This is a genomic window from Nocardia sp. NPDC005998, assembly GCF_040614395.1.
GTDB lineage: Bacteria > Actinomycetota > Actinomycetes > Mycobacteriales > Mycobacteriaceae > Nocardia.
This window is the reverse complement of sequence record NZ_JBEXUI010000020.1, coordinates 113782-156391: the sequence shown is the minus strand read 5'-3', so window position 1 is coordinate 156391 and position 42610 is coordinate 113782. Positions and strand designations below refer to the sequence as shown.

Sequence of the window (42610 nt, the reverse complement as noted above, 5' to 3'; positions counted from 1 at the left end):
CCCCGCCACCGCTACGCTGGCCACGAGGTCTCCGGTATTCAGGTTCTGCTTGGTCGCTGAACCCATCTACCGGAGACCTCACCCATCTCACGGCAACGACACACCCACTCCGGCAACGACTTTCAGCCGCAATCCTGACGGCGGCGATCACCCCTCAGCACTTATGAAACACGCCCTAGCAGCGAGGCGGTGGCGTGCCCGAACTTCAGCGACCCGGCCAACCGCAGCAGGTCGTCGTAGTGCTCGGCGATCAGATCCAGGTTGGTCCGCCGGGTCAGTAGTGGGCCTGCGAGCGGGAAACGGGTCTCCGCCTCGGCGCGCGGGCCCGGCCGGTACAGGGTGATTCGGCCCAGATCCCGGATCCGGGGTGAGAGTTGCATCCCGAGGAGATCGAACAACCCGAAGTTCAGTCTCTCGACGCACCGCGCGGGCGTGAGCATATGCGCGAGCCGATCGTAGGTCTGCTCCTGCGCCTGCCCACGGGCGTGGGCAACCCGCTCGACGACCATCAGAGGGCCCGGCCGGATCACCCGCGCCGAGATCAGATACTCACACCCCAGCCGGAACAACAGCGTCGGCGAATCGTGCTCCATCGCCCGCGCCAGCAGGAACTCGTCCAGTTCCTTCAGCTCTATCGTCCCGGCCGCCCGCCAGCTCGAGTACTGCGCGACCAGGCGCACGTGCTCAGTCCGGGTCTTGGCTCGCTTACCGTACGAACGAAGCTGCGCCGCATCGACATTCAGCTGCTCGGCCAACCGAGCCACCGCCACAGATGGTGCTGAGGTCAACCGGTCGGGAACGAAGCCGAGCCACGGCAACGTGCAGAGCGCGAGGGCAAGTCCCAGCCGGTCCGCTGGTCCACGACCGCGGCCTGGGTCGACGAACGCGACGTCAGCAGCGGTGAGCGTGTAGAACCGGAACAATTCCTCGCAACTGATCTCCGGGAACCCCCGCAGCCGCTCGAGCTCCTCATCCGTGAACACCCGCGTTGCCACGAACCCCAGCCTCCAGTACGTCGACCAACCTCATCGGCCGCCAAGCCAACCACCAATCACCCTGCGCCGCAGGCCGAACCGCGAAGACACCCCTCAACCAGGGGCTACGCCATATCCGCCCGAAATTCGGCGAATACTACGGCGACCCGGATTGGCGTGGCGCGGCGCGATAACGCCGGTCATCGGATGACTAACAGGTCGATTCAGGACGACGATGCCGGGTCGCAATACAGATCAAAGCAATCACGAAAGTGACTGTGCAGGAATGATTGTGGCAGCGTGAGTCAGCGCACCAGGCAAGGGTGGCTCTCACAGTACCTGTTTCACCAGGGTCTCCCAGACGTCCAAAACGCCTGTCAACCTGGTTGAGTCGGCTCCCAGCTACACCAACGAAAGCGCCGGCAGCACTTCATGGACACGCACTGCAGCTTTCCCCATCAGTTCAATTCAGCTGCACCGGACGCGCGATCGTGTCAGCACATGCTTCTACGCAGAAGGGACGAAGACCAATGGCGGACAACCAGTTCACCACTCACGCAGACCTTTTCGATCTGAGTGGGAAGTACGCACTTGTCACTGGCGGCACCAGGGGCATTGGGATGATGATAGCGCGCGGCCTTCTGCAGGCGGGCGCCCGCGTCGTTATCAGCTCACGCAATGCGGACACGTGTGCAGAGGCACAGCATCTGCTGTCCGAATTCGGCGACGTTCAAGCATTCCCCGCCGACCTGTCCAGGTACGACGAGTGCCAGCGGCTCGCTGATCTTGTCAAGGTCGACTCGGAACGCCTGGACATCCTCGTCAACAACGCGGGAGCGATGTGGCGCGAGCCGCTGGAGACGTTCCCGGCCGAGGCCTGGGACGCAGTGATCGACCTCAACCTCAAGTCGCCGTTCTGGCTGGTGCAGGCGCTGCTGCCCGCACTGCGCAGGGCGGGCACCGCCGATGATCCCGCGCGGATCATTAACATCGGCAGTATCGCCGCCATCCACGTCGCCGAGGCGCCCAACTACTCGTACGCCAGCAGCAAAGCGGCACTCCATCAACTCACCAGGGTGCTTGCCAGGGAACTGGGCCCACAGCACGTCACGGTGAACGCGGTAGCCCCAGGAGTTTTCCCGTCGCAGATGATGGCGGCCACGCTCGATGCCATCGGCGACACGATCGCGGCGAAGGCCCCTCTGCGCCGGCTCGGCCGCGACGACGACATGGCAGGTGTCGCCGTATTCCTCGCTAGCCGGGCTGGGTCTTACCTGACGGGCGCCATCGTCCCGGTCGACGGCGGCACCGCCACGACCGCATCAGGTACCTAGGCGTCGGCGCGAGGCTTTGCCACCGGCCGACGAGGATCCGTGAACACCTCCAAGCCGGGTCTCAATGCAGTCGTCGGGGTACCCGTAGTGCCTCCCTTGTATGCGGGGACGGGCTTACGGTGAGGGGGTGGCCACGATGGATCTACGCACCGATATCCGGGAGTTTCTCAGCTCGCGTCGCGCCCGCATCGCACCCGAGCAAGCGGGCCTGCCCGCTTACGGCGGCAATCGTCGGGTCAAAGGTCTGCGTCGCGAGGAGGTAGCGCTGCTGGCGGGGGTATCGGTCGACTACTACGTGCGTATGGAGCGCGGCAGCCTCGCCGGTGCCTCCAATGGCGTGCTCGACGCGTTGGCCGCTGCCTTGCAACTCGACGAGGCCGAGCGCGACCACCTGTTCCACCTCGCGCGCCAATCCGGGGCGCCCAGCGGTCCACGCCGGCGCAGGCCTGCCGTGACGGTGCGCTCGACGCTGCAGCAGGTGCTCGATGCCATCTCCGATGCGCCAGCCTGGATCTGTAACGGACGTTATGACGTGCTCGCCATGAATCAACTCGCCCGCGCGCTGTTTTCACCGGTGCTGGCCGACCCGCGACGGCCCGCGAACACAGCGCGGTTCGTCTATCTAGCTCCCGAGGCGGCCAAAGATTTCTTTGTCGACTACGACCAAGTTGCCGGTGACGCAGCCGCGAAGCTACGCATGGAATCCGGCCGCAATCCGCACGACGAGGAGCTGATCGCCCTAGTCGGCGAACTGTCAACGTGCAGTGAGTTATTCCGGCAGCGGTGGGCATCTCGGGACGTGCGGCTGCACCGGTCCGGACGCAAGCGGGTGCACCATCCGATCGTGGGCCAGCTCGACTTGGACGTCGAGTCCCTGGAACTGCCCGCCGAACCCAGCCTGCACCTCAACGTCTACACCGCACCCGCGGGCACGCCGACCGCTGACAATTTAGCGCTCCTGGCGTCGTGGGCGGCCACCCAACAGACGCTGGCGACCGAGCTCGAAGCACACAACGGATAGTCCACCCCTTCAGCAGTACTAGTCAGCGGACCATGACGTGGGGCAACAATCTGCCACACCCAAGGAAAACGAGACCGCCTACCACGCTCGACTCCGGAGATCTCAGCCGACATCCAAGCGACGAACTCTGAACGCTCCCACCGAAAACCGGCTCTCGATCAGCGACCCCGCCGCCTCGCGGCCGGGTCGCTGTCGGCCTGATACCGCCACAACCCGTCGTCGGACACCCGCGCGTACTTCACCAGGCTGCGCACCGAGGTATGCCCCGACAACTTCATCAACACCGGCGTCGACGCGCCCTCCTCCGCAGCGTGGGTGAGCCGGGAATGACGCAACTGATGCAGCGTGTAGGGACCATCGGAGTAGTCGGCGGTGTGGGCTTCGAACAGTTCGGCCGCGCGCCGGTACGACAGCCGCGCTCGCCTCGTCGCCGGGTCGATGTCGTTGGTGGCCACCGGCGGCCGGGCTTTACGGTCGGTGAGGAACAGCGGCCCCGACTTGCGCCCGGCCAGCAACCGCGCGGTGCCGGTCTGCCACGCGATGACCTCCCGCGCACCGCCCTTGCGGGTCACCACCGCGCACCGGTTGCCCGTATCGAGATCGGGCACATTCAGCATCAGCACCTCCTCGGCGCGTGCCGAGGATTCGTAGAGAAGGTGCCACAACACCCGTTCTCGTAGCGGCGCATCCGATCCCAGGATCTCGGTGACCCGATCCCGGGACAGCGCCCGGCTGGTGTCCGGCGGCGCGGGCCGGGCCCGCAACCGGACCAGCGGATCACCGGTCAGCCAGCCCTGTTCACGCCAGTATCCGCACGCCGAGCCCAGCGCGGTGAGCCGGATGTTGAACGTCTTGGCAGACTTGCCGCCCCATACGAAGGTGAACCAGCCGCTGACCCGATCCGGCTACGAATCCAGTTGCGCCACATCGGTATCCGCGCCGAAATCGGCGACGAGGCGATCCAGCGCCGCCGCGTACGTCGCGCGGGTGTTCGCCACAGCGATCGTGCCCAGATAGATCCGCACCGCATCGGCCAGCCGCACACTACGCGCGGCGGTCGGAAGCGCATGGACCCGCCCCATTCACCAGCCCCTCTCTCGGTTACCGCAAATAGTTTCCCGAGTCGCCACCGCCGGAATGGTGCATCGCGCCAGGACGACTCCGAGGTTACCGCAAATAGTATGCGACTATGTGCGGTAACTCCTTAGCGTGACTTTTCTCGTCAATGTTCCCGGACCCCCTATTCGGGCTGCGACTCGGCGGTTAGTTCCTTTGCAGCAGACTGGAATTCGCCGACCGTGGTGGTAGCGACTTCGTGTAGCTGCGACCGCGTGGGCTGCTGATCGGGGAATGGATCGTCGGCGGCGGGTCGTCGACGGCCAATTCGGCCAGCGCCTCCCAGGCGTCGCCGAGGTCGTTGCCCGGGCGACAGGTGCGCATGGACCCAATGATTGATCTGGCGCACCAATTTCGCTCTCCGGCAATCGGATCAGCGATATTGGTCCGGAGCGCCTGTTGATCGAGTACTCCCGGGGCATCAGATATCGGCAAGCGCGATGCCGGTGAGTCCGGGGCCGAGGTGCACCAGCTCGGTGTCGAGGCCGCTGTCCAGGTTGACGTGGCGGATGCTGCCACCGAGATCGGTGACGTAGTACTCCGATTCGGATACTGTGGTCAGGCCGATCGCTTCCCGGTAGCCGGTGGACAGGATCTGGGGCGCACCGACTGTCGGCTGCACGATCGCGCGGTTGAGCGTATTACCGGAGGGTTCGGCGCCACGATCGGTCCACGCCAGGGTTGCGCTGCCGAGAAGGTGCAGGTCTACGGGTTCGGGTAGGTCCTTCCACAGCAGTTTGATATCGTCGCGGTGTTGCGCGCTGGTCCCGGGCGGCAGATCGATCGGGGCGCGAAAGATCCTGCCCTCCCCGGCTTTCGGTGCGCCTTTCTGAGTCCAATACAGCAGACGCCGATCCAAATCGACAGCGATGCCGACACAGTGATTGCTGGCCATGTGCGCAGCCTGTTCACCAACCGCCGCGATCACCAGCGGACGCAGATCGCTACCGTCGAGATTGCTGCACAGCACCTGCATGCCCTCCCGGTCGCACCAGTACAGTACGCCCTGGTCGAAATCGGCGGTGAGCTGTTTGCCGCTCGTAAACGCCCCGCGCGGCACGATCGTGACACGGTTCCCGCCGTCGAGGTCGGCCCGTTCGAGTGACGCGTTACGGGTGTAGGCCGCTTCTGGACGGGGGCCACTGCCGCGATCGGGGGCGCCCATATTGGTCCAGTACACATGGCCCCGGGATTGGTCGACGACGATACCGTCGGGCCTCTCATCGAGGCCGGCGATCAGGGTCTGCACTCGGGTGCCGTCCAAAGACACCGCCTGCATCTCCTGTCCGGCTACGTTCAGTACCAACAGCTCGGTCATCGGCATCGCTCCCTAATCCGACTCGGGGTCTCGAGCACTCGGCCTAGGAGGCGTCGCCGATGTGTGTACTCCGGCGAACGGGGGCACCGCGTCGCAGATCGCTGGGGTGTGCCGGCCCGCCTGCATCACGGTGCCGTCAGGCCTGATGATCGCGGCGCTCGCCCGACCTTCCTGTAGCCAGTTGGCGAGTTCGCTTCCCGGGGCCGCGGAGACGACGACGGCGCCGCGGCGCTCGAGTTCGTTGCGCTGCTGCTCGCTGAGCGCTGCGGAGGTGATCAGTGCGAACCGGTTTGCGATCACCTTGTCGAGCCGAACACCCTGCGGCAGAACGGGATTGGGGCACAGTTTGCCGGTGGGGTCTCGTCGGCTGCGAGACTTGACCACCAGAGCGGAGGTGTGCAACGCCGGGGCCAAGCCTGGGGTGGCGAAGCGGCGTATGAGGGGCAGGTGAAGCATCCGTGGGAAGACCAACCCTCGGAAATAGTCTCCCAGTGGCCCGCCGGCGGTCATGGCCCGCCCCAAGGAGATCGCGAGCCGAATCATTGTGCGGACGTGGGGTTCTCGTTCTTTCTGGTAAGTGTCGAGCGCACTGTCGGGCAGGCCTGCGCCGAGCACTCCGGCCAGTTTCCAGGTCAGGTTCATCGCATCGCGCAGGCCCGCACACAGGCCCTGGCCGATGAATGGCGGAGTGGTGTGGGCGGCATCGCCGAGAATGAACACGTTGCGGTCGCGCCATCGGTCGGCGACCCGGGCACGGAAGGTGTACTCGGCCACCCGCACCAGGCTCAGCCGCTCGGCGGGGACGTCGCCCAACCAGGGCGAGATCAGCGGAACCACGCCGGGGATGCTCTGGTACTCCGCGGCGGTCTCCCCATCGAACAACTCGAATTCCCATCGGTAGCGGGTGTCGCTGACCCGCATGTAGCTGCCGGCGCGCACGGAGCTGCAGAGTTGGTGCAATCCGTCCCACTGGTGCAGGTCCGCGTCGGTGTCCATGTCGATCACCAGCCACCGCTGCTCGAAGTGCAGATCGGCCATGGCCGCGCCGATCGCCGAGCGGACCGTGCTATTGGCGCCGTCACAGCCCAGGACATAGGTGGCCTCGACACTGTGCTCGCTGCCGCTGAGGCGGTCGGTGAAACTGACCCGCACGCGACCGTCGCCTTGTTGGGTGATGCCGGTGACTTCGGCGTTGCCCCGCAACACCGCGCCGGGCTGTTCGGTGAGGTTGGCGCGCAGCAATGCCTCCAACTCGGGCTGGTCGTACATGTTGGCCTTTGGGAAGCCATGCGGGCTGTTCGGCGGCACGAGGTTTTCGTCCAGCACCTTCATCTTCGGGTCCACCAGCCGGATGCCCAGGCTCGGCCGGGAGATGGCAGTGAATTCCTCGTATACGCCGAGACGTGCCAGGATGCGGCAGACCTCGTCGTCGCAGTGCACCGCGCGCGGCTGCGGGTAGATGTCCGGATGGCGCTCCAGAACCAGACAGGAGACGCCGTACTGGGTGAGCAGCGTAGCCGCAGTGACGCCAGCGGGGCCGGCGCCGACAATGACGACCGGTACCGATGCCGGCGTGGCGTGGCCGGGCGTGGCGGGGGGCTCGCCAGCACTCACGCGTACCTGACCACGTTGCGTTGAGTGCCGAGGTTGATGGTGCCGTCGTCGGTGGCCACGGTCGCCGCCACCACATCGCCGTCATGCAGGTACAAGGGGTTTTGGGCCTGGCTGGCCAGGAACCCCTCCAGTGTGGGCGGGCCGGCGGGTGCCTCTTTGGGCTTCCTGACCGCGGTGCCCACCGGCGTGCCGGTGAGCACCAGATCGCCGGCATCGAGGCGCTGGAAACGGGACAGCGCCTGCAGGGCTTCGACGGGCAGGAAGATCATGTCGCCCTTGACCACACTGTTCTGGCGTTCCTCGCCGTTGACCGACAGCCGCACCCGCAGCTCACCGAAGCGCTCGAGCTCATCGGCGTCGAGCAGCACCAGCGCGGGCCCAACCGGAGTGAATGTCGGATAGGACTTCGCTTCGTAGTACTGCCCTTTGGCCTGTTGCACGTCGCGCGCCGACACGTCATTGGTCACCACCAGCCCGCACACGAACTCGGCCAGGTTGGCTTCGGTGACCTCGGTGCCCACCGGCAGCTCGCGGCCGATAACCAGCCCGATCTCCACCTCATAGTCCAGCAGCTGGACGTGCTCGGGTTTGACGATGTCACCGAACGGCCCGGTGATCGAACCGCCTGCCTTGCGGAAAAAGGTCAACTGCGTCTTGGCGGGATCGCGGCCGACGTCTCTGACATGGGAGGCGTAGTTGACGGCCTGGGCCACCACCCGACACGGCAAGGTCACCGGCGACAGCGGCTTCAGGCCGCTGACCGGCACAGTGTCGGTGCTGCGCGCAGCGTCGTCGATAGCCGCACGGTCGGCAAGTACCTCGCGGGTGGTGGCGGCGTCGGTGGCGATGCGTGCGGCCCCGGACGCGGTTTGCACCCACCACGCGTCAGCGGTACGCAGTATCGAGACAGTCATAACCGGGTCCCCCTTTTCTATCGGTTGGGTGGTGCTGGTCAGGAATTGGCCATGGCGAATAGCCCGCGCAGCGCGGCCGGGTCGAATTCGTTGTCGCTCTGACGCAGTGCGTCCAGCATCATGGCAACTTCGCGCGCAGTTTCGCGGCCAGGGTTGATGCCGAGGAAGTCCTTGGTGATCTTGGGTCCCCATTGATACAGCCCAGAGGCGGTGAGCGGCGCCCAGCCTGGTTCGAGCGTGCAGTCGAACATGTCGCCGTCGGTGAAGTGCTCGACCAGGAAACTGTCCGGGTCGCGCCAATAGTCGAAGATCTGACTGCCCTGAATGTGGCGGCCGATACCCCATGAGCGGCGATACCCGTGCTCGGCCAGGTATTGGCCGCCGGCGGCCATCGCATCGAGGTCGCAGACCTGATAAGCGGAATGCACGTAGCGGTTGGCCGGGCCCAGCGCCAACGCCAGGGTGTGGTGGTCGGCGGGGGTTGCCCCGCGGTCGCAGCGGTTGAAGCTCATGATCGGTCCGCGCTCGCGCTGGCCGGGGAAGAAATGAAAGTCGCTCACAATCAACCCCAGGTGGTCCAAAAACCAGTTCAGCGATTCGAGGTACTTGGTGGTCTGCCATACCACGTGCCCGAGCCGTTGTATCCGGGTGGGGACCCGCGGCGAGCGCTGGGGAGCGTTGACCCGGACCAGCTTGTGGCCGAAGTTGAACACGTGCGGCTCCTGGACGGGCAACTCAGGAAGCTGGTGCATCCCAGACGCCACCCGCACCGGCAACCCGCTGGGGTCGACCAGATCGACCGCCACCCCGCCGAGGCTTTCGGGCAGCGCTGAGACGCTGGCCCCCGTCGCCTCGGCCAAGCGCTGCACGTCGGACTTGTCCGTGGCGGCGAACGTCGGCCCGATGAACCGCGCGGTTGGACCATGGCGGATCACCAGGCACGGAGGGCCCTCGTCGCTGCCCCGCAACTGCAGCTCATCGTCGGAGCGCAGTGCGGTGGTGAAGCCGAACGCGTCGGCGAAGGCCTCGGCGCCGGCCAAGTCGGGCTTCTCGAACTCCAACCAAGCGACGTCGTGCACCTTGATGATCGGGTTGCGCGAGCGTCCAGGATGCTCTCCCTTGCGCGCACCCTCATCGCTGTGCAGGTCGTTGTGAGCACCGACGACATGTTCGCCCATTGGTGATGCTCCTCGTTGACTCAAACAAGGTCGCTATGCGGAGTTGACTCAAACAAGGTTGCTTTGCGGAAACTACCCCTCAGTGTGTCGACCGGTGGCCAAATGGTGGCAATAGGCGTTTGACGTTGGCGGGTCGGCCCCGCCCTCGCGGCGCCGGCCGAGATAGGGGTATTTCGGCCGAGCTGCCTCGGCGGCCGGCACGTCGGGCTAAGCGCAGCGGCGCACTCCAGCACCGTCAGAGTCGTTGCATTCACAGCGATTTCGCCGGTGGCGATCTCAGGATCAGCGTTGCCGTCCGGCCGCGGAAAGGGCGAGGGAGTTGGAGACGTCCAGCTCGCCCGAAGATGCCACTCATGGCCGGATCAACGTTGTTGTGACAGTTGATTACCGGTCCTGCTCGGCGGCCCGTTTTTGTGCAGCGGTTTCGCCGGTCGTGCTGCGGCGAGGGCCGCGTCGGTGTCGGCGGTGGCCAGATCGGCGTTCATATGGGCTCCGGCCAGGGCTCCGGCCGCGGCGGATGCTCCGACCTGGGCACCGAGGTCGGTGGCGTTGCCGGCGACCCATACCCCCGGCACGGACGTGGTTCCCGCCATACCGGTGACGAAGTGACGGCCCATGCCGTTGGGCAGGTCCTGCATCGGCAGTCCCAGGCTGGTCAGGCCGTCGGTGCGGGCATGCATAAGAGTGGCGACGGCGAGAACGCGGCGCGGGACTGCCTGCCCGTCCGTCAGTCGCACGCCGGTGATGTCGCCGCCGTCGGCAGACTCGACCGCGGCCACCGGGGTGTCCACCACCCGGATGCCGCGGGCGGCGAAGCGTGCGCGGGTGTCTTCGTCCAGATCTGTGCCGCGAGTGAAGTACACCAGGTCATCGGTGAGCTGCCGGAACAGCAGTGCGTGGTGGACGGAGGCCGGGCTCACGGCCAGGACCCCGATGGCCGTATCGCGCACCTCCCAGCCGTGGCAGTAGGGGCAGTGCACCACGCTGTGACCCCAGTGCTCGGCCAGCCCGGGGATGTCGGGTAGCACGTCACGCAGCCCGGTGGCGACCAGAAGTCGGCGGGCATGCAGGGTGCCGCCATCGGCGAGGGTGATCGTGAAACGCAGATCGCCGTCGACGGTCGCGTCGGCCGGGCGGGCGGAGATCACCTCGCCTTGTACGATCCGTCCACCGTAACGGCGCACTTCGTCCCGGCCGGTGCGCAGCAATTCTGCTGGCGGGAGTCCGTCGAGGCCGAGCAGGCCGTGCACGCCGACAGCAGCGGCGTTGCGTGGTGTGCCGCTGTCGATCACGACCACCGAGCGGCGGGATCGAGCGAGCATCAGGGCGCCGTTCAAGCCGGCGGCCCCGCCGCCGATCACCGCGACATCGACGGTTTCGGTGGGCAAGTGGTCAGTCAGGTGCATGGGTGCGGCCTTTCGGTTCTGGAGGGCACGGGACCATTGATGGGCGGGCCTATCGGGCGTCGCAGACGGCGCCGGTATGTCAGTTGCCGCTGTTGCCCTGGTCGAGGGCGGCAGCAGCAACCACCGGCCGATCTCCGGTGTGCTGTGTCCATTGGTGTCGTCGGTGAAGATCACCAGCCGGCGACCGGGCAGGTCTTCCAGCACGGCAAGTTCGTATTCCTCGCCGCCGATGGTGACGACGAGATCGACCGGCGCCGGGAGGGAATCAGTGGTCCGCGGGACCGCTAGTCTTTCGACCTCGATGGCGCGCCCAGGGGACGCGGCTCGGTACTCGCCTTCGAGAACCCAGGCCGGATCGTACGGGTAGGCCGCGATTTCGCTGAGTCCCGACCGGGATACGGTGTCCTCGTCGATGACGATGAGGGCATAGGTCCCGTTCGCTCCCGATACCGAACCCCTACGCCCCGAAGGGAATTCCGGATTGCTGCCGGGACGCACGTCCACCGTCCCGTCCACGATCTCGCCCTCGATCACCACGCCGTCCGCGCGGGCGGCCGTCACCGTCAAACCGCCCGTGTCGGTGGTGCTCCATCGTCCCGGAACGTCCGGCATGATGTGCGGTTCGGGTCCGGAGATGATGCCCTTGGCGACGACTTTCACCTTCCCCTGCGGTCCGGCCATGTCTTCCCACCGGGCCTTGCGCCAGGCTTCGTAGTCGGAGGTGACGTCCCCGGCGTCGGAGTTGTTTCCTGGTATCACTTGCTCTTCGGCGTTTGCCTGATCGGTGCTCATGAGATCTTCTGGCTTCCATCGGCGGTGGGGTTCGGCGGCGCCGGAACAGCGTCGGCGGAGGATGGGGCGCTCCCCGGAGTCCCCGCGGTTGCGGCGCCGCGGGGCAGGGTGCGTTCGGGTCCTCGCACCAGGACGTAGACAAGGACGACCGCCAGCACGCCGGCGCCGACCCACATCGCCTGTTGCCAGCCGGTGACGAAGGACTGCTGGGCAGCGTGGATGACTGCTTGCGACTGGGGACCGGCCGTATCCGCGGCCGCTACGGCATTGGCGATGCCTTGGCGGGCGGTGCCGGCGACATCGGCCGGGATTCCGTCGAGCCGGGGTTCGATGGCGCTGCGGTAGCCGATAGCCAGGATCGCTCCGAGCAATGCAACGCCGAGCGCGGTGCCCAGTTCTCTGGTGACGTCGTTCAGCGCGGACGCTACGCCCTGGCGTTCCCGCGGCAGAGAGCTGGTGATGGCTTCGGTAGCGGGTGTCATCGTTACACCCATGCCCAGTCCCATGGCGAGCATTCCGGGCAGTATCGAGAGGTAGCCACCGTCCACGGAGACGAGACCGGCCATCAGGGCCACGCCCGCGGCGCCCACGACGATCCCTGCCGCCATCGTCGAGCGGCTTCCGATGTGGGCGGCCACCCTCGGGGCCAGACCGGAGGCGATCATCATCACCAGCATTGTCGGCAGCAGCGCGAGGGTGGAGCGGAGACCGGACCAGCCGAGCACCGCCTGGAGATAGGGGAAGACCACCACGAAGATTCCCGCCTGCACGCCGAAGACCACCAGCAGGGCCGCGGAGCCGCTGGCAAGCCCTCGATCGCGGAAGAGGCGGACGTCGAGAAGCGGAACTTGTCTACGCAATTCCCACGTGACGAAACCGGTGACGCCGACGACCGCGACGAGCAGGCTCACGAGCGTCACCGGGGCGGTCCACCCTCGAACAGGTCCTTCGTCTAGGACGAGGATGAGGCCGACAACGGCGACCATCGACAACAATGAACCCACGGTGTCGAAATCGTGCTGTGCGTCCTCGCGTGAGTCGGGCACCGACCGCAGTGTCACGACCGTGGCCGCCACGACGAGCAGGATCGGCAGGACGAACAGCCACCGCCAGCTCGCCACGTCGACCAGAGCGGCCGACAGGAACATTCCCAGGATGCCGCCACCACCGGCGACGCCGGTCCACACGCCGATCGCCCGGGAACGTTCCTCGTCCGGAAACGTCGACGTGATGACGGCCAGGGTCACCGGCATGATCATCGCCGCTCCGACACCGCTCGCGAGCCGTGTCGCCAGCAAAATCTCGGCTGTCGGCGCGAGAGCCGCCGCGAGGTTCGCTATCCCGAACACGGCTAAACCGGTAAGCAGCACCGGTTTCCGGCCCCACCGATCACCGATCGCACCGAGCGGCAGCAGCAGAGCCGCCAGGCTGACGGTGTAGACGTTGATAATCCAGATAACGGTGCTCAGCGACGCGCCGAACTCGAGCGCGATCTGCGGTTGAGCGACGTTCAGCCCGCTCACCGACGCGACTACCGCCATCAGGGCCAGGCACACACCGACCAGGACCGAACGTCGCCGACGTGGGTCATCGAGTATCACCGGTGCGGCGCCCTGTCGTGGAGCGCGGTTTGTATGCACTATCTGTTCGGCCATCTAGGTCCTCCGGGTCCGTTCACCTCGTGTCGGGAACCACGATGCGCTGGCGCCGGGCATATCGGCAAAGGATCTTGCCGAATGGCAAAATGTGGGAATGGACGAAACGATCGAGCGAGCACTCGATGCCGTCGGGTCGAGGCTGAAGCAACTCCGGATGCGGCGTGAGACCACGCTGACCGCGTTGGCCGACCAAACCGGCATCTCGGCCAGCACCCTGTCCAGGCTCGAGGCGGGCCTGCGTCGCCCGACACTCGAGCAACTCCTGCCCCTCGCGCGCGCCTACGGGGTCACTCTCGACGAGCTCGTCGACGCACCACAAACGGGCGACCCGCGCATCAACCTGCGTCCGGTTGCCTGCCAGGACGGCTCGACGATCCTGCCCCTGACCCGCAGGCCGGGGGGCATCCAGGCCTACAAGTTCGTCCTGCCCACAGGGAACGACGACGAGGAACCCAGCCTGCGCACCCACGAGGGTTACGACTGGGTCTACGTGCTGAACGGAAGACTCCGCCTGGTCCTCGCCGAGCACGACCTCGTCCTCGGGCCAGGCGAGGCGGCGGAGTTCGACACCCGCACACCACACTGGTTCGGAGCCACCGGCTCAGGTCCCGTGGAGTTCCTCACCCTCGTCGGCAGACAGGGCGAGCGCGCACACGTTCGCGTAGCACCCATATCGGTCACGACCGAGTAGCCGGCCGCGCTGGAGGAATTCAGCTTGCTCGGCAGTGCATCTGCGCAGGAGCGGCTCACCCGACCAGGACCCGGCGCCCGCGCGTGACCCGCAGCGCTGTCGATGTGCGCCGCCGCGCCCCGGCGAGCGCGTCCACTGCTGCCTCGATGGCGGTGCCTGGCCTGGTTGACCGAAATCCGATCGGCCAACCGGACACCGAGACCTACATAGTCCGGACCTGGCGTCTGTAGCGCCCGTCGAACTGGGTGACCGCCTCCAGTGGCAGATTGCCATGAGGAGTCGATGTACGCGCGGTACTTCGGTTTCGTGTTAGGCCCGGCTGCTCAGATGATCGACGGGGTGCCACCGCTCAGCCATCGTCACGGGTGCCGCGGCGCTCCCGTACTTCTCCGATGGCCTAGGCCATGACGCGCTGCACCCAGGCCGCACAGTTCAAAAGGGTTATGTCGTCGTCGGACGGTCGGGAAAGGAGGATGCCGGTGCGGGGCCCGGGCCGGACGGCAGGTGTGGGCAGGGTGATGCCGCAGCTGCCGAGGTAGCTGAGCACCATGGTGGTGCGCAGGACGGCGGTGTTCGCATTGTCGTACCAATTCGGGTCGGACTGGAGGTCGGCTGCGCTCCGTGGGATGCGGCGCACGGTGGGGCACAGGAGCGTGGCGTCACCGAGATCGGCGGCGAACTCGGCACGCAAGGCAGACATCGCGGCATAGACGGGGCCGATGGAATCGCTTGTATGCGTATTGTTTTCGAGTCTGCGCCGGGTCGCGGGTTCGATCGGCATCGTCGAGTCGAGCCGGTGGCGATGCAGTCGGAAGGCCTCGGCGCCGACGATCGTTCCGTTGTCGTCCATCAGGTTCTGGGCATTCGACAGCGCAGGCAGATGACGGATCTGAACGTCAGCGCCTGCGGCACGGAGTTCGGCGACCGCGCGGTCGAACTCATCGGATATCTCCGCCGCGACGTCTTCGGACCATTCGCCCGCGGGGACGACGAACCGCGGTGGTAGCCGGCGGATACGGCCGGGCCCGGTGGGGGCGAGCACACGATCGAGAGCGGCGAGGTCTTCGACGGTGGTTGCGAACACGCCGACGCTGTCGAGTGTCGCGGACAGCGGCGCGAAGTCATGGGGGCCATATCTACCTGGGCTGGCGCGGTATCCGACGATGCCGCACAGCGCCGCGGGCACGCGCACAGATCCGGAGGTGTCGGTCCCGACAGCCAGCGGAACGATCCCGCGAGCGACCGCGACCGCGGATCCGGAGGACGATCCGCCTGGGATCAACTCCGGGTCGACGGGGTTGACGGGCGTGCCGAAGCAGAGGTTTATCCCGAGTCCCGAGAAGGCGAACTCGCTCAGATTGGTTTTGCCGATGGTGACAAGCCCGCTGTCGTGCACGCGACGCACGAGGTGGCTGTCCACGGCGGCGGGTTCATCGTGGAGGTGGCTGGCCGAGCCGCAGGTAGTGACGGTGCCTTGGACATCGAACACGTCCTTCCACACGATGGGGACCCCGTCGAGCCCGCTGCGGCGGGTGCCGCGCAGGGCGCGGCGGTCGCACGCCTCGGCCTGGTAGCGGGCACGGTCGCCGGTGACGGTAATCATCACTGCGGCCGAATCAGGTTGCCGGGCACGGTCGACCGCGGCGGCAACCAGCTGCGCCGAGGTAGTCTCGCCGCTCGCGAGGGCCTGCGCCATTGCGGTGGCGGTAGTCATGGGTAGGTACTCCCAGATGCTCGGGTCCGGAACGAATAGAGCACACGCTATCGCGCGGGCATCCGTGCGGATATGTGCGAATATCTACCTAATGCCCCCAGGAGTGTGTATATATCCATTCTCATTGGCCGCTGCAGTTCTGTTGACTGAGCGGCATGACAGCGTTGAGCTACCCGGAGCCGGTGACCATACCGGCCAGGCAGGCCCGGTCGGTGACCTTGCGCAAAGGCGAGCGATTACAGATCACCGACGTCGCCGGCGGCCAAGTGGGCGATGTGTTCGCCTACAACATCGATGACGTCACCGAGCATCACAGCGCCTCGCACACCCGCACCGACATCAGCCGCCTGTTCCCCGAGTTGGGCGAATCCTTCGTGACCAACCGGCGGCGCCCTATCCTCACCTATCTGGCCGATACCTCCCCGGGTCGGCACGACATGTTGATTGCCGCCTGCGATCCGGAACGCTATGCGGCATACGGCGATCCGAACCACGCCAGCTGCGCGGACAATCTGCGGCAAGCGATGGCCGACCTCGGACACCCGGCCCTGCCGTTCATCCCGCAGCCGATCAACGTCTTCATGCGCATCCCCGTCGCCGCGGATGGGAAGCTGTCCTGGCTCGAGGCCGCCACCGCGCCCGGGGATTCGATCACCTTCCGCGCAGACATGGCCTGCATCGTCGTCGTCTCGTCCTGCCCGCAAGACCACAACGTCATCAACGGCGCCGGACCCACCCCGCTGGCCCTGACCATCCTGTCCCCGACCACCGAGGAGAACAACGATGACCACCACTGAACTCGAACTGGCCCATCCCGCGCTCGAGCCGTTCGGCCTCGGCTCGCTGAAATTGCGCAACCGGTTCGCCGTCGCACCCATGACACGCATCTCCGCCGAACCCGACGGCACGCCGACCGCCCAGATGGCCGAGTACTACCGCGAGTACGCGGCGGGTGGATTCGGCTTGATCATCAGCGAGGGCATCTACCCGGATGCCGCCCACAGTCAGGGGTATTTCAATCAGCCCGGCTTGGTGACCGACGGGCACATCGCCGGATGGCGTGCGGTGGTCGACGCCGTGCACGCTGCCGGGGGCCCGATCGTCGCGCAGTTGATGCACGCCGGAGCCATCTCGCAGGGCAACGCCTATGGCTTCGAGACCATCGGACCGTCGGCCGTTGCGCCGCGTGGGCAGATGATGGCCGACTACGGCGGCGTCGGCGGAGCGTGGAACGCGCCCCGGGAAATGACCGCGCGCGATATCGACGATGTCGTCACCGGATACGCCGCCGCTGCCGAGAACGCCCGGACCGCGGGTTTCGACGGCGTCGAGATTCACGCGGCCAACGGCTATCTGCTCGATCAGTTCCTCACCGACTACACCAATCAGCGCACCGACGATTACGGCGGCCCAGTGCAGAATCGGATCCGCCTGACCGTGCGCGTGCTGCGGGCCGTTCGTGATGCGCTCGGTGATTTCCCCGTCGGTGTGCGACTGTCGCAGACCAAGGTCAACGACTTCACCTACCGCTGGCCCGGCGCCGACGCCGACGCGCGGGTCGTCTTCGCGGCCCTGTCCGACGCGACCTACCTGCACATCGCCAGTGAGGGTAGGAATTTCATCGAGACCTCGCGTTTCCCGAGCGGCTCGACCATCACGCAGCTGGCCCGTGCGGTGTCCGGCCGCCCGGTCATCGCCAATGGGGGCATGCATGCGCTCCCCCAGGCCGCCGATGTCCTGACCGGCGGGCACGCCGACGTGCTGTCCCTTGGCCAGGGTGCGCTGGCGAATCCGGACCTGCCGCGCCGGGTCGAGACGGGGGCGCCGTTGGCTCCGTTCGACCATGAGATGCTGCATCCCATGGCCACTTTGGACAGTGCCGCGGCATGGCGCGCACGAACCGGCAAATGAGCGATCGCAACTGGACCCGCGGTGCTGCCGCCGTGGCGACACTCACCTTCGATGTCGACGCGGAGACGCCCATCCTCGCGGAAGGGCGCCACTACGCCGACCATCCCATGGTGATGTCACACCAGTCCTACGGCCCGGACGTCGGCGTGCCGCGAATCCTCGATCTGCTCGATGAAATGACCATCCCCGCAACGTTCTTCGTGCCGGGCTGGGTGGCCGAGCAGCGTCCGGGCCTGGCCCGTTCGATCGTCGACCGCGGGCACGAGGTCGCGCACCACTCCTACAGTCACCGTGCGCCCACCTCGTTGCCACCTGGTGCCGAACGTGCGGATTTCGTCCGCGCACTGGATGTTTTCGCCGCACAGGGCATCGACATCGCCGGACATCGGGCAGCGATGTGGAGCGCCAGCCGCGAAACCATCGGTCTGGTCGCCGAATACGGGCTGACCTACGACTCATCGCTGATGGGTGACGACCGGCCGTACCTGGTCGACGGCACGCACGCGCCGGTGGTGGAGCTGCCGGTGCACTGGTCGCTCGACGATTGGGAGCAGTACGCCTATCTTCCCCAGCCGCGTATCGGCTCGGTCATCGAATCACCGGTCAAGGTCGAACGGATGTGGCGCGCCGAACTCGACGGGATGCGACATTACGGCTGTTTGTTCAACGTGTGTATGCACCCGTTCCTGACCGGACGGCCGGGCCGGATGATGGCTCTGCGCAACCTCATCTCGTATGCCCAGGAGTGCGGGGATGTGACCTTCGCGCGATGTCGCGACGTGGCGGCCCGGGCGCGCGAGGACGTGGGTACTCCGCATCGCCCGCTGCCGAGCTACAACGTGGATCCGGCGGTGTATCCGAACTGATTTCGCGTCTGCCGGTCACCGCGGAGCCGGGTGCGATGCGGTGCCCGGTCCGACGGTCTCGGCCGCCAGGGCCAGGAATAGGTCGACGGTGTCCTCGAGCCGATTAACGTTGCGGCCGGTCAACTCGGTGATCCGAGCCATGCGGTTACGCAGGGTGTTGACGTGCACATGCAGTGCCGCGGCCGTCACACCCCATTGGCCGTCATGGAGGAGGAAGGTTCGCAGGGTGTGTTCGAGTTCGGTGTGTGCACGTGTGTCGTGCTCGCGGATGATGCCGAGCACCTGATCGGTGAACCGATGCAGCACTTGTTCGTCGAGCAGGCCGAGCAGCATTCGGAAGGTAGCGATATCGGCGAAGGACGCCGTGTCCCGGCCGTCCTGCCCGCGCAGCACTTGGCAGACTTCTCTGGCGCGCACCAGCGGTTCCCGCAATGCGCTTGCGGCGGTAGCGATCTCGCCGATCCCGATGACGATCCGTGCAGCAGGCACTCGTCTACCGACCTCCGCCGAGAGTTCGCGGGCGAAACGCGTCAGCTCCGCCGACGTGTGCTCCCACGGACAGACGGCCACCACGTCCCGGCTTCCCGCCGCGGTGAACACCGGTATGCCGTGCGTAGCGAAGAACGCGCCGACGGCGTCGGCGATGTCGTCGGGCGGCAGGTCGGGGTTGCCGGACGGGGATACCGGCGCCAGCGCGAACACCCCCAGCGGTTGGTCCGACGGCACCCCGTACGCGCGCAGCCGCTGGCTCACCTCACCGCTGCGCCGCGGCCCGGAGAGGATCATCTCGAGCAGCTCGGCCGCGAAGCGCGCCTCGATGGCATGCACTGCCTGCTGTTTGGTGACCTCCAGGCTCAGGAATCGAGTCGCCTGGGCGAGAGCTTCCCGATCGGCCGCGGCCAGTTCGGTGGCCGGTTCCAAGCAGTACAGCCCGGCGTCGATCTCCCCCATCACGCCCTCGATGAGGTAGAGCGCGGACGGACCTGACTCCAGCAGATCGACCTCTATCGGCGGTGGTGTGCGGTTGAGCGCCGCGGCGGCGAGGCGGACCTGCTCCGCGGTCGGTTCGCAGCCGATACTGGCCAGGCAGCGCCCCTTGCGATCAACGACCAGCAGCGGCAGTTCCGTTTCGCCACGCAGGATTTCGAGCACGCCCGCCGCGCCGCTGCCGCGCGACAGCGCAGTGGCCAGCGCGTCCCCGCGGCGCACGGTCGCGGTCAGTTCCGCCTGCAGCACCTCGTTCTGGATCCGGGCAGCGGCCCGAGTGAGCGCGGCGAACGGCACCCCGATGCACAGTTCTACCAGTGGCAGACCACGCGAAATGCACAGCGCGGCAAGCTCTTCGGGAAGGGCGGGGGTCTGCGCCGTCAACCCGAACACCAATCCGATGGCACCGGCCCGCGCGACCGCGTCAACGAACCGCTCCGACGAAACGTGCGGCAACCACAGGCCATTGGTCAGCACCAGCTCGCCGGGCCGGATGTATCGCGACGGGTCGGGCAGTTCCGTGGTGTGCAGCCAGCGAATTTCCGCCGCCAGTCGTTCAGTGAGTTGCGGCGTCATCACCTGCAGCCCTAGCGCCGGATCGGCGACGAGCCGCCCAATGGTCAACATCTATAGAAATGTACACAGAGAATGGCTATCGATAGATAAATACACATCCCTATCTCGCGTCGAGCGGTGCTGTTATGAGATGAATCACTACCGAAAGAGGAAGTCATGTCATCCCCGCAATCGTCCGGCACCACAAGCACGGCGACCACCGACCCGGCTATCGGCGACACCGGCGTCCGGTTCGACGCTCACGGTGTACTACCCATTCCCGACCGGGAGCGGGACTGCTCTTCTTGGGAGCTGTTCTGGATCTGGTGTGGCGCGAATATCGCGCCCATCAACTGGGTGCTCGGCGCACTCGGAATCGCCCTCGGGCTGAGCCTGATCGAAACGCTGATCGTGGTCTCGGTCGGAAATCTTTTCGGCTGTGCGGTATTCGGCCTGTTCAATGTCATCGGCCACCGTACGGCCGTCAATCAGATGGTGCTCGGACGTTCGGCGTTCGGCATCACCGGAGCAGTGCTGCCGGCCCTCGTCCAAGGCCTGCTGACCATGGCGTGGGTGGGGGTCAACACCTGGGTCGTGCTCGATCTCGTGCTCGCCGTGCTGGAGCAGATCGGCATCCGGGGCGGCATGGAGCTGAAGGTCGTCGTCGCGGCGGTCATCATGGTGGTTCAGCTTGCGCTCGCGCTCTATGGGTTCTACGCGATCCGAACGTTCGAGAAGTACACGGTCCCGCTCACCATCGCGGTGATGGTGGCGATGACCGTGGTGGCGCTCGCCCGCACGCACCTCGACTGGACCGCCGCCCCAGCCGCGACGCCGGGCGGGAAACTCACTGCGATAACGCAACTCGTCACAGCGATCGGTGTCGGCTGGGGCCTCACCTGGATCCCGTACGCGGCGGACTACAGCCGATTCGCTCGGCCGAAGCTGCGCGCCAGGACCGTGTTCTTCGCATCGTCGGCCGGTATGTATCTGCCCACCGTCTGGCTCGCCGCGCTCGGCGCCTGCCTGGCAAGCGCCGGCGGCAGCGCCGACCCATCCACTCTCGTGGTCAGCACCTTCGGCACGCTCGCCGTCCCGGTACTGCTGCTGATCATGCACGGCCCGATCGCCACCAACATTCTCAATCTGTACTCGTGCTCGCTGGCCGCGCTGACCATCGGCATCCGCATCGCCCGATGGAAGGTCACGCTGTTCGCCGGCGTGGTGGCATCGGCGGTACTGGCGGTGTTCATCAACTCGTCGAGTTTCGCGCATGCCTTCGACAACTGGATGGTGTCGATCCTGATGTGGATCAGCCCATGGATGTCCATCCTGCTCGTCGACTACTTCCTGGTTCGCCGCCGCATCCTCTCGATCCCGGATCTGTACCGCGACGGCACGACATCGATCTACCGGAAGTTCAATGCGTGCGGCCTGGTGAGCCTCGCCGTCGGACTGCTCGCCGGCTGGTCCTGGCAGTACGGCATGGTCCCCGCCATGCAGGGGCCGATAGCCAAAGCCCTGGGTAACACCGACTTCTCCTGGTTGTCCAGCAGCCTGGTAGCCGGTGGCGTCTACGGCGTCCTGACCGTCCTGGCCTCCACTCGCCGCACCGGCGCGTGAATCGCCAGCCGGATCCTGACGGCCCCAACCCGGCGTCGAGAACGAGACTGCGGCGGTGATCTGAGCGATGTCGGAACTTGTTCTGCTGCACGGCTCCTGGTTCGACGGTTGGACATGGGGCGGGGTGGCCACCAGGCTCACCGCCGCGGGCCACCGAACGGCGGCACCGACGCTGGACGGCGCGGGCAGTCTGTGCCGCCATGTCGACAGTGTGCTCGACGTCGTCGCCGACCGTGGTGAGTCGGTAACGCTTGTCGCGCACAGCTATTCGGGCGTGGTCGCGACAGCGGCCGCAACCCGGCGACCGGGCACCGTCGGCTTGCGTTGGAGTTTATTGCTACTGCTGCCGATCGGGCGTGCGCGGCTATGCGCTGATACCGGCGGTAAGAATGGCGGCCAGTTCTCGATAGGCCTCGGCATCGTCGAGGCCGGTGTGCGTGCGGACCGTGCCGCGCTGGATACGAACCATCATGGTGGCGGCGAGGTCGGCGGCGAAGGCTGCGTGGACATCCCGGAAGTCGCCGGCCCGCACGCCCTCGTCGATCAGTTCCTGCACACGACGGGCGGCGATTCGGGTGTTCTTCTCGTAGATCTCGCGCGCCGGGATGAACGCGTGCAGGTCGAACATGAACTGGGTCGACGCGGGGGCGAGCGCGGTGCCGACAGCCGCCAGGTAGGCGGCGACGCGCTCGCGCGCGGTGCGGATCGGCGCGATGGCCGCCTCCACATCCTCGGTGGCGCGCCGGAAGAAGTGCACAGTCGCGGCCCTGACCAGCTGTTCCTTACTGCCTGCGAGGGTGTACAGCGTCGACTTGGAGCAGCGTAGGCGGGCGGCGATCTCGTCCAGGGTGAGGTGCGCGAACCCTTCGGTCAGGAACAACTCGACCAGGGCGTCGAACAGTTCGGTGCGTCTGCGGGTAGCGAAGCCGGCGCGCGTTGACTGATCCATGACGCCGAATAGTACTGAAGTTCCTCTTGTAGTACTGGTCACTCGACAGTACTGTTCCCGGTAATCAAGTACTGTCTCCCGTAGTCGAGGTGATGTGTGGCCGTCGAACGTTTGCTGCCCAGCGAAGAAGCCCGTGATCTGATCCAGCTCACGCGGGAGATCGCCGACAAGATCCTTGCCCCGGTCGTCGACCAGCACGAACGCGACGAGACCTATCCCGAGGGAGTGTTCGCCACGCTCGGCGAAGCGGGCCTGCTGAGCCTGCCGTATCCGGAGGAGTGGGGCGGTAGCGGTCAGCCTTGCGAGGTGTATCTACAGGTGCTCGAGGAGATCGCCGCACGGTGGGCCGCGGTGGCGGTGGCGGTGAGCGTGCACAGCCTGGCCTGCCATCCGCTGCTCGCGTTCGGGACCGACGAGCAGAAGCAGCGATGGCTCCCGGATATGTTGGGCGGCAACCTGATCGGCGCGTACAGCCTGTCCGAGCCGCAGGCCGGGTCCGATGCCGCCGCGATCGCGTGCCGGGCCACCGCGGTCGAGGGTGGCTATCGCGTGAACGGTACGAAGGCCTGGATCACGCACGGCGGCAGGGCGGACTTCTATAACTTGTTCGCGCGATCGGGTGCGGGGTCGCGGGGCCTCACCTGCTTTCTCGTGCCGAATGACACCGCAGGGCTGAGCTTCGGCAAGCCGGAACAGAAGATGGGCCTGCACGCGGTGCCGACCACGACCGCTCACTACGACGACGCGCTCCTTCCCACCGAGCGCCGGATCGGCGCGGAGGGGCAAGGACTCCAAATCGCTCTCAGCGCATTGGATTCCGGCCGACTCGGCATCGCCGCGGTCGCCACCGGTCTGGCGCAGGCGGCCCTGGACGAGGCGGTCGCCTACGCCAAGGAGCGGACCACATTCGGTAAGCCGATCATCGACCACCAAGGTCTGGGTTTTCTGCTCGCCGATATGGCCGCGGCCGTGGATTCCGCGCGGGCGACCTACCTGGATGCCGCGCGTCGCCGCGACGCGGGGTTGCCGTATACGCGGCAAGCGAGTGTGGCCAAGCTGGTCGCCACCGATGCCGCGATGAAGGTGACCACCGATGCGGTGCAGGTGTTCGGCGGCTACGGCTACACCCGCGACTTCCGCGTCGAGCGGTACATGCGCGAAGCCAAGATCACGCAGATCTTCGAAGGCACCAACCAGATTCAGCGACTGGTGATCAGCCGGTCACTGGGCCGTTGACCACCTGTCGCGAGAGGTTTCACCTCTGCGCACTTCCGTCTTTGCGCCGCCGAGGCGGTGACAACGCTCAGCAGCACTCTGAGCAACTCCTGCTCCCAAGTCAGGACCTCCCCGAGGTCACCGCGGCGAGTGACCGGTCGTAGAGTTCGGCGATATCCGACCGGCCGCCACTGCGGACCCAGGCAACACTTGCCGCGTCGACGCACGCGAACACCGTGGCGATGATCGCACGGGCGCGCGGATCCTGATCCGAGCCGACGGCGATACCCAGCCGCCGCTCGATGACCGGCACCAGATTCGCCTGCCAACGCAGCCTTTTCGTCACATAGCCTGCGTGCAGCGACGGAGTGTCGAAGATCAGGGTGGACAAGCGCAGGACCTGATCAGGCGTGTGATTGTCGGTCATGATGGCGAGAAACCCGACGCGCAGGGCATCCCAGGCGGAGACGTCGACGGGCTGGTCATCGACTGTCTGCCTGAGCAGTTCACCCAGCGCGTCCTGATCACCGCACACCAGATCTTCCTTGGTGCCGAAGTAGCGGAACAGCGAGCGCTGGGAGATGCCCGCTTCGCGTGCGATCTGCGCGACGGTCGTGTTGTCGTACCCCTGCTCCTCGAACAGGCGGATCGCTGTATCCAGGATCTCCCGTACCGCGATCTGCCGGGAACGCTCCCACAGAGTCGGCTCGGCCGTCGGATTCGTCACGACCACCATGGTAGCGAACGATGACCGAATTTCAGTTGGCGCAAATCTGTCACCAACTGCCAACCTGACGTAGAGTGACCATAACTCACCGACAACCTGGGAGATTCAATGACCGCGGTCGACTATCGGGGACAGACCACACTGGTGACCGGCGCCAGCGCAGGCATCGGCACGGAATTTGCGCGCAAGCTCGCCGAGCGGGGATCGAACCTGATCCTGGTGGCCCGGCGCGAAGAACGGCTCGAATCGCTGGCCGCCGAACTGATTTCGGCCCACGGGATAAATGTCCACGTACTCGCGACCGACCTCGCACGCGACAATATCGGCGAGGTGCTCGCCACCGAGATCGCCCGCCGGGGCCTGCGGGTCACCAGCGTCGTGAACAATGCCGGTTTCGGCACTTTCGGGCCGCTGCATACCGACCAACCCGAGCGGCTACGGCAGGAGATCGCGGTGAACACCACCGCCGTGGTCGACATCAGCCGCGCTTTCATCGGCCAACTGCGCGACTACGGCCGCGGCGTCCTGATCAACGTCGCCAGCATGGCCGCCTATCAGCCCACTCCCCGCATGGCCGTCTATGGTGCGACCAAGGCGTTCGTCTTGAGCTTCACCGAGGCGCTCTGGGCGGAGTCGCGAGGGACCGGCCTGCGGGTGCTCGCCCTGTCGCCGGGCGCGACGCGAACCGAGTTCTTCGATGTTGTCGGCACACAGGACGCGGCCGGCGGCACTGCGATGCAGTCCCCGGCCGAGGTCGTGGCCACCGCGCTGGCCGCGCTGGATCGGCGGAACCCGCCGCCGAGTGTGATCTCCGGCTTCCGGAATCGGTTGATGGCAGCGGCGGCACGCCATCTGGCAACCCGGCGACAGCACCTCGCTGTCATCGATCGGATGACGGCGCCGAACTCCGCGTGATCGTCGCGAACACGAGCAATGCTGCGTCGCCACAGGAATGCGGCGCCGAGCAGCACACCCGCCTGATCGCGATCGTCACTGCACTCCGCGCGTTCGCGCCCGGGTTCGTCAGATGCGCTCCGCCGAAGAACAGCGCGGTGATCGCCAGCACGGCATGGCTACCGCGGTAGCCGTGACCTCGATCAGGTGGTAGCCGACGTCCAGCGCCGCGACGCCAACAGTGTGGCCGGTGCGGCCGTGGAGATCCGCGGCGTCACCGCAGGGCAACACCTGCCCCTATAGGGGGATGCCACCACGCTTGGAGTGCACCCCCACCGGATACTGCGGGAGAGGCTGGGCTGACGGGATAGCGCGCTACTTCCAGGCCGCGGAGCAGATTCGGCTCGGCATCTCGGCCGCCGTGGGCCGCGACGAACGGGGGGACTCGGCTGGGTACTGTCCTTCCGCGCCGAACCGCTTGCCCCTGAACAGATTTCACTTGAGCATTACCATCCAGCAGTACTCGTTTGACAACCTCCTGACCGTGCCTGGTCGGCCAGTGCAGCAGCAGTGCCATTCTGCTCACCGTCGCAGCCAGCTGTCATGTCAACCGGCACCCGGCGCGACCATCCAGTCCCAGTGCGGCGGCGCACTGCAGGCGCTGCAGTGCGGTCGTACCGAGCCGCCAATGCCAGCAGGTCTATAGCACGGCATGGACGTCCCAGCGCGACACACTCAGGACCCGATGCCGGCCCGGCCGTCTCTCGGCGCGACACCTCGCCCGGTATGACGCCGGGATCGCCGTCATGCCAGCGGGTCCCTGAGTGCGTCGTCGGCCAGAGATCGCTCGATGCTGGGATCGAAGGTCTGCGACGAGATCGGTTCCGCCGCACGCCGATACGTGGCACCGTCGAAGAAATCAACCGAATTTGATCATCGAATTCTTATGCGGAATGAAGATCAAATTGTGTTACAGCGGCAAAATCTGCCGTTTGCCCACTGTTAACGGTGACTATCCGCACAAAAAATAAAAGTGGACTTGCAGATCTCTTTCTCATAACATTCGTGGTGCGCGCCGTGATGGCGTCGTTATCCATCTGTGAAAGGAAACTCCGTACATGGTCTCTCGCAAGGTCCTTGCCGCCGCCGCGACCGTCTCCGCCGCCGCCCTGTTCTTCGGCCCTGCCGCGATGGCGTCCGCCGCTACCCCCGTCGCTACGGCTGCCGGCACCGGCTCTGCGGGCCTGGGCTCGGGTTCGGCCGATGGTGGCTCGTCCACAGGTTCGGCCGGCTCGTCCACCGGCTCCGCCACGCTCGACTCCGGCAGCTCGGCCATCAACAACGGCACCTCCGCCGTCCTCAACATCATCAATTCGATCACCGGTATCAGGGACCTGACCCAGCCCAAGCCCGCGTCCTGATTCGGTCTCGGTAGATCACCGCTTCCGTCCGTATTGCCCCTCGGGGCCGTATTTCATTTGTGCCGCTACGCTATGTGGCGGCAAGTACGGGCTATTGCAGCAAGTTTGCCATGATCGAATTGGTCATTCGCCATGTCGAGTAGCCGCGGCGGGTGAACTATACCGATTCCGTTTGCCTGCCAACGAGATAGCCCTCCGCACTGTGCGTGCGGGGGCTTCCTTGAACACCGGGTTTCGTGCCGTTCGAAGAACTCGCCGGACGGCACGAAATTTCCGGGTAGTTCGAAACGCAACCCGTCGTTGCGGCAGTGCCGCGGGACGCGCCCCTCTCAGTGGCGCCTGCCGCGGCGATAGCCTGCTGGGTTGACCGCGCCCAGTCCGCCGGTCGGCAGTAGGGATGCGCGCACACCGGGCGCTCTCGACATGCCCGATATGGATTGTGCAGGTGTGCCGAGCAGCGACGACGTCAATCCCGCTTCCGGAGTGCATCGCGTCGTGCCAGGGTCGCTGCGATGCCGTCCGCTGCTGCGCGCACCGACGCCGCGTGCTGCTGCGGGCGGAAGCGAGTTACCGGACCGGTGACGCTGACTGCTGCGAGCACCCGCTCATCGGCGTCGAGCACCGGCGCGGCGACGCACACAATTCCCACCGCGGACTCCTCGAACTCGAAGGCGATCCCGCTCTCGACCACGTTATCGAGCTGTTTACGGAGCGTCCCTCGTGCAGTGATCGTCCGCGGCGCCAGTCGCGGCAGCGGTTCCGCAAGGACCGCCTGCCGCACCTCCGCGGGAGCATGGGCCAGCAGCGCCTTGCCAATGGCGGTGGCGTGCAAGGGCATCCGGCCGCCCAGTCGCGAGGGCGAGCGCACCTGCCGGTGGCCACCTATCTTCGCGACGTACACCACCTCCTGGCTCTCCAGGAGCCCCAGGTGCACCAACTCGTGAGTGCGTTCGTAGAGGTCCTCGAGGAAGGGTGTGGCCACCTCGATCAGGCCTCGCTCGACCGAGGCCCGCATGCCGAGTTCGAAGAGGTGACCGCCCAGATGATAGGCACCACCGATCCGATCCAGCAGGCGTGTCGACTCGAGATCGCCCAATATGCGGTGCAGCGTTGCCTTGGGCAGCCGCGTACGCCGTTGCAACTCGGCGAAACCGACTCCCTGGTCCTCGACCTCGAACGCGTGCAGTACCGACATCACCTTGCCCAGCACTGTGTCCGCATTCGGCTCGGCACGCCTTGCGGAATCAGGCACTTCATGCCTCTCGATCAGCGGGTCACCAGTATCTCAGTCACGCCTTCCGTCGAGGTGGTCAGGAAGGTTTCGGGCAGCGATCCCTCGTCGGCGGCGAAGCTCACGAACCCTATGAGGTCCGGGCGGCAGTCAGGTCCAGGGCGATGTCGATGATCATGTCTTCCTGTCCGCCGACGAGCCCGCGCCTGCCGACCTCGAGGAGGATGTCACGCACGTCGATGCCGTACCGCTCGGAGGCGGTCTCCGCATGACGCAGGAAACTCGAATAGACGCCCGCATAGCCGAGTGTGAGGGTCTCGCGGTCCACGCGGACAGGCCGGTCCTGCAATGGACGAACAAGGTCGTCAGCAGCGTCTTGAAGCGCGAAGAGGTCACATCCGTGCTTCCAGCCGTACAGGTCGGCGACGGCGACGAGAGGTTCGATGGGACAGTTGCCAGCGCCAGCGCCGTGGCCGGCCAGCGATGCATCGACCCGGGTCACTCCTTCCTCCACCGCCACCACGGAGTTGGCGACCGACAGCGACAGGTTCTCGTGCGCGTGAATGCCTATCTCCGTAGTCGGGCTGAGCACATCGCGATAGGCGCGAACGCGCTCGCGGACCCCGTCCATCGTCAGCCGTCCCCCGGAGTCGGTGACGTACACGCAGTGTGCGCCATAGGACTCCATGAGCGCCGCCTGCTTCGCCAGCTCGTCGGCGGGGGCCATGTGGCTCATCATCAGGAAGCCGGATACATCCATGCCGAGCTCGCGGGCCGTGGCGATGTGCTGCGCGGAGACGTCGGCCTCGGTGCAGTGCGTGGCCACGCGGACGGAGCGGACGCCGAGGGAGTACGCCTGCTTCAGGTCATCGATGGTGCCGATTCCCGGCAATAGCAACGTGGTCAAGCGAGCGTGCTCGATATTGGCTGCGGCGGCTTCGATCCACTCCCAGTCGGTGTTGGACCCGGGGCCGTAGTTCAGGGAGCCGCCGGCCAGGCCATCGCCGTGTGCGACCTCGATGCCATCGACACCGGCGGCATCGAGCGCGGCCACGATCGCGGCGACATTCTCCGGCGTGATGCGGTGCCGGACGGCATGCATGCCGTCGCGCAGTGTCACGTCCTGGATGAACAGGTTGGCGGTCATCGGCTTTCTTCCTTCCGCTGAGCGATGCGCTCGGCCATCTGCACGGCGGCAGAGGTCATGATGTCGAGGTTTCCGGCGTAAGCCGGCAGGTAGTGGGCAGCGCCCTCGACCTCGAGGAACACCGACACCTGATGGGTGGGCGCGGTGTCGGTGCCCTCGCGCAGCAATGTGTGCACTGGTTGGCCATCCGGGATCGGGCTGATCTGGACCGCCTGCTTGAGCCGATACCCGGGCACATAGGCGGCCACGTCGCGGACCATTTTCTGCACCGATGCGGTGATCTCGGCATGGACCGCCGCGTCTGGGGCTTGCACGAGGCACAAGACGGTGTCGCGCATGATCAACGGGGGCTCCGCGGGGTTGAGGATGATGACGGCCTTACCGCGCTCCGCTCCTCCGACGCTGGTGATGGCATGCGAAGTTGTCTCGGTGAACTCGTCGATGTTCGCGCGTGTGCCCGGCCCTGCCGACTTCGATGCGATGGACGCCACGATCTCCGCATATGCGACCGGCACCACCCGCGCGACAGCCGCCACGACCGGGATCGTCGCCTGACCACCGCAGGTGACCATGTTCACGTTCGTGGCGTCGATGTGCTCCTCGATGTTGACCGCCGGAACCACGAACGGTCCGATCGCCGCCGGGGTGAGGTCGATGAGTCGCTTGCCGTACGGCGCCAGTTCGGCCGCGTTGGCCTCGTGCGCCTTGGCGGACGTCGCGTCGAAGACGATCTCGATGTCGTCGAATCCCGCCATGTCGATCAGGCCGTCGACACCGTCGGCCGTGATGGGTACGCCGAAGCGAGCCGCGCGTGCCAGGCCGTCGGAGTCCGGGTCGATGCCCACCATGGCGCCCATCTCCAGGTGCCTCGAGTGCCGCAGCACCTTGATCATCAGGTCGGTGCCGATATTCCCGGATCCAATGACAGCGACCTTGGTCTTGCCGGCGTGATTCATGCTGCGTCTCCTGCGTAGGTCCTGGTGGCCTGGCTGGGGGTTGCGCCATCTGCGAAGCTGGCCTGGACCACGCCCAAGCCGCTGATCTCGGCGATGACGTGAGCGCCGGCGACTACCGGCGCCATCGGACCCAGCGCGCCCGAGAGGATGATCTGGCCGGCCCGCAGCGGATCGCCGAATTCTCGGGCGGTCCGGGCGAGCCACCGCAGGGCTTCGAGCGGGTCGCCGAGGCAGGCGGAACCGGTGCCGGTGGACACTTCACGACCGTTGATCCGCATGCTCATGGTGACGTCGACCGGTTGGAACTCGTTCAGGTCGCGGCGTGCACTGCCGATCACGAACAGGCCGCTCGACGCGTTATCGGCGACAGTGTCCCCGTAAGTGATGTCCCACCCGGCGATGCGGCTGTCGACGATCTCCAGGGCGGGCGCGGCGTACGCGACCGCACGACGTACCGACTCGATATCGAGCGGTCCGTCGTCCAAGTCCTTGCCCAGGACGAAGGCGACCTCCGCCTCGACCTTGGGCTCGAGCAGCCGGTCCATCGCCACGACCTGCTCCTCCGAACATTGCATGTCGGCGAAGAGGACACCGAAGTCGGGCCGGTCGACGCCGAGCTGGGCCTGGACTGCCGGTGAGGTCAGCCCGATCTTCCGACCGACGATGGTGGCGCCGACATCGAGCCGGGCGGCGGTCAGGCGCTCCTGGACGGCATAGGCGGCGCCGACGTCGGTGCTGCCGATCAGGTCACGGACCGGCGCACAGGGCTGCCGCTCGGCTGCTGCCCGGATAAGGCGTGCCGCGGCAGCCTCGACAACGTCGGGCCCAGATCCCGGGCTGTTATTCACGAAGGACATGGGACATACCGTGACCTATCGATATGCAGCGTGGCGACGGTTGAGTTCCGGTGAGCCGAACTCGACCACAGGTCGCCCACCGCGCAGCCGACGAAGTCGTTCCTGATTCCGCAGCGAGACTTCGCGTTTCCCGAGATGTACACCGGACGGCGCACGGGCGTCGATGATCCCGGCCGATGTCGAGCAGTATGGGCGACATCCGAGGACCAGTCTCGATGCATCCGAATGGGCCGAGCCGAACGTTTCGAAGAAGTCCTTTTCCTGGCGTCACACTCGGAATGAAGCTGCGGCTCTTCGCGATCCGGTACATTCCGGCAATGCGCCGCATCGCACGAATCTGACGCTGGAACTTCTGATTCGAGCCGCTGACCGAAGCGCGATCGACAGTGTGTGCGGCGTAGATGAGCACATCTCGAGGTGGGTGTTGTAGATCTCGGAGACGATGACGGTAGGTCGCTACACCACTGCCTCGTCGAGAGTCCGCCACTACCCGTCCGGGGCACGGTTGGCGATCAGCGAGTCCGAGTCGAGTTCGGCCGGATCTCGAACTGGTAGGCATGGGTGACTGCCAGGCAGGTCAGCTCGGCATCGGTCAGCTTCTGTCGGCCCGGCAGCCGCGCGGCATGCGACACCATGAGTGCAGATTTCACGTTTCGCGCGCCAGAACCAATTCGATCTAGCAAACTGCTGGAGGCGCACAGGGCGGGGGCGTACCTGCGGTTTCTACAGCGACTTCTGCATTCCCCTATACATAGTTAACCGACTGTGCGTAAACTGTAACCAAGCTGATATCAAAAAGACGGCTGGGAAGGTCGGCAGCCCTGTAGGCGCTAGGTCGAAACGACCGCACGTCCCGCAAGTTGCCCATGAGGTCGGCGAGCAGAGGTCCGTAACCGGCTCGCGATCTGCAGGCTTACCCTCTCGTCATCATATTGATGATCGACCCCCGCGACACTGCGGCGGACAGCAATAACGAGACGGCAGCCGCGATTGCGTGATGTTGCCGAACAGCTGAGCGTTTCCACAACACCAGAACTGCTGCATCGGCGAGCCTCAGCGGCTCTTGCTTCCCGGGTCCGCGTTACCCGACCACGTTGCCGGAACCCGATCCCATGTCCGAGAAATCGATTCACAAGATCACTTCAGCCACAAAGGAGCTGTAATGCACAAGAAGGTCGAAGACGCACTACATCAAGATTTCAATCGCTGGAGCGAACTGGTCGACCGCGCCGCACACGCGGATAACGAATTCGAAAGGGAGAAACCCGCCTTGGCTGCGGCAGAGCTGGCAATGAAGTGGATCCGCACCGCCGCAGAAGACTGGAGAACACTGCACGACCAATGGTGCGAAAGAATCGACCGGGCGCGAGCAAGTGCGAAGTCCGAATACGCTGTGCTTTGAGCCGTCTCGCCGGATCGACCTGCGCATGTGAACGGTCGAGGGCATCACGAATACGAGCGGTCCTGTACCGGCGATGTTCTCGGATCGCCTGGTCACCGATGAACTGATGGCGATGTCGTGGCCGCGATCGCGGTCAGCTCGATGGCGCTTGCGACGGCGAACCAGTGCCGCACCGGTTACCGGCCGCGAGGGACGATAGGGTGCCGATTCCCATAGCGGCATCGCGAACAGCAAGCCAGGTCGCAGCACCGTCGCTGAACCGCTTCCAGCAGATCCGACCAGCCATCGGCAATTGCGGGTCGGGCGAGTGAGTATCTTCGGGTAGCGGCGGGCCGTGGTCGTATGCCCGGGCGTGCTCGATATGGAGTAGGACGGGGGCCATGGCGACGAGCGCACCGATTCGCCACGGGCCAGCGTGACCCGTTGCAGGGCTCGAATGTGGTTTTTGAGCAGGGAATTTCCGCGCTCGTCTACGGCGCCTTCCCTGTTGTGGGGGAATTTGGGGAAAGTCCGGGACCATCCCGAAGCCGTGAGCAGGAACGACAGCCGTCATCGGCAGTGAACGCGTATGCGTTCGGGAAGCGACGGCCAGTAGGTCGACCCAGGTGCTCGGGGTATCCGTCAGTCCGAAGATCTGCCCGTTGCGCCGCTTGTGCCGTGTCCAGCGGTCGACGCCTCGTGGATTGGGCCTCGCCGATCAGCCCATAGCTCGGCATTCGTGCGCGCTGATCAGGACGTACCGCTGGATCTCGACCGGGTCGTCGCCAACGCCAGATCCTGGCGCCGCAGTTTCGACGGCAGCTGATCGAGGTAGGCCCGCCAGGGCGACTCGGCGTCGTAGGCGCTCACGCTCCGGCCGTCTGTCGTTCGATCTGCATGGCGTCTTCGGTCTTGATGCGTTCGACGCACGCGCTCACCCCGGGCGGCACGAAACCGATGAACGTCGTCTGCACGTAGCTCCACTTCGGCTTGCCGCACGACGAATGCCTTCAGGGTCTCCCCCATCGACGTTGTCACCACCGATCGCTGCGACGGCGACGGCGCTGTGGGGCTCCTGGATGTTCTGTCCGCACGCAGCTCGGCACCCGACGCGTGACTCTAATGAGCGGCCACAAGGACCGCACTGACCTGGGCCGCGAATTCGACGCGACCGACGTCGTACCCGAACGCGGCAGGGAGCACTGAGCGATCACCAGCTCGGGTGGCGCTTCTCGATCACATCCGAGGGAACGTGCAGCGCGGTCGACGCACTCCCAGAAGTTCACCTCTGGGGGCGACGGGCGGTGTAGTGCTCGGCGACCGCCGAATCGATGCATGGCGAACAGCATCGATGGCAGGCGGTCGTCGGCCATCACGACGGGCCGAGTCGGTGCGGTGTGAAATTCGCGCCGGACCGACCCCGAACTTCTCTCAGCCGCGCACGTCTTTTACGAATTCCGCGATGGCGGAGCCGATCGCATCAGGGCTGTCTTCTTGGATGAAATGTGATCCGGGAACAGTGATTTCGCGCTGGTTGGGCCAGGTGCGACAGAATTCGCGTTGGGCGCCGGTGAGGATGGATCCCGGTTCCGCGTTGACGAACAGCTTCGGGACGTCGCTTGTGGTCAGCCATTTTCCGTAGTTCTCGACTACTTCGACGACATCTTTCGGCTCTCCGTCGATCGGTATTTGGCGAGGCCAGCTCAGAGTGGGACGACGGTCCTCGCCCGGCGACGCGAAGGGCCGCCGATATTCGGCGAGCTCCGCGTCGCTCAGTGACCGCAGCACCGACCCCGGGAGGACCTTCTCGACGAATATGTTCTTCTCCAGCACCATTCCCTCACCGGCCGGCGACCGGAAACCCTGGAACACACCTCGCGCGCGCTCCGGCCACTGCTCCCACGTGACCGGCATGACGATGCTTTCCATGTAGACGATCGCCCGGACGCGGTCGCGATGCTGATCGGCCCAATCGAATCCCAGGGCCGACCCCCAGTCGTGGAGGACCAGCACGACATTGTCGCCGAGGTCGAGCGCATCCCACAGCCCGAAGAGATAGTCACGGTGCTCGGCGTAGGTATATCGGTTGGGACCGGACTCCGGGAGCTTGCCGGAATCACCCATACCGATGAGATCACAGGCGACCAACCGCCCCAGCCCTGCACAGTGCGGCATGACATTGCGCCACAGATACGACGAAGTCGGGTTGCCATGTTGGAAGACAATGGCGTCGCCCTCCCCCTCATCGATATAGGCCATGCGTTGCCCGCGAATATCCGAGAACTTCTTCGAAGCGAAAGGCTCTGTGCTGTAGGACATTATTCTCCTCGATGAGCAGTTCGATGTGCACGGGATCTCGCATTGCGGCTTCCAGGGTGGTTCAGCGTGATCCAGGCTGTGTGGTCATTCGAAACGGCAGTTCTGGTAATTCATGCCTCTGCCTCATGTTCGCGCTCGGCGCGTTCATCGACGGCAGCGCCCATCTGCGCCACCGTATTCCGGCACACTCGAAGAATCCGCGACGAGAAGGACTCGGATTCCACGGCTCGCGACAGCACCAGACCGCCGATGCACAGGGCTAGGGTCGCGATCGCTTCGTCATAGAGTTCGTGCTCCTGCGCCTCGTCCACTGGGCGTCCCCCCATCGCGTTGAGGGTCTTGCGCAGTTCCTCCTCGTAGGCAACACGGAACTCGGCGGACAAGCGCGCGGCGTCGGATCCGATCGCCGAGAACGCACACGAATCGGCGCGATCGTCGCGATGGGTTCGGTTGAGGTAGCCACGGGCGAGGCGGGCCGCGCGTGCGCCCCAGGAAGCGTCCGGCTTCTTGCCGATCCAGCGCGGCCGGCTTTCGGCAAGCCCGTGCCGGAAGGCTGCGATGGCCAGTTCGTCTTTGCTGGCGAAGTGCGAGTAGAAGGCCCCGTGCGTCAGTCCCGCATCCTGCATGACCTTGCCGATGGCGCCGCCGTCGGGACCGTCCGCCCGCAGCCGAGCGGCGCCCGCATCGAGGATGCGCGTCAACGACTCTCGTTTCTGTCGCGCTCGCTGGCCTTCCTCAGGGGTCGCATTTCGCATGTCGACCATCATGCGAATTACAATCTCGCATGATGTCCATCATGTCAATCCGCCCGCCGGGCGACGGCAACTGCTCGATCGCTTTCGACGATCCGACTGCTCCGCGGCAGCGAAACGCCGCCGACCAGATCGTTCGATGACGGCCGAGACGGTGCGAAACCAACCGTCGCGCGTGGTGCGGGCTGAAGGCAGCCCGAGGCCAGCGACGTGTGCGCGCCGGATGCGCTGCACGAGCTGATGGCCCCGATCGCCCCCGACAAATTCGGCTGGGCCTTCGAAGCTGTTGTTGGCTCGGCCAATGTGTTCGAGACCGCGTACGCCGTCACCGGTCGTGGTGGTGGCACCGTGTCGGCCGGACTGCCACGTCCCTCGACGACCGTGCAGCTATCACCGCTCAGCATCGAGGCCGAGAATCGGCGCATCCTCGGGTCCGACATGGGCACGGCACAGCCTGCTGTGGACATTCCGACGGTGCTCAGAAAGGCCCGAGTGAGGTGTCGCGCGCCGACCCGAAACGTACGGCGAAACTGCGTGGCCCCGGACTGCGGGGCTACCAGGCCGGTCAAGGCGCGGGGAGAGGACGAAGGGCCTCGATATAGAGGTCTTCGTGATCGGTCGCCTTCGACGGGGACCGAGCAGGCTTACCCTTATGGATACCGTTCAGCATGCTGCCCTTCGGGTCCGCGCAGGCTGTTCGGCGTGCGGATGCGATGTCCGCTGGTCGCAACGAGATTCGACCCATATCGCGGTCAGCGTCGAGTTTCCGGAACTGACGTGCGCCTGGTCATCGCGTGCGGCGATCGACGGTCTGGAAGACAAGATCCGCGCGACACTCGCGGCGGAACCGAGCCGGACCGTAGCGGTCTGAGGAAGCACGAGCGTAGCGGTACGACGGACACCCGGCGAAGACGAAGGCAGCAGGCGATGGGCTCCCGCGAATCCCACATGTCGCAATCGGACCTGTTCTCGTGGAACATGGAGCGGGATCCGGTCCTGCGTTCGACCATCGTCTCGGTTCTGATCCTCGATACCGATCCGGACTGGGATCGCTTGGTGGAGACGATCGATCGCGGCACCCGCCTCGTACCGAGGTTGCGGCATCGGCTGGTCGCCGCACCGCTCGGTCTCGCCCCGCCCAGGTGGACGGTCGATCCGGGTTTCGACCTGTCCTGGCACCTGCGACGGGTTGCGTTGCCGGAACCGGCGACCATATCCGAGGTACTCGAATTCGCGCGCACCGAGGCGATGACCGCCTTCGATCCGGCTCGTGCGCTGTGGCGCTCGACCTTGCTCAGCGGTTTGTCGGGTGGAAGATGCGCGCTGGTGATGACAGTGCACCACAGCCTCACCGACGGTATCGGCGGCATTCAGATCGCCGCAGCGCTATTCGATTTCGATCGTGCAGGCACCGATCGCGGTCATCCGCCCGAGCCGCCGCACGACGATGACGGCGAGCTGCGCGATGTCGTGGCATGGAACTGGGCGGTCGGCTCGGATCTCCTTCGCGGCGGCATCCGGGCGACACCGCAAACCGTGTGGCGAGCCGTCGCTCATCCCGCTCGGACGGTACGCGACACCGCCGCACTTGCGACCTCGGTGGTCCGCCTTGCCAAGCCCGTCACCGCCACGCTGTCGCCGGTGATGACCGAACGCAGTCTCGGTCGCGGACTGGCGGTGCTGGATGCACCCCTCGAGCAAATGCGCCGCGCCGCGCGTGCCGTGGGCTGCACGATGAACGATGCCTTTCTGACCGCGGTGGTCATCGGACTGCGCAGGTATCACGACCGGCACGGGGCGAAGGTCGACCAGCTGCGGCTTACCATGCCGATCAGTCTTCGGACGGCCGATGATCCGCTCGGCGGCAACCGGATCACGCTCACTCGTTTCGCGTTGCCGGTCGACATCGCCGAGACCGAAGACTTGATGCGCGCCGTGGACGCCGCCGTCGGCAGTTGGCGCCGCGAGCCGGCCATCCCGCTGTCCGGTGCTATCGCGGCGGCGTTCAACCGGTTGCCGGTCGGAGTGGTCACCGGGATGCTCAAGCATGTCGACTTTGTCGCCTCCAACGTCCCAGGTTCCCCGGTGCCCCTGTATATCGCCGGTGCGCGCATCGACCGCATGTACGCGTTCGGCCCAACCATCGGCACGGCCGTCAACGTGACATTGACATCACATGTTGGAACCTGTTTTGTCGCGATCAACGCGGACTCCGCTGCGATCCCCGACCTCGCGACCTTCACCGAATGCCTCGCCGCAGGCTTCGCTACCGTGCTCCGCCTCGGCGGTGAGTGCCCACCGCAAGCCGCTGCCGATGCCACGGCCGAAGCATCTCGATCGACACCGGTCTGATCGGTTCCCCTTGATCGCGGCCACCAAGGCAGTGGCACCGAGGTCACCGAGCAGGTGGACCGGATCGCGACGCTCACACGCATCTGCCTGGCGTTCCGAGCAGTGTGACGCCACCGCAGATCGCTTCGGCGCCCGGCAGCCCCGAGCGCAGCGGCCGTCTGCTCGGGGCGTCTGCCGACGCGAGTGGTGACCTTCGGCCCTCGTTGCACCGACATCCGCTCACCAGACTCGACAGCGTAGAAAACTGCGATCCGCAGGGGGCCTCATGAAGCCTGGCGACACGGTGGTGATCGACCGCGCGGGCCTGGACCGCCTCGTTGAAGTCCTGCACGAGGAGGAGTATCGGGTCATCGGTCCGCAGGAGCGCGACGGTGCGATCGTGCTGGACGATCTGGTGTCCGGAGCGCAGCTGCCCGCCGGGTGGAGCGTGGATACCGAGCCCGGACGGTATCGGCTGCGGCGCCGCGATGATGCCGCCGTATTCGCGCATTCGGCCGGACCCGGCTCGTGGAAACAGTTCCTGCATCCGCCGCACCGCAAGGTGTGGGAGATGGGGCCCGACCTGAACGAGCAACGTGCCGAAGACTCCGCACAACGGTTTGCGTTTGTCGGCGTGCGCGGGTGTGATCTCGCCGCGATCGCGATCCTGGGCCGCGTACTCGGTGGTGGGACATATCCCGACACCGGATACACCGGTCGCCGCGCTGGCCTGTTCGTGGTTGCGGTGAACTGCACCGAGCCTGGCGGTGTGTGCTTCTGTGTCTCGATGGGCACCGGGCCCGGCGTGTCCAACGGATATGACCTCGCGCTCACCGAAATCATCGACGCCGTCGGGCATCGATTCCTGGTCGACATCGGCACCGAGACCGGTGCAGATGTGCTCGCGCACCTGACCACTGGTCCTGCCGAAACCGCTGACGTCACCACCGCCCGGACCGCGGTCGACGCTGCTGCCGGACGGATGGGCCGGTCGATGCCGGACGCCGACCTGCCCACCGTGCTTCGCGAATCCCACGACTCGCCGCAGTGGCAGGACGTGGCATCTCGGTGCCTCACCTGTGGCAACTGCACGATGGTGTGCCCCACCTGTTTCTGTACCTCCGCCGAGGACGTCACCGATTTGACCGGCGATCACGCCGAACGCTGGGAACGCTGGGTGTCCTGCTTCGAACTGGATTTCTCCTATCAGCACGGCGGCAGTGTCCGGCAGTCCGGCGAGAGCCGATACCGGCAGTGGCTCACCCACAAGCTCGGCACCTGGCACGACCAGTTCGACAGCTCCGGTTGCGTGGGCTGTGGACGCTGTATCGCCTGGTGCCCGGCGGGGATCGACATCACCGCTGAAATGGCCGCGCTCGCCGAAGGGGGCGCCAGTGACCGCAGTTGACGAACTGTCGCAGTTCGCACAGCTGGCAGCACTGACCGACACGGAACTCGCCGTGCTCGCCGACGCCGGTCGCGATGTCAGCTACCCGGCCGGGCAGCAGCTGATCACCGAGGGGCGATCGGCCGACCGGTGCTGGCTGATCCGCGACGGCCGGGTCGGACTCGACGCGCACGTCCCGGGCCGCGGCGATATCGTCGTCCAAACCCTGGGCAGTGGAGACCTGTTGGGCTGGTCGTGGCTGATGCCACCGTACCGGTGGCATTTCGGTGCACATACGGTCGAACCGGTACATGCGATCGAATTCGATTCCGCTCGACTGACCGAACTCGCCGACCTGGACCCGGTATTCGGCCGCGCCCTGAACCGCATGCTGCTCGAGGCTGTGCTGGAACGGCTGCAGGCCACCCGGGCACGGCTGCTCGATCTGTACCGCAATCCGGGCGACACCTCCGCACGCTCGCCGCTGAGCCGTACCGGCGACGGAAGAAGCCGATGAGCCAGCGCGGCGCTGCGACGAGCACCACCATCGCGCGGGGTTCACCGGCACCGGGCGACACCATGCTGCCCTACCGGGTCGTCGGCCGTATCCCACAGAACCGCGACACCGTGACCCTCATGCTCGAACCGGTTCACCGGGCAGCGCAACGGTTTCGGGCCGGGCAGTTCATGATGCTCTACAGCTTCGGCGTCGGCGAGGTCGCCATATCGATCAGCGGCAGCCCGGCGGCCACCGACGACATCCTCGAACACACGATCCGCGCGGTCGGCGCGGTCAGCCGCGCGCTGCACGACACCGCGGTCGGTGGGTTGATCGGGGTGCGCGGGCCATTCGGCAGCGGCTGGGACCCCGAATCCGCGCGCGAGCGCGATCTTGTGATCGTCGGCGGCGGTGTTGGACTGGCGCCGCTGCGGCCGGTCGTACTCACGGCGCTGGCGGCGCGCGCGGACTATCGGCGGGTGGTACTGATCACTGGTGCCCGAACCCCGTCCGATCTCCTGTTCCGAAACGACCAACGGCTGTGGGCCGCGACCGGTGATGTCGAATTGCATCAGACTGTCGATCATCCGGCGGCGGGCTGGACCGGCCAGGTCGGCTTCGTCACCGAATCACTGACCAGGCTCAGGCTGGACCCCGGTCGCACAATGGCATTCCTGTGCGGTCCGGAACCGATGATGCGATTCTGCGCGCAGACCTTGCTGCGCAAGGGAATCGCCGCAACCGATATCCGGATCGCGCTCGAACGCAACATGCAGTGCGGCGCCGCCCGCTGCGGACACTGCCAACTCGGACCGCTGCTGCTGTGCCGCGATGGCCCGGTGGTCGACTACGCGACAGCTCAACCGCTGCTATCGATTCGGGAGCTGTGATGAACACTTCCCAGACGAGGACCCCGACCTTGGCGGTGTGGAAGTTCACCTCGTGCGACGGCTGCCAACTCACCCTGCTCGACTGCGAGGACGAATTGCTGAGCCTGGCCGGACGCCTCCATATCGCACATTTCACCGAGGCGACCAGCACGGTCGAACCCGGCCCCTACGATGTGTCGCTGGTCGAAGGATCGGTCACCACGCCGGAGGAACAGCGCCGCATCATCGAGATCCGGGCGCAGTCACGGATTCTCGTCACCATCGGTGCCTGTGCGACGCACGGCGGCATCCAGGCGCTGCGCAACTTCGCCGATGTCACCGAGTTCACTTCCGTGGTGTATGCCAGCCCGCAATATATTTCGACGCTGGCCACCTCGACACCGATCTCGGCGCACGTGCCGGTGGATTTCGAGCTGCGCGGCTGCCCGATCGACCGTCGCCAACTACTGGACACGCTGTGCGCCTTCCTCGCCGGGCGTGCCCCCGACCTGCCGAACACCAGCGTCTGCACCGAGTGCAAGCGCCGCGGGACCACGTGTGTGACTGTCGCACACGGCATTCCGTGTCTGGGCCCGGTCACCCAGGCCGGGTGCGGTGCGCTGTGCCCGGCTTACCATCGCGGCTGCTATGGCTGCTTCGGTCCGATGGCGACTCCGAATATCCGTGCACTGTTGCCGATTCTGAGTGTCAACGGCATGTCCACCGACGATGTCGACCGAGTGTTCCACACTGTCGCCGCAGCCGCCCCGGCCTTCGCGGACAGGAGGTCCGGTGAGTCATCGCAGTAGGCAGTTGCGGGTCAGTTCGCTTGCGCGGGTGGAGGGCGAAGGCGCGCTGCGGATCGTCGTTTCCGACGGTGCCGTCGAGCGGGCCGAGCTGAACATCTATGAGCCGCCCCGCTTTTTCGAGGCGTTCCTGCGCGGTCGCGCCTACACCGAACCGCCCGACATCACCGCCCGCATCTGCGGCATCTGCCCGATCGCCTACCAGACCAGCGCCTGCAACGCACTCGAGCAGCTCTGCGGCGTCGAGCTCGACCCGCCGCTGGCGCGGCTGCGCCGACTGTTGTACTGCGGAGAGTGGATCTCCAGCCATTCCTTACACATCTACCTACTGCATCTCCCCGATTTCCTCGGCTATCCCGACGCCATCACCCTCGCCGCCGATCATCGTGAGCTCGTCGAACAGGGCTTGGCGGTGAAAAGGGCAGGCAACGCCTTGCTCGAACTGATCGGTGGACGGTCCATCCATCCGATCAACGTCCGAGTCGGCGGCTTCTACTCCGTTCCGTCCCCTACCGATCTCGCACCACTGGCCGAACAGCTGCGCCGCGCACTGGATTACGCCGTGCACACCGCGCGTTGGGCTGGTGGACTCGAATTTCCGGACGCGGAGCTGGACCACGACCTGCTCGCCGTCTCCGACCCGCATCGGTATGCGATCGAATCCGGAGATATCCACAGCAGTTCCGGACTCACCTTCTCCGCTGCCGAATTCGCCGAGCACGTCGCCGAAGATCAGGTTCCGCACTCGACCGCCCTGCACGCGACCCTCGACGGCCGCCGCTACCTCACCGGACCGCTGGCCCGGTACACACTCAACTCCCCCTGGTTGTCGCCGATGGCTCGTCAGGTCGCCGCCGAGATCGGACTCGGCGGCGCATGCCGCAACCCGTTCCGCAGCATCCTGGTTCGCACCGTCGAGGTCGTCTATGCCATCGAGGAGGCGCTCCGGCTGCTCGAACACTACGAAACACCTTCGCGCGCAGCCGTTCCCGTCACTGCTCGGGCGGCTACCGGCCATGGTGTGAGTGAGGCACCACGGGGTCTGTTGTATCACCGCTACGACGTCGACGCCGACGGCATCATCCGTTCCGCCGACATCGTTCCGCCCACCTCGCAGAACCAGGCCGCCATCGAAGACGACCTGCGTCGCGTCGTCACAGAACACCTCGACCTCGACGACGCGGCGCTCACCGCACT

At 65.9% G+C, this 42610-nt stretch carries 38 protein-coding genes, 4 pseudogenes and 1 riboswitch (1 of these 43 cut by a window edge); of the genes and pseudogenes, 19 read left to right on the top strand and 23 right to left on the bottom strand.

The annotated features are described in order from the left end of the window. Positions 1-161: 161 nt before the first annotated feature. Positions 162-440 (bottom strand): Tn3 family transposase, encoded by a 279-nt coding sequence (locus tag ABZ293_RS25305; RefSeq protein WP_355184446.1) that lies wholly within the window; start codon positions 438-440, stop codon positions 162-164. After that, positions 414-995 (bottom strand): annotated as a pseudogene (locus ABZ293_RS25300) (DUF4158 domain-containing protein); the annotation flags it as partial. The gene ABZ293_RS25305 and the pseudogene ABZ293_RS25300, both read right to left, overlap by 27 nt. A 509-nt stretch (positions 996-1504) precedes the next feature. Here ABZ293_RS25300 and ABZ293_RS25295 point away from each other — a divergent pair. Then, the gene (locus tag ABZ293_RS25295) at positions 1505-2308 is read left to right on the top strand and encodes an SDR family oxidoreductase (RefSeq protein ID WP_355184428.1); all 804 of its coding nucleotides are present in this window, start codon (positions 1505-1507) and stop codon (positions 2306-2308) included. Positions 2309-2435: 127 nt separating this feature from the next. Beyond that, positions 2436-3329 carry a helix-turn-helix domain-containing protein gene (locus ABZ293_RS25290; protein WP_355184426.1) on the top strand — a complete coding sequence of 298 codons (894 nt, stop codon included), beginning with the start codon at positions 2436-2438 and terminating at the stop codon, positions 3327-3329. A gap of 158 nt (positions 3330-3487) precedes the next feature. Here ABZ293_RS25290 and ABZ293_RS25285 read toward each other — a convergent pair whose 3' ends face one another. From ABZ293_RS25285 to ABZ293_RS25240, 10 genes and pseudogenes are all read right to left on the bottom strand, one after another. Then, positions 3488-4093: a site-specific integrase gene (locus ABZ293_RS25285; protein WP_355184424.1), complete on the bottom strand. Its 606-nt coding sequence runs from the start codon at positions 4091-4093 to the stop codon at positions 3488-3490. Positions 4094-4234: 141 nt separating this feature from the next. Continuing rightward, positions 4235-4411 (bottom strand): hypothetical protein, encoded by a 177-nt coding sequence (locus tag ABZ293_RS25280; protein WP_355184422.1) that lies wholly within the window; start codon positions 4409-4411, stop codon positions 4235-4237. Positions 4412-4592: 181 nt separating this feature from the next. Then, positions 4593-4769 carry a hypothetical protein gene (locus tag ABZ293_RS25275; protein ID WP_355184420.1) on the bottom strand — a complete coding sequence of 59 codons (177 nt, stop codon included), beginning with the start codon at positions 4767-4769 and terminating at the stop codon, positions 4593-4595. A 97-nt stretch (positions 4770-4866) separates the two neighbouring features. Beyond that, positions 4867-5763, bottom strand: coding sequence for a hypothetical protein (locus ABZ293_RS25270; protein WP_355184418.1), 897 nt, complete (start codon positions 5761-5763; stop codon positions 4867-4869). Positions 5764-5775: 12 nt separating this feature from the next. Beyond that, positions 5776-7377, bottom strand: coding sequence for a bifunctional 3-(3-hydroxy-phenyl)propionate/3-hydroxycinnamic acid hydroxylase (locus tag ABZ293_RS25265; RefSeq protein WP_355184416.1), 1602 nt, complete (start codon positions 7375-7377; stop codon positions 5776-5778). Beyond that, on the bottom strand, positions 7374-8291 hold the full coding sequence (locus ABZ293_RS25260; RefSeq protein WP_355184414.1) for a fumarylacetoacetate hydrolase family protein: 918 nt from the start codon (positions 8289-8291) through the stop codon (positions 7374-7376). The genes ABZ293_RS25265 and ABZ293_RS25260 overlap by 4 nt, the downstream gene beginning before the upstream one ends. A gap of 38 nt (positions 8292-8329) precedes the next feature. Further along, positions 8330-9469: a 2,3-dihydroxybiphenyl 1,2-dioxygenase gene (locus tag ABZ293_RS25255; RefSeq protein WP_355184412.1), complete on the bottom strand. Its 1140-nt coding sequence runs from the start codon at positions 9467-9469 to the stop codon at positions 8330-8332. A 144-nt stretch (positions 9470-9613) separates the two neighbouring features. After that, a pseudogene (locus ABZ293_RS25250) lies at positions 9614-9771 on the bottom strand (hypothetical protein); the annotation flags it as partial. Positions 9772-9831: 60 nt separating this feature from the next. After that, entirely contained in the window at positions 9832-11667 is a 1836-nt protein-coding gene (locus ABZ293_RS25245) for an FAD-dependent oxidoreductase (protein ID WP_355184410.1), read from the bottom strand. Continuing rightward, a complete protein-coding gene (locus ABZ293_RS25240) occupies positions 11664-13322 on the bottom strand; it encodes an MFS transporter (protein ID WP_355184408.1) in 1659 nt (552 codons plus the stop codon). The genes ABZ293_RS25245 and ABZ293_RS25240 overlap by 4 nt, the downstream gene beginning before the upstream one ends. A gap of 97 nt (positions 13323-13419) precedes the next feature. Here ABZ293_RS25240 and ABZ293_RS25235 point away from each other — a divergent pair, with 97 nt between their 5' ends. Then, entirely contained in the window at positions 13420-14016 is a 597-nt protein-coding gene (locus tag ABZ293_RS25235) for an XRE family transcriptional regulator (protein WP_355184406.1), read from the top strand. Between the two features lie 397 nt (positions 14017-14413). Here ABZ293_RS25235 and ABZ293_RS25230 read toward each other — a convergent pair whose 3' ends face one another. Further along, positions 14414-15730, bottom strand: a complete 1317-nt coding sequence (locus ABZ293_RS25230) for an amidase family protein (RefSeq protein WP_355184404.1) — start codon at positions 15728-15730, stop codon at positions 14414-14416. 155 nt (positions 15731-15885) lie between these two features. On the opposite strand from ABZ293_RS25230, the gene ABZ293_RS25225 reads away from it, so the two are divergent. Genes ABZ293_RS25225 through ABZ293_RS25215 form a run of 3 tightly spaced genes read left to right on the top strand, consistent with a single transcriptional unit; the run spans position 15886 to position 18507 of the window. Continuing rightward, entirely contained in the window at positions 15886-16527 is a 642-nt protein-coding gene (locus ABZ293_RS25225; RefSeq protein WP_355184402.1) for an urea carboxylase-associated family protein, read from the top strand. Then, the gene (locus tag ABZ293_RS25220) at positions 16514-17641 is read left to right on the top strand and encodes an NADH:flavin oxidoreductase (RefSeq protein WP_355184401.1); all 1128 of its coding nucleotides are present in this window, start codon (positions 16514-16516) and stop codon (positions 17639-17641) included. Before ABZ293_RS25225 ends, ABZ293_RS25220 begins: the two co-directional genes overlap by 14 nt. Beyond that, a complete protein-coding gene (locus ABZ293_RS25215) occupies positions 17638-18507 on the top strand; it encodes a polysaccharide deacetylase (RefSeq protein WP_355184399.1) in 870 nt (289 codons plus the stop codon). Before ABZ293_RS25220 ends, ABZ293_RS25215 begins: the two co-directional genes overlap by 4 nt. 15 nt (positions 18508-18522) lie before the next feature. On the opposite strand, the gene ABZ293_RS25210 is transcribed toward ABZ293_RS25215, so the two are convergent. Then, positions 18523-20121 (bottom strand): PucR family transcriptional regulator ligand-binding domain-containing protein, encoded by a 1599-nt coding sequence (locus tag ABZ293_RS25210; protein WP_355184397.1) that lies wholly within the window; start codon positions 20119-20121, stop codon positions 18523-18525. A 105-nt stretch (positions 20122-20226) separates the two neighbouring features. Here ABZ293_RS25210 and ABZ293_RS25205 point away from each other — a divergent pair, with 105 nt between their 5' ends. Further along, positions 20227-21672 (top strand): cytosine permease, encoded by a 1446-nt coding sequence (locus tag ABZ293_RS25205; protein ID WP_355184395.1) that lies wholly within the window; start codon positions 20227-20229, stop codon positions 21670-21672. A 67-nt stretch (positions 21673-21739) separates the two neighbouring features. Beyond that, positions 21740-22009, top strand: a pseudogene (locus ABZ293_RS25200) (alpha/beta fold hydrolase); the annotation flags it as partial. A gap of 27 nt (positions 22010-22036) precedes the next feature. Here ABZ293_RS25200 and ABZ293_RS25195 read toward each other — a convergent pair. After that, positions 22037-22621 (bottom strand): TetR/AcrR family transcriptional regulator, encoded by a 585-nt coding sequence (locus tag ABZ293_RS25195; RefSeq protein ID WP_355184393.1) that lies wholly within the window; start codon positions 22619-22621, stop codon positions 22037-22039. A gap of 96 nt (positions 22622-22717) precedes the next feature. Here ABZ293_RS25195 and ABZ293_RS25190 point away from each other — a divergent pair, with 96 nt between their 5' ends. Beyond that, on the top strand, positions 22718-23857 hold the full coding sequence (locus ABZ293_RS25190; protein WP_355184391.1) for an acyl-CoA dehydrogenase family protein: 1140 nt from the start codon (positions 22718-22720) through the stop codon (positions 23855-23857). 100 nt (positions 23858-23957) lie between these two features. Here the strand turns inward: ABZ293_RS25190 and ABZ293_RS25185 are convergent, their stop codons facing one another. Then, positions 23958-24563, bottom strand: a complete 606-nt coding sequence (locus ABZ293_RS25185; RefSeq protein WP_355184389.1) for a TetR family transcriptional regulator — start codon at positions 24561-24563, stop codon at positions 23958-23960. A gap of 108 nt (positions 24564-24671) precedes the next feature. On the opposite strand from ABZ293_RS25185, the gene ABZ293_RS25180 reads away from it, so the two are divergent. Then, positions 24672-25478 carry an SDR family oxidoreductase gene (locus ABZ293_RS25180; RefSeq protein WP_355184387.1) on the top strand — a complete coding sequence of 269 codons (807 nt, stop codon included), beginning with the start codon at positions 24672-24674 and terminating at the stop codon, positions 25476-25478. Positions 25479-26575: 1097 nt separating this feature from the next. Continuing rightward, complete coding sequence (locus ABZ293_RS25175; protein ID WP_355184385.1) at positions 26576-26878, top strand: hypothetical protein; 303 nt, start codon at positions 26576-26578, stop codon at positions 26876-26878. Between the two features lie 466 nt (positions 26879-27344). Here the strand turns inward: ABZ293_RS25175 and ABZ293_RS25170 are convergent, their stop codons facing one another. From ABZ293_RS25170 to ABZ293_RS25150, 5 genes are all read right to left on the bottom strand, one after another. Then, positions 27345-28073 (bottom strand): IclR family transcriptional regulator, encoded by a 729-nt coding sequence (locus ABZ293_RS25170; protein WP_355184444.1) that lies wholly within the window; start codon positions 28071-28073, stop codon positions 27345-27347. A gap of 166 nt (positions 28074-28239) precedes the next feature. Next, positions 28240-29256 (bottom strand): 4-hydroxy-2-oxovalerate aldolase, encoded by a 1017-nt coding sequence (dmpG, locus tag ABZ293_RS25165; RefSeq protein ID WP_355184383.1) that lies wholly within the window; start codon positions 29254-29256, stop codon positions 28240-28242. Next, positions 29253-30212 (bottom strand): acetaldehyde dehydrogenase (acetylating), encoded by a 960-nt coding sequence (locus ABZ293_RS25160; protein WP_355184381.1) that lies wholly within the window; start codon positions 30210-30212, stop codon positions 29253-29255. The genes dmpG and ABZ293_RS25160 overlap by 4 nt, the downstream gene beginning before the upstream one ends. After that, complete coding sequence (locus ABZ293_RS25155; protein ID WP_355184379.1) at positions 30209-31069, bottom strand: fumarylacetoacetate hydrolase family protein; 861 nt, start codon at positions 31067-31069, stop codon at positions 30209-30211. Before ABZ293_RS25155 ends, ABZ293_RS25160 begins: the two co-directional genes overlap by 4 nt. Positions 31070-31581: 512 nt before the next feature. Continuing rightward, complete coding sequence (locus ABZ293_RS25150; protein ID WP_355184377.1) at positions 31582-31719, bottom strand: hypothetical protein; 138 nt, start codon at positions 31717-31719, stop codon at positions 31582-31584. 512 nt (positions 31720-32231) lie between these two features. Between ABZ293_RS25150 and ABZ293_RS25145 the strand changes: the two genes are divergently transcribed. Next, entirely contained in the window at positions 32232-32471 is a 240-nt protein-coding gene (locus ABZ293_RS25145) for a hypothetical protein (protein WP_355184375.1), read from the top strand. Between the two features lie 456 nt (positions 32472-32927). Continuing rightward, positions 32928-33128, top strand: a riboswitch (cobalamin riboswitch). Between the two features lie 376 nt (positions 33129-33504). Next, positions 33505-33650: pseudogene (locus ABZ293_RS25140) on the top strand (IMP dehydrogenase); the annotation flags it as partial. Between the two features lie 231 nt (positions 33651-33881). Here ABZ293_RS25140 and ABZ293_RS25135 read toward each other — a convergent pair. Continuing rightward, positions 33882-34769, bottom strand: a complete 888-nt coding sequence (locus ABZ293_RS25135; protein ID WP_355184373.1) for a haloalkane dehalogenase — start codon at positions 34767-34769, stop codon at positions 33882-33884. Positions 34770-34879: 110 nt separating this feature from the next. After that, a complete protein-coding gene (locus tag ABZ293_RS25130; protein ID WP_355184371.1) occupies positions 34880-35536 on the bottom strand; it encodes a TetR/AcrR family transcriptional regulator in 657 nt (218 codons plus the stop codon). A 933-nt stretch (positions 35537-36469) separates the two neighbouring features. Between ABZ293_RS25130 and ABZ293_RS25125 the strand changes: the two genes are divergently transcribed. From ABZ293_RS25125 to ABZ293_RS25100, 6 genes are all read left to right on the top strand, one after another. Continuing rightward, the gene (locus tag ABZ293_RS25125; RefSeq protein ID WP_355184369.1) at positions 36470-37873 is read left to right on the top strand and encodes a wax ester/triacylglycerol synthase domain-containing protein; all 1404 of its coding nucleotides are present in this window, start codon (positions 36470-36472) and stop codon (positions 37871-37873) included. Between the two features lie 265 nt (positions 37874-38138). Further along, on the top strand, positions 38139-39260 hold the full coding sequence (locus tag ABZ293_RS25120; RefSeq protein ID WP_355184367.1) for a 4Fe-4S dicluster domain-containing protein: 1122 nt from the start codon (positions 38139-38141) through the stop codon (positions 39258-39260). Next, entirely contained in the window at positions 39247-39756 is a 510-nt protein-coding gene (locus ABZ293_RS25115; RefSeq protein ID WP_355184365.1) for a cyclic nucleotide-binding domain-containing protein, read from the top strand. Before ABZ293_RS25120 ends, ABZ293_RS25115 begins: the two co-directional genes overlap by 14 nt. 62 nt (positions 39757-39818) lie before the next feature. Then, positions 39819-40628: an FAD/NAD(P)-binding protein gene (locus ABZ293_RS25110; protein WP_355184442.1), complete on the top strand. Its 810-nt coding sequence runs from the start codon at positions 39819-39821 to the stop codon at positions 40626-40628. After that, positions 40628-41416 carry an oxidoreductase gene (locus ABZ293_RS25105; RefSeq protein ID WP_355184363.1) on the top strand — a complete coding sequence of 263 codons (789 nt, stop codon included), beginning with the start codon at positions 40628-40630 and terminating at the stop codon, positions 41414-41416. Before ABZ293_RS25110 ends, ABZ293_RS25105 begins: the two co-directional genes overlap by 1 nt. After that, positions 41400-42610, top strand: the 5' portion of a protein-coding gene (locus ABZ293_RS25100) for a Ni/Fe hydrogenase subunit alpha (RefSeq protein ID WP_355184361.1). The gene runs 82 nt beyond the window's last position; the window shows 1211 of its 1293 coding nt (coding positions 1-1211); it begins with the start codon at positions 41400-41402; the stop codon falls past the right edge of the window. Before ABZ293_RS25105 ends, ABZ293_RS25100 begins: the two co-directional genes overlap by 17 nt.

What these genes read in the sequence shown, in the direction of transcription:
- ABZ293_RS25305 (WP_355184446.1), bottom strand. Translation starts at nt 440, where the DNA reads ATGCTCACGCCCGCGCGGTGCGTCGAGAGACTGAACTTCGGGTTGTTC.
- ABZ293_RS25295 (WP_355184428.1), top strand. Translation starts at nt 1,505, where the DNA reads ATGGCGGACAACCAGTTCACCACTCACGCAGACCTTTTCGATCTGAGT.
- ABZ293_RS25280 (WP_355184422.1), bottom strand. Translation starts at nt 4,411, where the DNA reads ATGGGGCGGGTCCATGCGCTTCCGACCGCCGCGCGTAGTGTGCGGCTG.
- ABZ293_RS25275 (WP_355184420.1), bottom strand. Translation starts at nt 4,769, where the DNA reads ATGCGCACCTGTCGCCCGGGCAACGACCTCGGCGACGCCTGGGAGGCG.
- ABZ293_RS25270 (WP_355184418.1), bottom strand. Translation starts at nt 5,763, where the DNA reads ATGACCGAGCTGTTGGTACTGAACGTAGCCGGACAGGAGATGCAGGCG.
- ABZ293_RS25260 (WP_355184414.1), bottom strand. Translation starts at nt 8,291, where the DNA reads ATGACTGTCTCGATACTGCGTACCGCTGACGCGTGGTGGGTGCAAACC.
- ABZ293_RS25255 (WP_355184412.1), bottom strand. Translation starts at nt 9,469, where the DNA reads ATGGGCGAACATGTCGTCGGTGCTCACAACGACCTGCACAGCGATGAG.
- ABZ293_RS25245 (WP_355184410.1), bottom strand. Translation starts at nt 11,667, where the DNA reads ATGAGCACCGATCAGGCAAACGCCGAAGAGCAAGTGATACCAGGAAAC.
- ABZ293_RS25240 (WP_355184408.1), bottom strand. Translation starts at nt 13,322, where the DNA reads ATGGCCGAACAGATAGTGCATACAAACCGCGCTCCACGACAGGGCGCC.
- ABZ293_RS25235 (WP_355184406.1), top strand. Translation starts at nt 13,420, where the DNA reads ATGGACGAAACGATCGAGCGAGCACTCGATGCCGTCGGGTCGAGGCTG.
- ABZ293_RS25230 (WP_355184404.1), bottom strand. Translation starts at nt 15,730, where the DNA reads ATGACTACCGCCACCGCAATGGCGCAGGCCCTCGCGAGCGGCGAGACT.
- ABZ293_RS25225 (WP_355184402.1), top strand. Translation starts at nt 15,886, where the DNA reads ATGACAGCGTTGAGCTACCCGGAGCCGGTGACCATACCGGCCAGGCAG.
- ABZ293_RS25220 (WP_355184401.1), top strand. Translation starts at nt 16,514, where the DNA reads ATGACCACCACTGAACTCGAACTGGCCCATCCCGCGCTCGAGCCGTTC.
- ABZ293_RS25215 (WP_355184399.1), top strand. Translation starts at nt 17,638, where the DNA reads ATGAGCGATCGCAACTGGACCCGCGGTGCTGCCGCCGTGGCGACACTC.
- ABZ293_RS25210 (WP_355184397.1), bottom strand. Translation starts at nt 20,121, where the DNA reads ATGTTGACCATTGGGCGGCTCGTCGCCGATCCGGCGCTAGGGCTGCAG.
- ABZ293_RS25205 (WP_355184395.1), top strand. Translation starts at nt 20,227, where the DNA reads ATGTCATCCCCGCAATCGTCCGGCACCACAAGCACGGCGACCACCGAC.
- ABZ293_RS25195 (WP_355184393.1), bottom strand. Translation starts at nt 22,621, where the DNA reads ATGGATCAGTCAACGCGCGCCGGCTTCGCTACCCGCAGACGCACCGAA.
- ABZ293_RS25180 (WP_355184387.1), top strand. Translation starts at nt 24,672, where the DNA reads ATGACCGCGGTCGACTATCGGGGACAGACCACACTGGTGACCGGCGCC.
- ABZ293_RS25175 (WP_355184385.1), top strand. Translation starts at nt 26,576, where the DNA reads ATGGTCTCTCGCAAGGTCCTTGCCGCCGCCGCGACCGTCTCCGCCGCC.
- ABZ293_RS25170 (WP_355184444.1), bottom strand. Translation starts at nt 28,073, where the DNA reads ATGTCGGTACTGCACGCGTTCGAGGTCGAGGACCAGGGAGTCGGTTTC.
- dmpG (WP_355184383.1), bottom strand. Translation starts at nt 29,256, where the DNA reads ATGACCGCCAACCTGTTCATCCAGGACGTGACACTGCGCGACGGCATG.
- ABZ293_RS25160 (WP_355184381.1), bottom strand. Translation starts at nt 30,212, where the DNA reads ATGAATCACGCCGGCAAGACCAAGGTCGCTGTCATTGGATCCGGGAAT.
- ABZ293_RS25155 (WP_355184379.1), bottom strand. Translation starts at nt 31,069, where the DNA reads ATGTCCTTCGTGAATAACAGCCCGGGATCTGGGCCCGACGTTGTCGAG.
- ABZ293_RS25145 (WP_355184375.1), top strand. Translation starts at nt 32,232, where the DNA reads ATGCACAAGAAGGTCGAAGACGCACTACATCAAGATTTCAATCGCTGG.
- ABZ293_RS25135 (WP_355184373.1), bottom strand. Translation starts at nt 34,769, where the DNA reads ATGTCCTACAGCACAGAGCCTTTCGCTTCGAAGAAGTTCTCGGATATT.
- ABZ293_RS25130 (WP_355184371.1), bottom strand. Translation starts at nt 35,536, where the DNA reads ATGATGGTCGACATGCGAAATGCGACCCCTGAGGAAGGCCAGCGAGCG.
- ABZ293_RS25125 (WP_355184369.1), top strand. Translation starts at nt 36,470, where the DNA reads ATGTCGCAATCGGACCTGTTCTCGTGGAACATGGAGCGGGATCCGGTC.
- ABZ293_RS25120 (WP_355184367.1), top strand. Translation starts at nt 38,139, where the DNA reads ATGAAGCCTGGCGACACGGTGGTGATCGACCGCGCGGGCCTGGACCGC.
- ABZ293_RS25110 (WP_355184442.1), top strand. Translation starts at nt 39,819, where the DNA reads ATGCTGCCCTACCGGGTCGTCGGCCGTATCCCACAGAACCGCGACACC.
- ABZ293_RS25105 (WP_355184363.1), top strand. Translation starts at nt 40,628, where the DNA reads ATGAACACTTCCCAGACGAGGACCCCGACCTTGGCGGTGTGGAAGTTC.